This window comes from Pseudomonas sp. KB-10 (assembly GCF_018221585.1).
In the GTDB taxonomy this organism is placed as follows: domain Bacteria; phylum Pseudomonadota; class Gammaproteobacteria; order Pseudomonadales; family Pseudomonadaceae; genus Aquipseudomonas; species Aquipseudomonas yangonensis.
In genome coordinates, this window is record NZ_QYYB01000001.1 from 572,993 (window position 1) to 627,721 (window position 54,729).

Sequence of the window (54,729 nt, forward strand, 5' to 3'; positions counted from 1 at the left end):
GTCGGGAATGAGCTGATATTCATCCTATGCGCAGCTTCGCCAGGCTTCGCGGCGGCAAGTGACAGCACGAGTGGCATTTGGCGACAACCTTAGAATCAGTAACACCCGCGCCCGCATCAAGGTCGCGTCTTTCCTCACCAGGAGTCGAGCATGAGCAAGAAAGTGGCAGTGATTCTGTCCGGCTGTGGCGTCTACGATGGCGCCGAGATCCATGAAAGCGTGATTACCCTGTTGCGCCTCGACCAGCGTGGCGCCGAGGTCCAGTGTTTCGCACCCAACGTGCCGCAGTTGCACGTGGTCGATCACTACAGCGGCGACGAGATGGACGAGACGCGCAATGTGCTGGTGGAGTCGGCGCGTATCGCCCGCGGCCAGATCAAGGACGTCAAACAGCTGCACGCCGCCGAGTTCGACGCGCTGATCATGCCCGGCGGTTTCGGCGTGGCGAAGAACCTTTCCGACTTCGCCACCAATGGCGCCGGCTGCACGGTGCAACCGGACGTGCTGGCCGCGTGCAAGGCCTTCGTCGATGCCGGCAAGCCGGTCGGTCTGATGTGCATCGCGCCGGCACTGGCGGCGAAGATCTTCGGCGCTGGCGTGGTATGCACCATCGGCAGCGATCACGACACCGCCGCGGCCCTGACCCAGATGGGCGCCGAGCACCATGAGTGCGAGGTCAGCGAGATCGTCGAGGATGAGCAACGCAAACTGGTGACCACCCCCGCCTACATGCTCGCCAAATCCATCGCCGAGGCGGCATCGGGCATCAACAAGATGGTCGACCGCGTGCTGGAGCTGACGCACCACTGAGAGGGCGCCTGAGGCAGGAGCGGAGTCATCCGCGAAGCTGGCTGGCGTCATGCCAGGCACATCGCGAATGAATTCGCTCCTACAATAGCCACACGACACGCCGATCCGGACATTGCCAAAGGCAGTCCGGCATTGCCTATGGCCAAACCCTTCAAGCTGCGTCAGCGTGACAGGCACCGATCGACGGAGCCACCACGCATGTCAGCCCCCTTCCCCCTCGACACCGACCTGCAACAGGCGGTGACTGCCTTCTTCCAGCGCATCCCGTTCAACCAGTTTCTCGGCATCGAGATCGCTGAACTGAGCGAGGAGCAGGTGACCATGCACCTGCCGATGAAGCCCGAGCTGATCGGCAACTTCGTCCACGGCATCCTGCACGGCGGGGTGATTTCCTCACTGCTCGACGTCTGTGGCGGCGCCATGGCGCTGATCGGCGCCTTCGCCAACCACCAGCACCTGCCGGCAGCCGAGCGCATGAGCAAGCTGTCCAAACTCGGCACCATCGACCTGCGCATCGACTATCTGCGCCCCGGACGCGGCCAGCGCTTCACCGCCACGGCCATGCCGCTGCGGGCGGGCAACAAGGTGGCGGTGATTCGCATGGAGCTGCACAACGATGAAGGCGTGCTGGTGGCCGTGGGCACCGGCACCTATCTGTGTGGCTGACAGAGCGTTTGTCATCCCCGGATTTCATCCGGGCTACAGCACTGAACGGATGCCTCTGTAGGAGCGAGCTCTGCTCGCGAAGCGCCCAGCCTCAGGAAATTCGCGAGCAGAGCTCGCTCCTACGGTCATTGCCTAGTTAGCCGGGGCCGCTAGCGACTCAAGCGCGTCAGGATACGATCCAGCGCATTGGCAAAGGCCTGTCGATCCTTCTCCGAATAGGGAGCCTGACCGCCGCCGACCTGGCCCTGCTCGCGCAGGTCGGTGAACAGGTTACGTACCGCCAGGCGCTCGCCCATGTTGCGCTCGTCGAACTCACGGCCACGCGGGTCGAGCGCAGCGACGCCCTTCTTCACCAGGCGGTCGGCCAGCGGCACGTCACTGCAGATCACCAGTTCGCCGGGCACGGCGTACTCGACCAGATGATCGTCGGCCGCATCCGGCCCGCTGGGTACCACGATCAGTTTCACGCAGGCGAAATTCGGCCGGGCCACGGCCTGCCCGGCCACCAGCACCACCTCGAAACCCCGCTTGAGGGCGAACTTGACCACCTGATCCCGCGCCGCCCGAGGGCAAGCGTCGGCGTCGATCCATACGCGCATGCAGCAACTTCCGCAGAGAAACCAGCGCCCAGTATGCCAGCAGGCGAGCGTCTCAGAGATTGTAGAAAGGCTCGCAGCGCTCCCGCACGGCTCGCGACAGGTTGTCGTCGGCCAACTCGATCAGATCCAGCTCCACCTCGTCCGGCAGCAGCTCGGCCACCAGCGCAGCCAAACGCCGCTGGCCTTGCAGGTCGGCACCGGAAATCGCCAGCAGCAATCTTGGCTGCGGGCCGATGGCCGGGTCACGCAACGCAGCGAGAAAGGCTTCACGCACGTCGAGTTGTGCACAGGCTGCTGACAGCGCCTGCTCCAGGGTGGGATGACGCAAAGGGGCCAACGCCAGATCGGGACTGTCGGCGTAATGAGTGGAATGGATCGGAGAAGACATGCGTGCACTCGGCAAAGGAATTGGAATCAGCCTAGGTGCACTGAGACTCGTTGTCGTGGCAGCGGTTCACGCTATTGACAGCGGAGCGGTGAAACCGCCCCGCGTCACGCCATCAGGCCTGCTCGGCCAGGCGTCGGCGCTCACCCAGCAGGCTGCGCCCATAGAGCAACGCAATACCGGCCAGGGCCAGGCCCTGCGCTGCAAGACTCCAGGCGTCGGCGTGAATGCCCAGCCAGTCGAACTCGAAGAACGCCACCGGGCGCGTGCCGAGCACGCCGGCTTCCTGCAGCGCCGCTACGCCATGGCCGGCGAAGACCACGGACAGCACGCACAGCAGCACCGCATTGATGCCGAAGAAGGTCGCCAGCGGCAGCTTGCGCGAGCCACGCAGGATCACCCAGGCCAGGCCGATCAGCAGCACCAGCGCGGCCGCAGCACCGGCCAGCACGGCACCGTGCCCGGCAGGGCCAGCCTGCAGCCAGAGGGTTTCGTAGAACAGGATGACTTCGAACAGCTCGCGATAGACCGAGAAGAACGCCAGCACGGCGAAGCCGAAACGTCCGCCGCCGCCCACCAGGCTGCTCTTGATGTAATCCTGCCAGGCCGCGGCATGGCGGCGGTCATGCATCCAAACGCCGACCCACAGCAGCACGACGCTGGCAAACAGCGCGGTGATACCTTCGAGCAGTTCGCGCTGGGCGCCGCTGACGTCGATCACGTAAGCCGCCACCGCCCAGGTGGCGACCCCGGCGAGCAGTGCCAGGCCCCAGCCGAAGTGAACGCTGCGCACCGCCTGCTGCTGCCCGGTGTTACGCAGAAAGGCGAGAATCGCCGCCAGTACGAGAATGGCTTCCAGGCCTTCACGCAGCAGAATCAGCAGGCTGGCGAAGAAGCTCAGGCTACCGTCCATGGCGCCATCGGCGAGCAGCGCGGCGGACTTGTCCAGCTCGATCTTGGCCAGCTCCAGCGCCTGAGCCGCCTGCGCAACGCCGGCGCTGTCCTGCAGCGCCTGCCGGTAGGCCATCAGAGCTCGCTCGGTGGTCTTGCGCTGCACCGCATCGAGGTTGTCGAGGGCGCTTTCGACCAACTCGAAACCTTCCAGATAGGCCCCAACGGAAAGGTCATAGGCCTGCTCGCGGTCACCATCGCGGTAGGCCTGCAGGCTGCGTTCCAGAGTTGTGCGGGTGTAGCCGATCAGTTGCTGCGGGCCGCGCTGCTCCAGCACCGGATGCGCGCGCTGAGCTCGGAACGCGGCGACATCGCCCCCGCCAGCGGCGATCTCGGCAGGCGTGCGGCCGGCCAGCTCGCTCATGGCGAAACGTGCCTTGCCCTGCGCCGGCGCAGCGGTGAAGCCAGCGATATAGACAGCCAGATCCCAGCGCTGACGGTCGTCGAGCTGGTCGGCGAAGGCCGGCATGTCGGTGCCCTCGATGCCCAGGCCGAGGGTGTTATAGAGATCGTAAAGGCTCAGCCGATCCAGGCGCGCGGCGTCGCGCAGATTGGCCGGCGGCGGCTCCAGACCGATGCCGGCCGGGCCGTCGCCCTGGCCGGTATCGCCATGGCACACCGAGCAGTGCTGGGCGTAGAGCGGCGCACCACGCTCCGGGTCCGGTGTCAGTACCGGGGTCAGTGACACAGCATAAAGATCGGCCAGGCGCGCGCCCAGCTGGCGTGCAGCGCTGGAGACTTCCTCACCGGGCCTGCGCTGGGTAACGGCCTGGCGCAGCTCAGCCACGCCCTGCTCCAGCTCGGCCCGCCCAGCCTGGGCCGGCAGGGCGACGATCAGCCCCTGCAGCACATCGAGGAACTCCAGCTGCTCCTGGTATTCGCCAGCGTCGACGACCTGGCCATCGGCGACAGTGGCGGGGTAGTCAGCACCGATATAACCAATCAGATGCAGCGCCTGGGCGGCGCCATCCAGGGGCTCGCCGACGGCGATAAAGCTGAGGCAGGCCAGCAGTGGCAGCACCAGCCAGGAAAGGGGGAAACGAAAGCGGATCATTAATGCATCCCAAACGAGAATGGGTGGCATTAAATTGTTGCCGGCCTAACGGCTCAGCACAAGAACAATCTGAAATATCTCGTAACATTCAGCCGAACGGGTCGTTGCAGCGAATGGCCCCGACCGACATCCGGTCGAGACCAAACGAGACTCAGACGGCGGCGCGCTTGACCGTGGCCAGCAGGCCGGCAGCGGCGGCGAACAACGCAGCGAAACTGCGGTTCATGACCCGCTGCTGGCGCGGCGTGCGCAGCAGACGCAGCACACGCGAGGCGAGGCCGGTATAGCCGGCCATGACGATCAGGTCCACGGCGATCATGGTCACGCCCATCACCAGGTACTGCGCCACCAGCGGCGCATGCGGATTGATGAACTGCGGCAATACCGCGAGCATGAAGACGATCGCCTTGGGATTGCTGAAATTGACCAAGAAACCACGCAAAACCAGAGTCAGCGGCCGGCCAATGGGACGCTCGGCCGCACCGGCATCCAAATCGCTGGGCAGCGCGACCCATTGTTTGTAGGCGAGGAACACCAGATAGGCCACGCCGAACCATTTGATCAGGCTGAAAGCCAGGGCCGAGGTGGCCAGAACGGCGCCCACGCCGGCAGCTACGATAGCGATCTGCAGCGCCAGACCGAGCTGCAGGCCGAGCGCGTTCCAGTAGCCACGCCAGAAGCCGTATTGCATGCCGGCCGACATCGAGGCCACGGCACCGGCGCCCGGCGACAGGCTGATCACCCAGCAGGCGACGAAGAAAGCGAGCCAGGTTTCCAATGCCATGATGCGTACCTCGAGAAGCTGAAATCAGGGGAGAGCGCTACAGCCTACTCCTGCCCCCGTACTCAGCGCCAGCGGCGCACCGACTTCTGGAAGAACAGGCTGTTGGGCACCTGCAACAACGCGCCGGCGGCGTTTTCGTCGAGGTCCTGCAGGGTGGTATAGAACAGGTTGATGGCGATCACCCGCCCCTTAACGCCAGGCTTGTCGGCGCTTTCGATGACTTCGACGGTATCGCCCAGGCGGAACGGGCCCATGGTGAAGATCAGCAGCGCGCAGAACATGTTCGACAGCACGCTCCAGATGGCGAAGAACGCCACCGCAGCGACGGCAGTGAAACCGGTCAGCGCCGTCCACAGCACGTTGGCTGAAACGCCCAGGCGCTCCAGCACCATGAGCAACGCGCTGCCCATGATCAGCCAGCGCACCAGGCCGCGCAGCGGTTGCAGCACCTCGGCCGGCAGCAGGCTGTAACGTTCGCCGAGACGACTGATGGCGCGGGTGAGAATGCGCTGAGCGATCCATGCCAGCAGGATGATCAGCAGTACCTGGCCGGCACGAATCAGTGGCTCGCGCCAGGCCATCAGCAGTTCCAGCTGTTCCATTACTCGGCTTCCTCCAGTTGCTGCTGCAACGCCTCCAGGGTTTCCAGCGCCAGCAGCCAGGCCTCCTCCAACTCGGCTTCACGCGCCTTGAGCTGCGCCTGTTCGGCCAGGCGCTGGCGCAGCTCGTCCTTGCGCGCGGTTTCGTACAGACCGCTGTCGCCCAACTGCGCTTCCACGGCGGCGAGCTTTTCCTGCACCTTGCCCAGCTCCTGCTCCAGCTTCTCGGCCTGCCTCTTGTGCGGCGCCAGTTGCTGACGCAGCGCAGCGGCAGCCTGGCGCTGGGCACGCTTGTCGGTCTTGTCCGCGGCACCTTCGGCCGGCGCGCTGGGCGGTGCCTGGCGCTGACGGTAATCGACCAGCCAACGCGCATAGTCGTCCAGATCACCGTCGAACGGTACCACCCGGCCATCGGCGACCAGCAGGAACTCGTCGGTGGTGCTCTTGAGCAGATGGCGGTCGTGCGAGACCACCACCACGGCGCCAGCGAACTCCTGCAGGGCCATGGTCAGCGCCAGGCGCATTTCCAGGTCCAGGTGGTTGGTCGGCTCGTCGAGCAGCAGCAGGTTGGGTTTGCCCCAGGCGATCAATGCCAGGGCCAGACGTGCCTTCTCGCCACCGGAGAAATTCACCACCGGCTCGTCGCAGCGAGCACCGCGGAAGTCGAAACCACCGAGGAAGTCGCGCAGCGTCTGCTCGCGCTCGCTTGGCGCGATGCGCTGCAGGTGCAGCAGTGGGCTGGCCTTGTCGTCCAGCGCATCGAGCTGGTGCTGAGCGAAGTAGCCGATCACCAGGTTCTCGCCGCGGGTCAGGCTGCCACTCAGCGGCTGCAATTCGGCCGAGAGGTTCTTGATCAGCGTCGATTTGCCTGCGCCGTTGGGGCCGAGCAGGCCAATGCGCGCGCCAGGCACCAGGCTCAGCTTGACCTGCTGCAGCACGGCCTTGTCACCGTAGCCGAGGCGGCCTTCGCTGAGGCTGAGCAGCGGCGTGGAAATCTTCTCGGCCTCGCGGAAGACGAAGTCGAAGGGCGAGTCGACGTGCGCCGCACTCAGCTCCTCCATGCGCTCCAGCGCCTTGATCCGGCTCTGCGCCTGACGGGCCTTGGTGGCCTGGGCCTTGAAGCGGGCAATGTACTTTTCCATGTGCGCACGCTGCGCCTGCTGCTTCTCGTAGGCCTGCTGCTGCTGGGCCAGGCGTTCGGCGCGGGTACGCTCGAAGGCGGTGTAGCCGCCGCGATACAGGTTCAGCTTGCGCTGCTCGACATGGGCAACGTGATCGACCACGGCATCGAGAAAGTCGCGGTCGTGGGAGATCAGCAGCAAGGTGCCCGGGTAGCTCTGCAGCCAGCCTTCGAGCCAGAGAATCGCGTCCAGATCCAGGTGGTTGGTCGGCTCGTCGAGCAGCAGCAGGTCGGACGGACACATCAGCGCCTGGGCCAGGTTCAGGCGCATACGCCAACCGCCGGAGAAATCGCCGACACGGCGATCCATCTGCGCGTTCTCGAACCCCAGCCCCGCCAGCAGCTTGCGCGCGCGGGCGTCGGCTGTGTAGCCGTCGGCACTGTCCAGCTCACTGTGCAGGCGGGCGATGGCAGCGCCGTCGTGGCTCTGCTCGGCCGCGGCCAACTCGGCCTGCACGCGGCGCAGGTTGTGGTCGCCATCGAGCACGTAATCCACGGCCAGCCGCTCGAGGTCATCGACCTCCTGACGCATATGGGCGATACGCCAGTCAGCTGGCAGCAGGCAATCGCCGGCGTCCGGCGTCAGCTCGCCACGCAGCAAGGCGAACAGGCTGGATTTTCCGGCGCCGTTGGCACCGATCAGACCGGCCTTGTGACCGGCATGCAGGGTCAGCTCGGCGCCTTCGAGCAGGCGTTGCGGACCACGCTGTAGAGTGAGGTTCTGGAGTCGGATCATAATGGCCGCGGAGTCTATCAAATCGCCCCGGAGGCCGCGTGCAGGATCTGTGGAATTTCGCTCTCGAACTCTATGCCAGACCCGGCGTGGAAAAGGCCTGCCTGGAACTGCAGGACGCGGGTAATGACGTTTGCCTGCTGCTGACTGGCGCCTGGCTGCAGCAGCGTGGCGTACGCTGCCTGGATGAACGCCTGCTTGCCCTGACGGCAGTGGCCGGCGCCTGGCAGCGAGAGGTGATATCGCCCTTACGTCAGACACGACGCAACTGGCGCGCGGCAGCAGGCGAGGATGCCGAGCTGGCGGCCTTGCGCGAACAGATCAAGAAGCTGGAATTGCAGGCCGAGCGGGTATTGCTCGAACGGCTGCAGACGCTGGCCGAGAGCTGGTCTGGCGGGGCAGGAGAAGAGGACTGGCTGATTCGCCTGGCCGGAAATGACAGCGCCGCGCTGCAGGTGCTGCGCGGCGCCATCCATCTGCCTTAGGAGGCGCTCGGCGTACCGCTGCTGCTCACGGCAGGCGCAGCCGGCGCGGCTGGCGCAACCGGAGCTGCCGGCGCAGCAGCTGGCTTGGCTGCTGCCGGCTTGGCCGGGGCCTTCTTCGCTGCAGCCGGCTTCTTCGCAGCAGCGGGCTTGGCAGGCATGGCTTTAGCGGCGGGCTTCGCAGCAGGTTTTGCGGCAGCGGGTTTGGCGGCAGCTGGCTTGGCTGCTGGCTTACTGGCCGCTGCTGGCTTGGCCGGCGCTTTCGCTGCGGCTGGCTTTGCGGCTGGTTTGGCCGCCGGCTTGGCGGCAGCAGGTTTGGCGGCAGCCTTGGGCGCGGCCGGTTTAGCCGCTGCAGGCTTGCTGGCAACAGGTTTAGCCGCTGGCTTGCTGGCGACCGCGGGTTTGGCAGCCGGCTTGGCGGCCGCTTTGGCGGCAGCGGGTTTGGCCGGGGCCTTCTTCACCGCTGCTTTGGCGGCAGCGGGCTTCTTCGCCGCGGCCGGTTTGCTTGCAGGCTTGGCTGCCGGTGCGGCGGCCTTGGCTTCACGTGCGTCCAGCGCCTTGCCGGCAGCCTCCTTCACCTTGCCAACGCCCTGCGCCAGCTTCAGGCTTTCCTGAGCGTCACGCTTGAGCTGGGCGATGTAGGTACGGGTTTCGCTCTGGCTGGCCTTAAGCGCGTCGAGCAGCTCTTCCAGTTCGGCGACGGCATCCTTGGCCTTGGCCTGCGCCTTGGTCTTGCCGGCAACGGCGGCGTCCTGCAGTTTGCTGCGGGCCTTGTGCAGTTTTTCCTGAGCCTTGCCGCGCTGCTTCTCCAGTTTGGCGAGCAGTTTCTCGGCGTCGATCAGCGCTTGCGAGCAGGCATTTTCCAGATGTTCGAGCAGGCTGGCAGACAGTTGATGCAACAGGTGCAACGGGGTAGTCACGGACTTCTTCTTGGCCGACATGGCGCGCCTCCAGGCGGATGTGGATGCGCCCATACTAGACGCAGGCGAGGCGCCTCGCCATAGGCCTTTTGGTGATCGCAGCGCGGGCATCGCTCGCCTGGCATAATCGCAGGCATATCCACCGGGAGAAACCTCCATGAGCCGCGCCGTACTCGCCACCCTCGCACTCTGCTGCAGCCTGGCCGTGCAGGCCGACCAGCATCAGCAGGATCTGGCTTACAGCCTCGGTGTGCGCCTTGGCGAACGCCTGCATGAAGAGGTCCCCGACCTGCCGCTGAACGAGCTGCTCGAAGGCCTGCGCCAGGCTTACGAGGGCAAACCGCTGCGGCTTGAGGCAGGCCGCATCGAGCAACTGCTCGATGAGCACGAAGCCCGTATCGAAGCCTCGCCCCAGCGCCATGCCAAGGCCATCGAAGCCGAGCAGCGTTTTCTCGCCGAGGAAAGTCGCCGCCCCAACGTGCGGGCGCTGGCCAATGGCGTACTGGTGACCGAGCTCAGCCCTGGCAGCGGAGCCAAGCCCACTGCCCGCAGCCGGGTACAGGTAAGTTATCGCGGCGAACTGGCCGACGGCAGTGTCTTCGACGAGAGCACCACACCGCAGTGGTTTCGCCTGGACAGCCTGATCGCCGGCTGGCGCAGTGCATTGCTGCAGATGCCGAAGGGCGCGCACTGGCGCCTGGTGATTCCATCGGATCAGGCATACGGGGATGACGGTGCGGGCGATCTGATACCGCCCCATGCGCCTCTGGTCTTCGACCTGCGCCTGCTGGACGTAGCCGACTGAGCGCCGCCCTGATCCACAATGAAAAGCCCGGACTCAGATCCGGAATGCTGTTCACTTAAGGTGCTCGCGCTTGGCTCCCCTCTCCCATTTATGGGAGAGGGGCTGGGGGAGAGGGCTGAAAACACTGCAAAACTGCCAGTTTTCCCCTCGCCGAACGCGGCCCGCCCTAACCCTCTCCCCGGAGGGGCGAGGGGACTGATCGCGTTCGACCGTTTCCTATGTGAACAGCATTACGGACTCAGACCGGGCTTTTTTGACATCGAGCGTCAGAGCGCTTCGGCAGCCTGCTCCTGATGGGCGTTGTGCAACACCTCGATCAGGCAATCTTCCAGTTCGAAACGTTCGTGCAACAGCTGTCCCAGACGGTTGAGCTCGGCCACCAGCGAGGCATTGTCGCGGCTGTCGCCGTTGTCGCAACGATCATTGAAGGCCAGCGCGACCTCGGTGATGGCTTCGATACGCGGGTAGATCTGCTTGGCCAGTTCCAGGCCGCGCTGATCATTGAAGGCCTTGGCCTCGCTGGTCAGTTGCTCGTAGACCTCGAAGTGGCCAGCCGAGACGTAGTCCACCAGCAATTCGCAGAAGCCCTGCAGGGATTCACAATTGATGGCAGGGGCCTGAGGGGCCTTGGTGAGGGCGGTATAGGCCAGCACCAGTTCGCGGCGCTCGCCCAACCAGCGATCGATCAACTGGTGAACCCCACCCCAGCGTTCCTGCGCGTTCCGACATTTCTCGAGCATGATGAACCTCGCTTCCCTTATCGATAATGCCTGTTATAGGTCCGCTCCCGAGACGAACTTTATGGCTGCTCCTTGGCGGCCAGCCTTCGGGCCATCGCTGCGCGACGCTTAAAATCATTCCCGACGATTTTCTGTCAACCGGCGCTTGGTCTTGGGAAAGCAACCGCAAAATGGCGTTTTTCCGGCGGTGCGTGCGAGCCAGATTATGCCCGCGGGCACACACCATCAAGGCTAGCCACGAGAAAATTTCATACGAGCGTTTAATCGAGAAGCCACGAGCGGCGTGGCTTCGTGCGATACGCATTCTCAGTCGCGGCGCAGCAGCTGGAACAGGCAGAAGGCGAGCATGCCGATAAAGCCGAGCAGGCTCCACTCGGGGATGCTCATGCCGAACAGCGTCCACTTCACTTCAGCGCAATCGGCACTGCCCTGGAACACCAGGCGCACGATGTCCTGCATGGGCAGGGCTTGCATCATGAACTCGAGGCTCGGCAGACAGGCTTCGAGCTGGTCGGCCGGTACGCTCTGCAGCCAGATCTGCCGACCCGCGGTGGCGGCACCCGCGCCAGCGAACAGCAGGGCCAGTACCGCGTAGATGCGCCGACCGAGACGCCCCGGGCCATGGATCGCCGCGATCAGGCAGACCACACCAAAGAGAATCACGCAGATACGCTGCAACACGCACATCGGGCAGGGTTCCAGACCAACGACATGTTCCAGGTAAAGCGCAGCCGCCATCAGCACTACGCAGCCGATGAATGCCAGGAAAAACAGGGGACGCGGACTGGCCAATTGCATGGTGGCTCCGGAAGGGAAATCGAGGGCCGTACGGTAGAGTAAAGCGAGGGCGCCTTTCAAGGCGCCCTGTGGCTCAGAGCAGGCTGTTCATCAGGCCGGAACGCCCCTCCGTCAGCACCACGGAGCCTCTGCGGCAATCAGCCGCATCCATTCAGGCCGTGACGCCCTGCGGTTGCGGCAGCGGCGGCAAGCCCTGGTGCAGCAGGCCGAGACTCTCCAGCAGCAGTTGGTTGCTGCGTTCGAGTTCGCCCAGTTGCGCCAGCAGGCGCGCCAGTTCGGCACAGGTTTCCGGATGACGCTCGAGCTTAAGGCTGGTTTCGAAGTAGTCGCGCGCCTTGCCCCACAGCTGGTTCTGCAGGCACAGGCGACCCAGGGTCAACAGAAGGGCCGGATCCTCCGGATGCTGCTTGAGCCAGAGTTCGGCCGTTTGCAGCTGGCGCGCCGGGTCGGCGCCACGCAGCACACCATAGAAGCGCGCCAGGCGGCTGTCGTAACCCCGCTTGAGCGCGCCGCGCAGCACTTCCTCAGCTTCTTCCTGAGCGCCCAGGCGGCGCAGCTGCTCGACATAGGTGGCGATCAGCTCAGGCTCGTTGCGCAGGCTGGCTGACAGCTGGTTCCAGGCCTTGCTCAGCGGCTGCAAGGCGGTTTCCCCTTGCGCCAACCCGTACTCACCGACCTCGGCCAGGCGACCACGCCAGGTTTCGCGCTCCAGTTCGTCGAGCTCTGCGGCGGGTAGCGCCTTTTCCTTACGCAACTCCGGGAGCAGGCCGAGCAGTGCCGACCAGTCCTGACGCTGCAGATACAGACGCTGCAATTGTCGCAGTACCAGGTGATGACCTGGGTGGCGTTGACGCATGGCCTGCAGGGTTTCCAGCGCCGCGTCGCTGTCGCCCCGCTTGCGTTGCAGCTCGGCGTGGGTCAGAGCGATCGCCAGTTCGGCCTGTGGCTGCTTGTCCAGCGCGCGCTCGAGCAGTGCATCGCTCTGCTCGTGCTCGCCGAGTTTGCTGGCTGCCCGGGCGGCACCGAGGTAGTACATCAGCGGTTGGCTGTCGGCCTCGGCGGCGCGGGTCAGCTGGCGCTGAGCACGCGCCCAGCGGCCTTCGGCGAGATCCAGCATGCCCTGCTCGGAAGCCTGTCGCACGCGGCGAGTGCGGTGCAGGCGCGACCAGGGGTTGGCCAGACGCGTCGAGCTGAGCAGCAGACGCAGCGTCCACTTGATCAGGTAGTAAAGCACCAGCACGACCGCCAGCAGGCCAAGGAATGCCCAAAGCCCGGACTGGTAACGGAAGCCCTTGTAGGCGAACAGCACGTAACCACGATCAGCCTCGATGGCCAGGCTGAGCAGGTAAAGACCGCCGGCGATGGCCAGCAGTAGCAGAAGCCAGAACAGGCGTTTCATTGCGCCTCCCCGGCCGCGGCGGCCCCCTGCCGGCGTTGCGCCTGTTTACGTTGCAGGTAGGCCTGCAGCGTGTCGAGCGACTCGCTCAGATCCGGCACCTTGACCTCGATGCTGGCATCGGCCAACTCGCTGAAGCGCTGACGCAGGGCACGGCTGTCCGGGTTGTCCAGATTGAAGTGTGCGTCGAGGATTTCCTCGGCCTGCTTCAGCGACTGCTTGTACACACCGGTCTGACCATGCAGCGCAGCCCACTGCGCCTGTTCCAGCGCCAGCGACAGGCTCAGGCGGACCTGCGACAGGCTTTGCCCGGACAGCAGTGGACGGACGTTGCGATCGGCGTCGAATTCGATGCGGAAGTAGTCGGAAAGCTTCTTCGCCCACTCGCTCCACCAGGCGCTGCCATCGCCTTCCGCGGCCAGCTCGGAGAGTACATCGCCCTGCCCTTCGAGGGTCGGCGCCAGGGGATTGAGGGTGGCGGCCTGCTCACGCAGGGCGCCCAGTTGCAGGAACAGACCGACACGATCCGGCCGCGCCGTGGTGCGCAGCGCTTCCAGGCTGCGGCTGAGCTGTTCGCGGGCAGCGAAGGCGGCGGGATCGTCCTGGTCACGGAGGATATCGTCGGCCGCCTCGACCAGCGCCTCGGCCGAGGCCACATCCTGCAGCGCGGACAAGCGCAGCGTGGCCAGACGCAGCAGGTGCTCGGCCTCGTCCAGGCGCCAATCCTGGCGGCTGCCGTCGAGCATGCTTTCCAGGCGCTGGCTCATGCGCTGCTGATCGCTTTGCAGGTTGGCCAGCAGACGGCGGCGCTCGTCCAGCTCGGCGGCGCTGGGCAGGGCGGACAGGCGCGAATCCAGACGCTGGGCCAATTCATCCACTTGCTTCGCACTGTCGTCGCGGGTGCGCTGCAGGTCTTCAGCTTGCTGCTGATCCCTGCTTTGCATTTCGTGCAGCTGCCAGAGGCTCCAGCCGCCCGCGCCGGCACCCGCCAGGCCGATCAGCAAGGCCAAGGCGGCAAGCCCGCTGCCGCCGCCACTGCGAGGTGCCTGGGCGGATGAGGGGGTTGGCGTGGTCTTCACGGCTTCGCTGGCCGGATTTTCTTCTGGCGTCTTCGGGGTGGATGCTTCGCTCACGTATCCGTCCTTTTAGAGGGCGGCAGCCGGAAACTGCTCCAGCGCTGCCTGCAAGGCCGCGGCATTGGCGCCGCGACAGTCCACAACGATTTCCGCGCCCGCATCGCGCGCCTGCTCGGCAACACGCGGGCTGGGTACGAACAAGGGTAGCCGAGCCAAGGCCGGCCAGTCATCGCCAGCCAGCCGCAGCAGATGTTCGAAACCCTGCCCACTGCTGACAACCAGGCCGTTCAGGCGTTCCGCTCGCACGCACCGGCCAAGCTCGCCCGGCGCGTATTGCGGGAGCACGCGGCGATAAAGTGGCAGATAGTCGACCGTCACGCCTTGGCCGCGCAAGCGTTCGGCGAGGAATTCTCGGCCACCTTCCCCACGCAGGATCAGTACGCGTGGCGCAGGTGTCGCGGCAACAGCCTGGTGCAGCGCTGGCAGGGCAAGCAGCGCTTCGCTGTCATCGCCTGAGTCAGGGAAGTACACGCGCAAGCCCTGCTCGGCGAGCACCGCAGCGGTGGCGGCACCGACACTGAACCAGGGCAGATCGGGCGCCGGTGCGGCATGTCGCGCCAATAGCTGCAGGCCGATCCGCGCGGCCGGTTTGCTGACCACGATCACCGCGCAATAACGCTGCAGTTCGGCAAAGGTGCTGCGCTGCCCGGCGGTTTCGGCCAAGGCCTCGATGGCCAGCAGCGGCATGCAGTGGCTGGCCACACCCTGGGCGGCCAGGGTCTGCGCCAGCGCCGCACAGTCCTCGGCAGGCCGCGTCAGCAACAGGCGCCAGGTGCTCAAGGGTGCCCGGCCTCACCGTAAACGGCCTTGAGAATGGCATCGGCGCCCTGCGCCAGCAGCGCCTCGGCCACGCGTACGCCCAGCGCCTCGGCATCGCTGCTGGCAGCGCGTTCTTCGGCACGCAGCAACAGGCCTCCATCAGGTTGGCCGACCAGGCCGCGCAGCCAGAGTTGGTCACCTTCGAGCAGCGCATAGCAGGCGATAGGCACCTGGCAACCGCCATTGAGGTGCTTGTTCAGCGCGCGCTCGGCGGTCACCCGCAGGGCTGTCTCGTGATGGTGCAAGGGCGCCAGCAGCGCATGCACATCGCTGTCGGCACTGCGGCACTCGATGCCCACGGCGCCCTGGCCGCCGGCAGGCAGGCTGTCTTCGGCACTGATAGAGCTACGAATGCGATCCTCGAAGCCCAGGCGAATCAAGCCGGCGGCGGCAAGGATGATGGCGTCGTACTCGCCGGCATCGAGCTTGGCCAGACGGGTATTGACGTTGCCGCGCAGGAACTGGATTTTCAGATCGGGCCGGCGCGCCAGCAGCTGGGCCTGGCGACGCAGGCTGGAGGTACCGACCACGCTGCCGGCTGGCAGCGCATCGAGGCTGTCATAGGTGTTGGAGACGAAGGCGTCACGCGGGTCTTCACGCTCGCAGATGCAGTACAGGCCCAGCCCCTCGGGGAAGTCCATCGGCACGTCCTTCATCGAGTGCACGGCGATGTCGGCCTCGTTTTCCAGCAGGGCGGTTTCCAGTTCCTTGACGAACAGGCCCTTGCCACCGATTTTCGCCAGCGGCGCGTCGAGCAGCTTGTCGCCGCGGCTGACCATGGGCACCAGGCTGACCTTCAGGCCAGGGTGTGCCTGTTCCAGACGGGCTTTGACATACTCGGCCTGCCACAGGGCCAGGGCGCTCTTACGGGTGGCGATGCGAATTTCGCGGGACATGGGGCAATTCCAGAAAACGGATTGCCGCGAATCATAACAGGCTCGCCCATTACGGGCGCTGCCAGGCGGCCATAGGCCGCAGGTGTGTCGCTGATTGCAAAGACCGGGACGCCCTGACGTGCGAGGTAGGGCGTCAGAGTGACTGCATCAGTTTGCGTACACCGGCGACGTGGCGGCGACTCACCACCAGCGAATCTTCCTCCAGCCCCTTCAAAAACAGCTGGAAATGCCCGAGTGGCGTGCGCTGCAGGCGTTCGATGCGCTCGCGCGCGACCAGCGCATTGCGGTGGATGCGTACGAAGCGGTCACCGAATTCGTCCTCAAGCGCCTTGAGCGGCTCATCCAGCAGGACTTCGCCACCCTCATGGCGCAGGGTGACGTATTTGTGATCGGCGATGAAATAGATCACGTGATCCAGCGGAATCAGCTCGATGCCCTTACGGGTGCGGGCGCTGATGTGGGTGCGCGGACCACCGCCTGTCTCTGCGGCAGGGCGGGTCAGGGCAGCCAGCTGCACCCGGTTGGGCCGCTCGGCCTTTTTCAGGGCTTCGTTGAGGCTCTCGGGCCGTACCGGTTTGACCAGATAGCCGACGGCGCTGACCTGGAAGGCCTCCAGGGCGAATTCGTCGTGCGCCGTGCAGAAGATCACCGCAGGCGGAGCTTCGCGCTCGCACAACTTGGCAGCGACCTGCAGGCCATCGAGGCCGGGCATGCGGATATCCAGCAGGACCACATCCGGCTTGAGGCTATCGATCAGGGCCAAGGCTTCCTCGCCGTTGCTGGCGGCGGGCTCCAGGACCCGGTAACCCTCGAGCTCGCCGACCATGCGGCTCAGGCGCTCACGGGCAAGGGGTTCGTCATCGACGATCAGGACATTCATATTGCTCTGGCTTCCTGCGTGAGTCTCGCACAAGGATAGCGTAGACAGCTGTAATGACGGCCGTCACGGCGCTCCACGCTGAGACTCGCGCGGGGGCCAAAAAGTGCCGCCAGACGCGCATCGATATTACTCAGCGCTTGCTGCGTTCCCCGTGACGGGTGCTGCTCGCCCCGCTCTTCATACGGATTGCTGACACACAAGCTGAACACACCATCCTGGTAATCCGCCTCGATCCGCACCAGCCCACCTTCGACACGTGGCGCGATGCCATAGATCAGCGCATTTTCCAAAAGAGGCTGCAGGGTCAGCTGGGGAATCGGTAGATCCTCCGGCACACCTTCGACCTCCCACTGCAACTGTAGTCGCTCACCGAGCCGATAGTGCTCGATAGATAGATATCGTTTCGCCAGTTCCAGTTCCTCCTTCCACGGTACCAACGTGCCGGGTTTGGCCAGGCTGGCGCGAAACAGGTCGGACAGATCCAGCACCGCCTGCTCGGCCTTGTGTGGGTCGAGCGTGACCAGACTGGCGATGCTGTTGAGGCTGTTGAACAGAAAATGCGGGCGAATCCGCGCCTGCAACGATTCGATGCGTGCACGCAGCTCGGCCTGTTCCTGCCGTCGCCATTGGCTCTGCAGATAGAAATAGCGTAGCAGCAGTGCGGACATGATCAGGCTGATCAGAGCATGGCGCAGATAAAGATTCACCTCGCCACTGCGCGGCAACGGCCCGCCCAACTCGTAGTAGTCGGCCACCGCGGTGCAGCTCAAGGTCAGCACCACCACCATGGCGCAACACAAGCAACCCGCCAACGCCGGGCGCAGGCGTGCCAGCACGGGGCGCAGGCGACAGAGCACGGCCGCCGAGAGCAGCACGATCCACTGTACGAACAACGAGGTCAGGGCCAGGCGTACCCAGTCGAAGCCCGGCGTCATCGGTTCGGCGAGCACCAGCACCAGTACTAGCAGCTCGGCCAGCAGCACCATGCTCAGCAGGGCTTCCGGCTGGCACAGTTCCGGGACGAAGAAGTCGTCGATGGCAGTGTTGGATTTATTCTTGGCAAGCGATTGTGTGTGCATCGACGCAGTTTCCGTGTCGCCTTGCGAGCCGGCAAGCCAGACGGTTCCAGCCGGACGAAATAAAGCACCGAAATGCCATCTTCAGCGCAAAACTGTGAAGCAGCCAACAAGCCTGCCGACCGCTCGACGGCAAACGCGGCCCGGCGAAACGCCTGCCGACCCTGTTATTATCGACGCACTTTGTCCGCCATGCTGGCCAGCAATTAAGTCAGCCCGATCCAGAGCCCGAACCATGAGCAGCGAAAAAACCAACCAATCCTGGGGCGGCCGCTTCAGCGAGCCCGTAGACGCCTTCGTCGCCCGCTTCACCGCCTCGGTGGAATTCGACAAGCGCCTGTACCGCCACGACATCATGGGCTCCATCGCCCACGCCACCATGCTGGCCAAGGTCGGCGTGCTCACGGATGCCGAGCGCGATGCGATCATCGACGGCCTCAAGCAAATCCAGGGCGAGATCGAGGCCGGCACCTTCGACTGGCGCGTCGACCTGGAAGACGTGCACATGAACATCGAGGCGCGCCTGACCGACCGCATCGGCGTGACCGGCAAGAAGCTGCACACCGGACGCAGCCGCAACGACCAGGTGGCCACCGACATCCGCCTGTGGCTGCGCGACGAGATCGACCTGATCCTCACCGAGATCACCCGCCTGCAGCAGGGCCTGCTGGAGCAGGCCGAGCGCGAAGCGGAAACCATCATGCCCGGCTTCACCCACCTGCAGACCGCGCAGCCGGTGACCTTCGGCCACCACCTGCTGGCCTGGTTCGAGATGCTCTCGCGCGACTACGAGCGCCTGGTCGACTGCCGCAAGCGCACCAACCGTATGCCCCTGGGCAGCGCCGCGCTGGCCGGCACCACCTACCCGATCCAGCGTGAAATCACCGCCGAGCTGCTGGGCTTCGACGCCGTGGGCGGCAACTCGCTGGACGGCGTATCGGATCGCGACTTCGCCATCGAATTCTGCGCCGCCGCCTCGCTGGCGATGATGCACCTGTCGCGCTTCTCCGAAGAGCTGGTGCTGTGGACCAGCGCCCAGTTCCAGTTCATCGACCTGCCGGATCGTTTCTGTACCGGCTCCTCGATCATGCCGCAGAAGAAGAACCCGGACGTGCCCGAGCTGGTGCGCGGCAAGACCGGCCGCGTGTTCGGCGCCCTGACCGGCCTGCTGACCCTGATGAAGGGCCAGCCGCTGGCCTACAACAAGGACAACCAGGAAGACAAGGAACCGCTGTTCGACGCCGCCGACACCCTGCGCGATTCGCTGCGCGCCTTCGCCGACATGATCCCGGCGATCAAGCCCAAGCACGCCATCATGCGTGAAGCGGCGCTGCGCGGTTTCTCCACCGCCACGGACCTCGCCGACTACCTGGTGCGCAAGGGCCTGCCGTTCCGCGACTGCCACGAGATCGTCGGTCATGCCGTGAAGTACGGCGTCGACAGCGGCAAGGACCTGGCCGAGATGAGCCTGGACGAACTGCGCCAGTTCAGCGACCAGATCGAGCAGGACGTATTCGCCGTGCTGACCCTGGAAGGCTCGGTGAATGCCCGCAACCACATCGGCGGCACCGCACCGGCACAGGTGCGCGCGGCAGTGGCGCGCGGTCGCGAACTTCTCGCCAGCCGCTAAGCGAGGCCTTGGAGAAACCGGGAAAAGGAGTTCCCATGGGTGAATTGTTGCTGCGCGGCTTGGCGTTAGTCGCCGAGATCGTGCTTGAAATTATCTTCGGCTACGTCTTCTACAGCACCGGCTGGCTGGCTCTACGACTATTGAGTCTTGGCCACTACCCGAAGCTGCCGCTGCGCGTGGCCGACCCTACGGGTTCGCGCAGCGCCTGGGTCGCCGCATTCGGTTTTATTTGCTTGCTATTCATACCGGTGGCCTGGCTAACACTCACTTATGGTTGATCCCATGCCCCTGAGCGCCATCCCAACCAAAACGATCACCCCTGGCCGTCGCATATCGGTGGTCGGCTGTTCCGGGGCAGGCAAGAGCACCTTGTCACGCCGCCTGGCCCAGCGCCTCGGTTATCGGCATGTCGAACTCGACGCCTTGTATCACCAGCCTGGCTGGCAGCCGCTGCCGACCGAGCAGTTTCAGCAGCTGACCTGCGAGGCGTTGCAGGGCGACGACTGGGTCGCCGAAGGCAACTATTCGGCTGTACGCCCAATGGTGCGCGAGCGCTCGGACATGGTCATCTGGCTCGACCTGCCACGTCACAAGGTGATGCGCCAGGTGATCTGGCGCACCCTGCGCCGGTTGGCGACACATGAAGAATTGTGGAACGGCAACCGCGAACGTTGGGGCAATCTCTTCCAACTGAGCCCGCGACAATCAATTCTGGCTTGGACGTGGACTCGTCATCCGGTATACCGGCAACGCTATAGCGAGGAAATGCTTCACACGCCGCCCTCCTGCCAGTACCTGCGCTTGGACTCACGTCAGGCCGTAGAGAACTTCCTGAATAGCTTGCCGCCACACTAATACATTCCCTTTCCGGAATTTCTTTCCATGACCCTGAATATCCGCCCCGCCACCCCCGACGACGCCGAGTTGATCCTGCGTTTCATCACCGATCTGGCCATCTATGAGAAGGCTGAGCACGAGGTGAAGACCGATGCCGCCGGCATCCGCGACAGCCTGTTCGCCGACGGCAGCACCGCTCACGGCCTGATCTGCGAACACGACGGCGAGCCCATCGGCTACGCGGTGTATTTCTTCAACTACTCCACCTGGCTGGGCAAGCACGGCCTCTATCTGGAAGACCTTTACGTCAGCCCCGAGGCGCGTGGCCTGGGCGCGGGCAAGGCGCTGCTGCGCCACCTGGCGCAACTGGCCGTGGCACGAGATTGCGGCCGTTTCGAATGGTCGGTGCTGGACTGGAATACGCCCGCCATCGACTTCTACGAATCCTTCGGCGCCCGCCCACAAAGCGAATGGACGACCTATCGCCTGGCAGGTCAGGCACTGCTGGACTTTGCCGCAGGCTAAGACACAGGCGCCTGGCTACGGCAGTAAGGCTAATCTAAGGTAACTACCATCGCCTCCAGCGACACGGACCATCATGCGCATACTACTTGCGTTGCTCAGCCTATTTGCTCCGGCACTGACTGCAGCGACACCTGTCGCCATTCCGGCCAATGCGTCTTGGCACCTGCAGCTCGATGGCAAACTGCAAATACCCAATCGCCTGGTCTACGACATTGATCTTTACGACACCCCCAAAAAAACCATCACCAACCTCAAGGCGGGTGGCCGTATCGTCATCTGCTATTTCAGTGCGGGCACCTGGGAAGACTGGCGAAGCGACGCGCTGGCCTACCCCGCGGCAGCGCGTGGCAAAGCGTTGCCTGACTGGCCTGGGGAACACTGGCTCGATTATCGCCGTAACGATGTACGGCGACAGCTCGCCAAGCGTCTGGACCTGGCTGTCGAGAAGGGCTGCGACGGTGTCGACCCCGACAATGTGGACGGCTACAGCAATGACAATGGACTCGGCCTGACCGAAGCCCAACAGATAGACTTTAATCGGTGGCTAGCCAGCGAAGCGCATAAGCGTGACCTGAATATAGGACTAAAGAATGCGGTGGAACTGCTGCCCGCGCTCGGTGACTACTTCGACTTTGCCGTCAATGAGAGCTGCTATCGCTACAACGAATGTGACGGTTACAGGCACATGCGCAGCCAGGGCAAGCCGATTTTCATTGCCGAGTATCGCGTCTTCAAGAAAGACCTTTGTAAGCGGGCTGCAAACTCCGGCTTTCGCCTGCAGTTTTTCAAACTCAGTCTAAAGGGCGTTGGCGTCCCCTGCGACTGAAACTGCGAGGCGCGCGTATCTGCCGCGAGCTGACGATCGCTGTTGGATAACCTCGGGAGAGCTCTCTTGTAGCATTTTCGAGTTCAGCTGTCAGAGTGGTGGATACCCGAATATCAAGGTTGCGTTGCCCTCCAGGCCGATACGAAGACTGCCGCGTTATAGCCTACGTCAGCCGCACTCATGCCCGGTTTGTACAGCGCAGAGCCCAAGCCAAAACCGCTGGCGCCCGCCTCGACGTAAGCGGCCATCCCCGCTGGGGTAATACCACCGACCGGTAGCAGGGCGATGTCACGAGAGAACACCGCGCGCCAGGCTTTGATGATCGACGGGTTGAATTGCTCGGCGGGAAACAGCTTGAGCACCTGAGCACCGGCCTCCAGCGCGGCGAAACCTTCGCTCGGTGTGGCCACCCCCGGCGAGCTGAACAGCCCGGCGCGGCGTGTCGCGCGAATCACATCAGGGTTGCAGTTTGGCGACACGATCAGGCGCCCACCAACCTGCGCCACCTCCTCGACCTGCGCTGCGCTGAGCACGGTGCCTGCGCCGATCAGTGCGCGATCGCCCAGTTCAGCAGCCAGCAAGCCGATGCTCTGCAGCGGCTGCGGGGAATTCAGCGGGATCTCTATCAAGCGCAAGCCTGCCTCATAAAGCGCCAAGCCTATGGGGACGACCTCCTGGGGGGTGACGCCGCGCAGAATGGCGATCAGCGGCAATTGCTGCAGGTAGGAATCAGCCATGCTGGGTACTCCTCGAAACGGCGGCGGGCGATGCGGTGACAAGAAAAGCGGCACAGGCCAGGTTCCAGAGGCCCACGACCCCGGCGTTTTCCAGGATGCGTACGGAGTCCACGTTGAAGCGAGCCAGAGCCAATCGATAACGCTCACACAGGCGCGCATCGCCAATCAGCACCAGCGGCGGACAGAAGCCATCCGCAAGGCTGGCGAACACACTGCGCAGCTCCTCGCCGATCAGCAACCCGGAGAGATAATCCAGACTTTGGTTCGCGCTCAGCCGGTCGGTGAGAAAAAGACTGCGGGTGCTGAACAGGCGACCGGAAATACCTTCGGCACCGCTCTGCCGAGCAGTATCGAGCCCGAGCAAGAACGCCGCATCACTAGGCTCGCTCCCATGCTCGCGGGCCGGACGACCAAGAATCGAATGGTCACGTAAAACGGCGAACAGCTCGCCTGTCATGTAGGTCGCGAAGTGGCTGATCGCGCCGTCGCGCACCGTGACCCATTTGCTGTGGGTACCCGGCAAAACCAGCAAGGCGTCGTCACCTAGTTCAGGGGCCATTTGCAAAGCACCGAAGACCTGGGTTTCTTCACCCCGAATCACGTCGGGTAACGCGCCTGCATCGAGCACTCCGGGCACCAGATGCAGCGTGCCGCAGGCAGTATGCAAAGCGAGCAACCCATCGACCAGGTCGCTCGCCGTAGCCGGGCATACGGCGTAGGGTACCTCGCGCCAGCCCTGGCGGCTGCCAATCATGCCGCACGCCAGCGCAGGCAGCTCCGGCCATTGGCGATACCAGTCACCAATCAACTCTTCATAGGCGCGAGCGAAATCGCCATCCGGCGTGTGCTGTATGCCCCATGGCCGAGCCTGCGAAGCCAGCACCCGGCCGCCCTCGCCGAGCAGATAAGCGCGTAGCGATGAGGTACCCCAGTCGAGGGCGATCAGCCGCGGCACGTGGCGTTCGGTCATGAGGCACTCCAGCCCAGTTCGCGGGAAATGGCGACGGCGCAAGCCGTTACGTCCGGGCGCAACTCGTGCAGGCGCGCTTGCGGCATATAGGGGACGGCACCGGCAACACTCAGCGCAGCGACGATCTGCCCGCTCGCATCGCGCACTGGCGCGGCAACACAGCGCACGCCCAGCTCGTTTTCTTCCAGATCGAGACTGAAACCGCCCTTGGCATAGTCCTTCATCAGGTCGCGAAACTCGTCCCAGGGCGTAAATACCTCGCGCAAGCCAGACAGCCCGGCACGTTGGCGCAGGCCCTGCTCATAGAGTTCCGACCACTGCGCTTCGTTCAGGTCGAGCATCAGCGATTTGCCAATACCCGTGAGCGCCAGGGGCATGCGCAGGCCGATCCGCGAGCGCATTTCCAGGCCGCGACTGCTCGGCAGCTTCTCGATGTAGAGCACGTCACCGTCCTCACGCACCCCCAGGTGCACGGTGTCCTGCGTTAACCGTGCCAGGGCCTGCAAATGCGGGCGCGCGATATTCGCCAGGGGCATCTGCGCGCGGGCCTTGTAGCCGAGTTCGATGAGCTTTGGGCCAAGCTGATAGCCACCAGCGCTACCGCCAATGGCACGCAAATGCCCGGCCTGCACCAGCGCGCTGATCAGACGATGAGTGGTGCTGCGCGTGCAGCTAATGCGTGCACCGATATCGGCGAGGCTACTGGCCCCCTGCGCAACCGCGTCGATCACAGCCAGACCTCTGAAAAGCGCCTGGGCACCCGTGGGGATCGGGTTGTTGTTTTTATCGGACATAGGGTTCTCCTGAAGATTAACTCTAGTCGGCCTCCCCCTAACTCTCAATATGCGAAATAAGCTCCCACAATATAGGAGTTAATAATGCCTGGAATTCCGCATGGCCAGTACGCACTCACGCTGTCAAACTGAACGCTCTTTCCAGAGACATGGAACCCGTACCTTGAGCACCATCGACGAGCAAGAAGACGAAGATTTCGCCGAAGCAACCCTGATTCAGGCCATCGAAAATCAATTGGAAAGTGGCGAGCCGGCCGCAGCCAAGGCGGTGTACAACAAGCTGACGCTGGTCGGCTACGAACGAGAGGAGATTCTCGAGTTGATGGCACTGGTCCTGGCTCATGAAGTCGACGCCATGCTGCGCGAGGACCGCCCCTTCGATGGCGCCTGGTACGAGCAGGCCCTGCGCGCGCTGCCCGAGTTGCCGGAAGAAAACTGAGCGAGGATTGACCCAGGCCACTGGTCGGGCCAGCCGGCAGATTGCTACTGTCAGCGCCAGTCCCGTCCGAGAAGGTATCGCCTTCAATGGCCTGCCCGCCGTCCCGCATCGCTGTATTGCTCACCCAACTGCTGGCACTGCTCTGGGTCGGCGCCGTGCTGGCCGATACGCCCCGCATCGGCGCCGAGGACGACTGGCATCCCTACACGGCATGGCGCAACGGGCGGATCGAAGGTATGTCGGCGGACATAGTGCGCGCCGCCTTCGCCGCCAGCGAATCGCCCATCGAACTGACGCCCTACCCCTATTCGCGGTGCATGGAACTGGCACGCTCGGGCAGCCTGGCAGGCTGCTTCAACACCACACCGGACTCGACTATCCGCGCCGGGTTTCTGTTACCGCAGGAGATGCTGCTGAGCGACGACATTCTGCTCTGGGGCCATCCCGACGCCGACGCGGTCGATGACCTGAACGCCATCCGCGGCAAACGCGTGGCCGTCACCATCGGCTACACCTATGGCGAGTACTTCGACGGCTATGCGGATATCCAGCGCATCGCCGTGCGCCGCGACATCAACGGTTTTCTCATGCTGCAACATCATCGCGTGGACTACGTGATCGCCTTTCGCGGCACCACCGAAGCGCTGCTGCGCGACAACCCCGAGCTGGCCGGCGAGTTCAAGGCGTTGGCGCGGGTACATCGACCGCGACTCTATCTGAGCTTTTCCCGTCATCACCCGCAGGCAGCGGCCTTGATGCGGGATTTCGACGAAGGTATGCGCCAAATCAGGCAGGACGGCACTTACCAACGGATTCTCGCCAACTGGCAACTTGCCGATGGGCAGAGCGCGCTGCAAGGCCCTACACTGCAAGAGCGCCATCACAACAAGACGGAGTCACCATGAAGTCATTCAACGCTGACCTGATCGACGAGCTGGAAATCCTCGCCCTGTACAACCTGGACAACCATCAGGAAGGGCTGAAGGTGCACAACAACGCTTCATTCAAGGCACAGGGCGCCATTACTCGCCTCTACGAAAAAGGCCTGGTGAGCCAGGCCGATGGCGGCTATCTGACCAGCCTGGGCATTGACGCAGCCGAGCATGCGCAGGCGCTGCTGACCATTCTTTCGGCCCGCCAGACCGCTCCCGCCTGACCCCCAGAGCCCGGCGGCCGATACCCCTTCGATCAGCGTCGACACAGCGGGCGGGTGCGAGCGGCGCCCTGCCGAGAATCGGAACGGCGCGCACGTTAAGCGCCTTGTCCCGCGGCGGGGCTCGTGCGAAATATTGCAGCCTTAACTTATCGACATAACCGGCCGCTCTTCAGAGAGCGGCAAGGTGGGCGATATAGCGTGCAGATACTGCTCTGACGAGCACGCCGCTGATAGGCTTGCAGCACCCGCAGTAGAGTTCGAGCATGACGCGCACGCAGGAAATACGTCCCGATATCGATGACGGCATCGACCGCAAGGTGCTGGCGCAGCTGCGTGCGCGTTTTCTGCAGATCAACCAGGGCCGCCTGCAGCGGGCCATGGAGGCGCTGTCCAGCCGTCAGCAACTGGTCCTCAAGCTGTTGCCGCTGCTGTTGCACGTCAACCATCCGCTGTTGCCCGGCTACGTCTCGGCCAGCACACCAGCCGGCCTCAGCGGGTTCGAGCCGGATGATGCCAGCCTTGCCGAGGTACAGCGCCTGACCCGCTCATTCGTCTACAAGCCGCGTCGAGGCCAGGGCGCCGCGCCGCTGCATGGCCTGTTCCTGATGGGCAGCCTGGGCACCGTGGCCCAGGCCGAGCAGAGCGATATGGACCTGTGGCTGTGCCACTCGCCCAATCTGACAACGCAGGAACTGCAAGACCTGCGTAAAAAATGCGATCAGCTGGAAGGCTGGGCGGCCACCCAGGGCGCCGAAGTGCATGTCTTTCTGGTCGACCCGCAACGCTTTACCCAGGGTGCACGCGAGGCGCAGCTGACATCGGACGACTGCGGCACCACCCAGCATTATCTGCTGCTCGACGAGTTCTACCGCACCGCGATCTGGCTCGGCGGACGCACGCCAATCTGGTGGCTGGTGCCGGTTTACGAGGAGGCGCGCTATCACGACTATTGCCGTACCCTGCTGAGCAAGCGCTTCGTGCGCGCCGAGGACGTACTCGACCTCGGTCATCTGGCGCACATCCCGCCGGAAGAGTTCATCGGCGCGGGCATGTGGCAGCTTTACAAAGGCATCGAGTCGCCTTACAAATCCGCCCTCAAACTGCTGCTCACCGAGGTTTACGCCAGCGAACACCCGAAGGTCGAATGCCTGGCGCTGCGCTTCAAGCAGGCCGTATTCGAGGGCAGGCTGGACCTCGACGAACTCGACCCCTACATCGTCGTTTACCGCCGCCTGGAGGAATACCTCAGCGCACGGGGTGACCTGGAGCGGCTCGAGCTGATCCGCCGCTGCCTGTACCTGAAAGTGAACAAGAAGATCAGCCGGCCGCCGACCCGCGGACGCGCCAAGAGCTGGCAGCGCCTGCTGCTGGAACGCCTGACCGGCGAGTGGGGCTGGCAGACCCGCCAGCTCAGCGTGCTCGACAGTCGCAGCCAGTGGAAGGTGCGCCAGGTCGCCGCCGAACGGCGCGTACTGGTCAATGAGCTGACCTACAGCTACCGCTTCCTATCGCAGTTCGCCCGCAGCGCCCAGGCCGGCAGCTCACTGAACAACCGCGACCTGAATGTGCTGGGCAGGCGCTTGTACGCCGCGTTCGAGCGTAAAGCCGGCAAGGTGGAGTTCATCAACCCCGGCATCGCTCCGGACCTGGCCGAAGACACCCTGACCCTGGTCCGGTACCCCAACCCGGAGGCACCCAACGAAAATCTCTGGGCGCTGTTCAACGGCAGCCTTGGCGCTCAGGAATGGGCGGACTTCGCGCCGCTGAAGCGCTCACGCGAACTGATCGAGCTGCTCGCCTGGTGCCACCGCAATGGCGTGATCGACGCCAGCACGCGCCTGTCTCTGCACCCGGGTACCAGTGACCTGACCGAGAATGAGCTGTCCAACCTGATCGGCAGTCTGCAGCAGAGCTTCCCGTTGCCCCTGCAGCCGGTGGAGGAGGCCGCCCTGCTGCGCGCCAGCATTCCCGGTCAGGTTTTGCTGCTGGTCAATGTCGGCGTCGACCCGCTCAAGCAGCACAGCCAGATGAACGTGCACATGACCACCGGGCGCACCGATGCGCTGGGGTATTCCGGAGTCCGCGAAAACCTGGTGCTGACCCTCGATCAGGTCGTGCTCAACAGCTGGAACGAGTTGCAGGTCAGCCGCTATGACGGTCAGGACGCCCTGCTCGACTGCCTGCGCGATCTGCTCAACAGCCTGCCGGTGGGCGGCCCGCAGCCCAAGGTGGTAGTGCGCTGCTATTGCCGCAACCGTGCTCAACCCATTGCCGAACGGGTCGAGGAATTGCTGCGCGACCTGCTCGAAAGCTATGCGGACGGTGGCCAATCGCGCTTTCTGGTACAGGTGCGCCAGCATTACCACGTCCTGCAGCTGACGCCCGGCCAGGTCAGCCATTGCGCGTTGGACGATCTGCCCGCCCTGCTCGACCACCTGGGCGCCGAACAGGAGTTCTACAGCCCGCTGCGCCTGGACCGTCATGCACTCGATGGCGACGACCTGGCACTGATCCTGCCCATGGGTCGTCCGCACTGCATCCAGGTTTTCTACCGCCTACACGAGAGCAGTGGCGAAGCGGAACTGACTCTGCTCGATGAACGCAACGCCCTGTGGCGCCGGCGCCTGCCGTACAGCAACGAGCAGAGCCTGCTCACACCACTGCAGCGCTTCCTGCAGTCACTGCTGTATCGGCGCAACGCCATCCTGCCGCTCGACGGCAGCGACAACCAGCCCGCGCTGGAAATTCTCTACTATCAGCTGCTACCGGCTGCGCCGCTGCGTGCCCAGCGCCTCGAGCGCAGGCCGGCGCCAGAGGCGCAGGTCAGCCATCCGTTCTACGATGTGCAGGCCATCGTCGAGCCCGGCGACGGCCGCCAGCGCCATGTCACGCTGTACTGCAACCATCGCGAGTTCTCCGAGCTGGAATACAGCCGGGACCTCTACCGCGCTGTGGCCCTGCACATTCTCGCGCAACGGGCTGGCGGCGAACGCTACCCCTGTTACATCACGGACCTGGACCTCTCCGCCGTGCTGGCCGGTCGGCAGGCGCAGACTGTGTATTACCTGCGCTACAAGAGCGAGCTGGAAGATGCCTTGAATAACGCGCTACGGCACGGCATCTGAGGCTGCGGGGCGTGCAGATCAGCGGTCGTACTCGCCCGCTGCTTCCGGTTGGTATTCGACTTCGAGCAGGGTCAGCTTGAGCTGCTTGCCGCCAGGCGCCGGCCAGTCGATGTGCTGGCCGACGGACAGGCCAAGCAGGGCACAGCCGACCGGTGCGAGGATGCTGACTTTGCCATCGCCGCCTGCGTCCTGCGGGTAGACCAGGGTCAGGTGGTAATCCTTGCCGCTGCTCTCTTCGCGGCAGTGCACGCGCGAATTCATGGTCACCACTCCTGCCGGCACCTCGTCGTGCCCCACCACTTCGGCACGATCCAGCTCGGCCTGCAGCGCCTCGGCGCCAGGCCCGAACTCGTCCAGGCTGTCGAGCAGGCGCTCCAGACGCTGCAGATCGAGACGGGTAATGGTGATGGTGGGTGCGCTGTTCATGATGCCGGGCGGTCTCCTCGCGTAAGCCATAAAAAAGCAAAACCCCGCCCGAAGGCAGGGTTCGACTGAATGTCTTACCGACCCTAACACAGCCGGATAAATAAACAAGACTGGTGGGTCAATGGCCTTGCTGGCGCTGTTGCAAACGCTGTTGCGCGGCCAGGCAGATCGAGCGGCGCCGCGCGTTATCGGCTGCGCCCCAGTCGAGAATTTCCTGCAGGGTGCGGCCGCAGCCCAGGCACTGGTCGCGCTCGTCCAGGCAGCACTGGCGCCGGCACGGCGAGGCCAGCGGCGCCTCGCTCGGCTCAGAGCTCATCGAACTCCAGCTCGGCACCGCACTGCTCGAGGGTGATGCGCACCAGCATCTCGCCCAGTTGCTCGTCGCTGGTATCACAGATCCAGCGCCCTTCGTCTTCGTCGTAATCGAAGTGGAAGCCGCCGGAACGTGCCGCCAGCCACAGCTGACGAATCGGCTCCTGACGACTGAAGATCAGTTGGCTGCCATTGTCGAAACGCACCGTCAGCACACCGGCGCTGTTCTCCAGGTCGACGTCCAGACCGCTGTCGTCGAAGATGTCCTCCACCGCCTGCTGGGTGGCATCGACCAGGTCGTGAAAGCGGGCTTCGCTCAGGCTCATCGGGGTGTCCTCACTAGGTGCAGCGACTGCATGGAAATTAGCGGTAGATGCCAGACCAGGTTAGCCGGCCTGGGCACAAAGGTGGCGACGGTACTCGCCCGGACTCGTTCCCGTCCAGCGACGAAATGCACGCGCCAGCGAGCCAGGTTCGCTGAAGCCGACCAGAAAGGCGATTTCCGCCAGCTCCAGCGCCGGGTCGCGTAAGTAGTGCAGCACCAGCTGCTGGCGCGTTTCATCGACCAGCTGACTGAACGACAGCCCACCCTCACGCAGGCGCCGTTGCAAGGTCCGCGGGCTCAGCGCCAGGGCGGCAGCGATGGCTTCCAGGTCCGGCCCCTGCTCGGGTAGCTGGCGCGCCAACTCCAGGCGCGCGCGATCCAGCACGCTGTTACCCCGATTGAGCTCGACCAGCAGGCGATCGGCATAGGCATCGAGCATGCCGCGCACCTGCGCATCGGCCTGGTTCAAGGGCACCGCCAGCAAACGCCTGGGGAAGATCAGGGCATTGTCTGGCTGGTCGAACAGCACCGGGCAGCGAAAGATGCGCGCGTGCTCCGAGGTATCGGCCGGCGCAGGATGCTGGAAGCGCACCTCGGTCGGCGCGATGTCCAGGCCACTGATCCAGCGCCCGAAGCTCACCCAGCCGGCCAGGGTTTCCTCGCTCAGCTGGCGCTGCTGCTGCGCCAGCAAGGGCTGCCAGCTATGGGCAACCAGCGGCTCGCTGCCCGGTCGGGCGGGTTCGTCATCGAGCACTACCAGGCCCAGGTTACCAACCAGCGAAGCGTAGCGCGCCTGGCGGTGCAGCGCGTCAGCCAGGGTGGCGCAACTCATGATCAGGTAGCCGAGCACGCCGTAATAGCCCGGCCGCACCGACTCTCCAAGGTGCAGGCCCAGGTACTGATCGCCGGTCAGGCGCACGCCCTCGCCCAATAATGTCAGATAGGCACTGGCAGCGATGCGCTGATCACGCTGACTCAGTACTTCAGGGTTCAGTTGGGCATGGGCGAGCAGCACCTCGGGGGCTACCCCGTGGCGCTGCAGGTGTTCGACCAGCCCCTGCAAGTAGGCCACCGAGACCGAGCCGGCCAGAATCGCGGGATTGTCCATCGAGGCTCCTCGTCACTCGCCGCATGCTAACCCAAGCCGGCACGAATGCCTTCGGCGTGCACGCCAGACAGGGATGCCAATCGAGCCGGCGCCCCGCCAGGCGGGCGCCGGGCGCATAGGCAAGGTGGCAGGGGGTCGGTATACTCCGGCGCAATTCACGCTTATTTCAAGGACTGCCCCATGAAGCGACTGACCCTCGCGCTCCTCGCCGCCGTTTGCCTGTTGGCCGGCTGCGGTCAGAAAGGCCCGCTGTACCTGCCGGGCGACGACAACGCCGGCAACAGCCGAGACCGTTTCGAACTCTGACAGGAGCTGCCCATGGAAGCCTTCAACTACCGCGACGGCGAGCTGTTCGCGGAAGGCGTTGCCTTGTCCGCGCTGGCCCAGCGCTTTGGCACGCCCACCTATGTCTATTCCCGTGCCCATATCGAAGGGCAGTACCGCGCCTATGCCGATGCCCTGGACGGCATGCCGCACCTGGTCTGCTTCGCGGTCAAGGCCAATTCCAACATCGGCGTGCTGAACGTGCTGGCGCGTCTAGGCGCCGGCTTCGACATCGTTTCCAGCGGTGAGCTGGAGCGCGTGCTGGCCGCCGGTGGCGAGCCGAGCCGTATCGTCTTCTCCGGTGTCGGCAAGAGCCGCGACGACATGCGCCGCGCCCTGGAAGTCGGCGTGCACTGCTTCAACGTCGAGTCCAGCGTCGAGCTGGAGCGCCTGCAGAAGGTCGCCGCCGAACTGGGCGTCAAGGCGCCGGTGTCGCTGCGGGTCAACCCGGACGTAGACGCCGGCACTCACCCGTACATTTCCACCGGCCTCAAGGAAAACAAGTTCGGCATCGACATCGAGCAGGCCGAGGCGGTCTATGCCCGCGCCGCCGAGCTGCCGAACCTGGAAGTGATCGGCGTCGACTGCCATATCGGCTCGCAGCTGACCACCCTCGAACCCTTCCTCGATGCGCTGGATCGTCTGCTGCTGCTGGTCGACAAGCTGGCCGCGCGCGGCATCACCATCAGGCATCTGGACCTGGGCGGCGGCCTCGGTGTGCAGTACCGCGACGAGCAGCCACCACTGGCTGGTGACTACATCGCCGCCGTGCGCAAGCGCCTGGCAGGGCGCGACCTGTCGCTGGTATTCGAGCCGGGCCGCTTCATCGTGGCCAACGCCGGCGTGCTGCTGACCCAGGTGGAATACCTCAAGCACACCGAGCACAAGGATTTCGCCATCGTCGATGCGGCGATGAATGACCTGATCCGCCCGGCCCTGTACCAGGCCTGGATGGACGTGTCGCCGGTGCAGCCGCGTGAAGGCGAGGCGCGCCACTACGACCTGGTCGGGCCAATCTGCGAGACCGGCGACTTCCTGGCCAAGGATCGTCAGCTGGTGCTCGAAGAAGGCGACCTGCTGGCGGTGCGTTCGGCCGGGGCCTATGGCTTCGTCATGAGCTCCAACTACAACACCCGCGGCCGTGCGGCCGAGGTGCTGGTGGACGGCGAACAGGCCTATGAAGTGCGCCGTCGCGAGACCGTCCAAGAGCTCTACGCCGGCGAAAGCCTGCTGCCGGCCTGAGGGCAACGCCATGCTATTGCGCTTTACCAAGATGCACGGCCTGGGCAATGACTTCATGGTCCTCGACCTGATCAGTCAGCATGCCCACGTGCAGCCCAAGCACGCCAAGCAGTGGGGCGACCGCCACACCGGCGTCGGTTTCGATCAGCTGCTGATCGTCGAGCCGCCGAGCCACCCGGATGTCGACTTTCGCTACCGCATCTTCAACGCCGACGGTTCGGAAGTGGAGCAGTGCGGCAACGGTGCACGCTGCTTCGCCCGCTTCGTGCTGGACAAGCGCCTGACCACCAAGAAGGTCATCCGCGTCGAGACCAAGAGCGGCGTGATCGAGCTGCGCGTGCAGAACGACGGCCAGGTCTGCGTCAACATGGGTGCACCGCGTCTGCAGCCGGAACAGGTGCCGTTCCAGGCCGAACAGGCCGCGCTCAGTTATCGCGTCGAGGTCGACGGCCAGAGCGTAGAACTGGCCGCGCTATCGATGGGCAACCCACATGCCGTGCTGCGCGTCGACAGCGTCGACAGCGCGCCGGTGCACGCGCTCGGGCCGAAGCTGGAACATCACCCGCGCTTCCCGCAGCGGGTCAACGTCGGTTTCCTCCAGGTGCTCGACCGCAAACATGCGCGCCTGCGCGTCTGGGAACGTGGCGCCGGGGAAACCCAGGCCTGCGGCACAGGCGCCTGCGCCGCAGCGGTCGCGGCGATTCGCCAGGGCTGGATGGATTCGCCCGTGCAACTGGAACTGCCGGGCGGCAAACTGTCCATCGAATGGGCAGGCGAAGGTGAGCCGGTTATGATGACCGGGCCCGCTGCCCGCGTATACGAAGGACAGGTTCGCCTATGACCGACCAGCAGGATTCGCCCAAACCGCTCGATTCGGAAACGGTCGCAGCCTATCTGCGCCTGCATCCGGAGTTCTTCATCGACCATGAAGAACTGATCCCCGAACTTCGCATTCCGCACCAGCCCGGCAACGCCGTGTCGCTGGTCGAACGCCAGGTCAAGCTGCTGCGCGAGCGCAACATCGAGATGCGCCACCGCCTCGGCCAGTTGATGGACGTGGCCCGCGACAACGACCGCCTGTTCGACAAGACCCGCCGCCTGGTGCTCGATCTGCTCGATGCCGGCAGCCTCGAGGAAGTGGTCGGCGTGGTCGAAGACAGCCTGCGCCACGAGTTCCAGGTGCCCTTCGTGGGCCTGATCCTGTTCAGCGACAACAAGCTGCCGGTCGGCCGCTCGGTCAGCTCGGCCGAGGCGCATCAACAGGTCGGCGGCCTGCTCAGCGGTGGCAAGACCATCTGCGGCGTGCTGCGCCCGCATGAGCTGGAGTTCCTGTTCGGCAAGGACGACGCGGCGCAAGTCGGTTCCGCCGCCGTGGTCAGCCTCAACCATCAGGGGCTGCATGGCATTCTCGCCATCGGTAGCGCCGATCCGCAGCATTACAAGAGCTCGCTCGGTACGCTGTTCCTCGGCTATATCGCCGAAGTCCTGGCGCGCGTGCTGCCCGGCTTCGCCACACCGCTGCGCTCGGTACGCTGACGCAGCGCTTGCCCCACCGAACCCGGGCTCATGGGCCGGCCGACCTTGTAGGAGCGAATTCATTCGCGATAGGGTGGACGCCGAGCCAGCCATGATCGCGAATGAATTCGCTCCTACATGACCTCTGGGAGCATCGATGCACGATCGACTCGACGCCTACCTCGAACACCTGCGCCGCGAGCGCCAGGTGTCGGTGCATACCCTCGACGGCTATCGCCGTGACCTCGGCAAGCTGCAGGCATTCTGCAAAGCCGAAGGCCTGAACGACTGGGCCGAGCTGGACACGCGCAACCTGCGCCGCCTGGTCGCCCGCCTGCATCAGCAGGGCCTGTCCAGCCGTAGCCTGGCGCGGCTGCTCTCGGCCACCCGCGGCCTCTATCAGTATCTGTTGCGTGAAGGTCTGTGCCGCCACGACCCGGCCACCGGCCTCAGTCCACCGAAACGCGAACGCCGCCTGCCGCGCACGCTGGACGCCGACCGCAGCGCACAACTGCTCGACGGCGCGGTGGAGGACGACTTCATCGCCCGCCGCGACCAGGCCATGCTCGAGCTCTTCTATTCCTCGGGGCTGCGTCTGTCGGAGCTGGTCGGCCTCGATCTCGATGGCCTCGACCTGCCCGCCGGCCTGGTGCGCGTACGCGGCAAGGGCAACAAGGTGCGCGAGTTGCCGGTCGGCAGCATGGCACGCCAGGCGCTGGAGCAATGGCTACCCCTGCGCAAGCTGGCAGGCCCCAGCGACGGCGCGGTGTTCATCAGCCAGCAGGGCCGCCGCCTCGGGCCGCGCGCGGTGCAGCTGCGCGTGCGCCAGGCCGGCGTACGCGAGCTGGGCCAGCACCTGCATCCGCACATGCTGCGCCACAGCTTCGCCAGTCATATGCTGGAGTCCTCGCAGGATCTGCGCGCCGTTCAGGAGTTGCTCGGCCACGCCGACATCGCCACCACGCAGATCTATACCCACCTGGATTTCCAGCACCTGGCCAATGTCTATGACCAGGCCCACCCCAGGGCCAAACGCAAAGGCGGTTCCGAATGAGCATTGAACTGATCACCTTCGACCTCGACGACACGCTATGGGACGTCACGCCGGTCATGCAGGACGCCGAGGCGGCCCTGCGCAACTGGCTCGCCCTGCACGCGCCGCGTCTGGGCGCGGTACCGGTCGAGCACCTCTGGGCCGTGCGCAGCCGCCTGCTCGAAGCCGAACCGATGCTCAAGCATCGTCTCAGCGAGCTGCGCCGGCGCATTCTGTTTCACGCTCTGGAAGATGCCGGCTACCCGCACAGCGAAGCGCAGACGCTGGCTGAAGCCGGATTCCAGGTGTTTCTGAGCGCCCGCCACCAAGTCGAACTGTTCACCGAGGTGCACCCGACGCTGGAGGCACTGGCTGAGCGCTTCATGCTCGGCGTGATCACCAACGGCAACGCAGACGTGCGTCGCCTGGGCCTGTCGGACTATTTCCAGTTCGCCCTGTGCGCCGAGGAACTGGGCATCGGCAAGCCCGACCCGAAGCCCTTCCGTGAAGCCTTGAGCCGCGCAGGCGGCATTGCCGCCGAGCGCGCCGTGCATATCGGCGATCATCCCAGCGACGATATCGCCGGCGCTCAGGCCGCCGGCATGCGGGCGATCTGGTTCAACCCGCAAGGGCGCGCCTGGGAGGGCGAAACCACGCCGGATGCGCAGATCGCCAGCCTGGCCGAACTGCCGGCATTGCTGGGTAGCTGGACGCGCTGACTGGCTGAGTGGTCCTTAACGCCTGAGGACAAGCCGCGCCACGGCGTTGATACTCGAGACACAACCGCTGCTCAGTGATCAGGTAGCCGGCATATTTGCGTGGTTTTCGGCCCTCTCCCCCAGCCCCTCTCCCATAAATGGGAGAGGGGTGCCAAGCGCGCACGACCACAAATGAACAGCCTGGCCGCCTCACCGGTGCCGACGAGCCTCGGACGGTGCGTACGCATCGCCGCCGGAGACGGCGGGCAACAAAAAACCCGCCACTGGGGCGGGTTCCTTGCAGCGAGCCGTCCTCAGATGGGGCGGCTGCCGTATTTGCTGTCGGGCTTCTTGGGTGGGTCGGCGACCACGTTGGGCTCCACCTCCTGCACCTTGCCGCCACGGGCGAGAAACTCTTCCATGGCACGAGCCAGGGCGTCGCGTTCCTTTTGCTTGGCTTCGATGCTGGGCATTTCGTCGACTTCAACGGCTTTGGCCTTGCTCTTCTTGCCGCTGGCTACGGCTTCGCCATCACCCTCGTCGTCGCCACTGTCGCCGTCATCGGCGGCAGCCAGCTCCTCGCCATCGTCCTCGTCAGCCCCTTCCAGATCATCTTGTTCCAGGTCTTCGTCGCTCATGTTCAACCTCATGACTTGCGAAAAGCAGGTTAGTTATAGCCCAGCCGCGCAATCTGCACTGCACGGCCGGAAAAAATTCAAATAGCCTCCCCGAACAGGGTCGCCAACACTCGCCGGCTACCGCCATGATCGCGGTGCTCGCCGAGGTAGATACCCTGCCAGGTGCCCAACGCCAAGCGTCCATCCTGTATCGGCAGCTGCAACTGAAAACCCAGCAAACTGCCCTTGAAGTGCGCCGGCAAATCATCCGGCCCTTCGTAATCGTGTTCGTAACCCGCCTCACCCTGTGGCACCAGACGGTTGAAAAAGCGCTCGAAATCGCGGCGCACCGCGGGGTCGGCGTTCTCGTTCACCGTTAGCGATGCCGAGGTGTGCTGCAGCCACAGATGCAACAGACCCACACGGATCTGCGCCAGTTCCGGCAATTTCTCCAGCACCTCTTCGGTCACCAGATGAAAGCCACGTTCACGCGGACGCAGGCTGATGATGCGTTGCTGCCACATGCCGTTTTCTCACTCTCGAAGGCTCCAGCGCGCGCATTCTAGCGTGCTGTCAGAAAAAACAAAGGGCGCCAAAAGGCGCCCTTGTCATTCCGGCGAAGCTTACTTCTTGCCGGTGAACTCCGGGTAGGCTTCCATGCCGCACTCGGCGATATCCACACCCTCGTATTCCTCTTCCTCGCTGACGCGCAGGCCGATCACCGCCTTGATGATTCCCCAAACGATCAGACTGGCGATGAACACCCAGGCGAAGATGCAGGCGATACCCAGCAACTGGGCACCCAGCGAGGCGTCGCCATTGGTCAGGCATACGGCCAGCAGCCCCCAGATGCCGGCCACGCCGTGCACGGAGATGGCACCGACCGGATCGTCGATCTTGATCTTGTCCAGACCAAGGATGGAGAACACCACCAGCACACCGCCTACGCCGCCGATCAGGGTGGCCTGCAGCGCACTCGGAGTCAGCGGTTCGGCGGTGATGGCAACCAGACCGGCCAGCGCGCCGTTGAGCGCCATGGTCAGGTCAGCCTTGCCGAACAGGATACGCGCGGTAATCAGCGCGACGATCAGGCCACCGGCAGCGGCCATGTTGGTGTTGACGAAGACCTGAGCGACAGCATTGGCATCCTCGATGGTACTCATCTTCAATTGCGAGCCACCGTTGAAGCCGAACCAGCCCATCCACAGGATGAAGGTACCGAGCGTTGCCAGCGGCAGGTTGGCACCGGGAATGGCGTTGACCTGGCCGTTGGCGCCGTACTTGCCCTTGCGTGCGCCCAGCAGCAGGACACCGGCCAGAGCTGCGGCGGCACCGGCCATGTGCACCACGCCGGAGCCGGCGAAGTCGAGGAAACCCGCTTCGTTGAGGAAGCCCGAACCCCACTTCCAGAAGCCCTGGATCGGGTAGATGAAACCGGTCATGACTACGGCGAAAGCGAGGAAGGCCCACAGCTTCATGCGCTCGGCCACCGCACCGGAAACGACCGACATGCAGGTCGCAGCGAAGACGATCTGAAAGAAGAAGTCCGAGCGGGCCGAGTAGTAGGGCGCATCGTCGCCACCGGCCAGAACGGCCTCGGCAGTGTTCTCATCACCGATGAGGAAGCCCAGGCTCGGCAGGATGCCGCCCTCAGGGCTGGAGTACATGATGTGGTAACCGATCACCAGGTACATGACGCTGGCGATGGCATACAGGGCGATGTTCTTGGTGAGGATCTCGGTGGTGTTCTTGGCGCGCACCAGGCCGGATTCGAGCATGGCAAAGCCCGCCGCCATCCACATCACCAGGGCACCACAGATCAGAAAGTAGAAGGTATCGAAGCCGTACTGCAATGCAGTCAATGCTGTGTTATCCATTTTTCACCTCTTGCCGGCGCTTTCGTTGTGCGCTGTTCGGTTGAAACGTCCAGGTTGGCGCCGGACGCGTTCCGCATGCTTTACAGGTCGTTGCCACGCTCGTTCTGGATCAGCGGAACCCCTGCGCCGTGAGGCGACCAGGCATTCCCATCACTAGGCCGAGCGCAGGACCTGAAGAGGGTCTGGCACAGCAGAGCGGCGAAGGTCTCGCCAGCTCCGGCATTCGCCCTCGAAAACAGCACCTGGCCAGAATTCGAGGACAAAAGGGCTCCTAGCCCTGCGAAAGTTCGCAGAGTCATGGGTTTACTCCTGGGGCGTGGGGTTCGGAGGCTGGTTAGATCGCGTCGGTATCGGTTTCGCCGGTACGGATACGAATCGCCTGTTCCAGGTTGACTACGAAAATCTTGCCGTCGCCGATCTTGCCGGTGTTGGCAGCCTTGGTGATGGCCTCGATCACGCGGTCCAGCTGATCGTCAGCAATGGCCACGTCGATCTTCACCTTGGGCAGGAAGTCGACCACGTACTCAGCACCGCGATACAGCTCGGTATGGCCTTTCTGGCGGCCGAAGCCCTTGACCTCGGTGACGGTAATGCCCTGCACGCCGATCTCCGACAGCGACTCGCGCACGTCGTCCAGCTTGAACGGCTTGATGATGGCAGTGACTAGCTTCATGAAACTTTCTCCCGTGTAAGGTGGACTTGCCCCAGGAATTACGAACCCGGCTCAAGTCTAAGCGCAGTGTCTGGCTTTTGTAATGCACCGACCGTTCCAGCCTGGCCTGGCCGATACCCACCAACCGCTCCCGGCGAAACACTCCGCTTCGCCTGCCACACCGGTACTGCATCGGTGCATGCGTCGCAGGGGTCTAAGCAGAAAGCTTGCCAGCTCCTTTAAATGCGCCATCTTTCAGGCTTTTACCGGTGCACAGGGTCAGCGCCTGCCATTCAGGGTGAATCCTCCGCACAATATTGGTGCAACGGCGCATTGCCGGGTGCTCATAAATCGTGCAGCCAACCCCCCGAACGTCCCGACTGCAGTCGCGTGCTACACTGCCGACCATCTGTTTAGGGAACCTCACCATGCTGCCGCCGAAAGCCCTGCTCGACACCCTCAGTAGCCACGCCTCGCGCCTGTTCAGCGGCGATAGCCCGTTGCCGCGCGCAGAACTGGAAGCCCAGTTCAAAGCCCTGCTGCAAAGTGGTTTCAGCAAGCTGGAGCTGGTCAGCCGAGAAGAGTTCGACAGCCAGATGGTGGTACTGGCCCGTACCCGCGCCCGCCTCGAAGCGCTGGAAGCCAAGGTCGCCGAGCTGGAAGCCAAGCTCACTGCCGCAGACTAAGGCTATGTTGTAGGAGCGGCTTCAGCCGCGAACAGGCTTCGCGGCTGAAGCCGCTCCTACAGCAGGCCGTTGAAAAACGTAGGCGAGGCCGGCAAGACAATACCGATGGCGGCCCCGCAAAAACGGCCGAAAAAGCGCAGTTTACGTGCTGTAAATGAGCATTTTGAGGCCGTTTTTAACGCAGTATTGCCAACGCAGGTAGTTTTTCAACAGCCTGATAGGCACTGCACCCCACCTGATCAAGGAGCGATCATGTCCCTGGCCATCGTCCACAGCCGCGCCCAGGTCGGCGTCGAAGCACCGGCCGTCACCGTCGAAGCGCACCTGGCCAACGGCCTGCCCTCTCTTGCGCTGGTAGGCCTGCCGGAGACCGCGGTCAAGGAAAGCAAGGACCGCGTGCGCAGCGCCATCCTCAATGCCGCGTTCGAGTTTCCGAGCAAGCGCATCACCCTGAATCTGGCGCCGGCAGACCTGCCGAAGGACGGCGGCCGCTTCGATCTCGCCATCGCTCTGGGCATTCTCGCTGCCAGCGGCCAGGTACCGGCTGAGTCGCTCGACGAATACGAATGCCTGGGCGAGCTGGCGCTATCGGGCGCAGTGCGTCCGGTACAGGGCGTATTGCCGGCCGCCTTGGCAGCGCGCCAAGCCGGGCGCACCCTGTTGGTGCCTCAGGCCAATGCCGAGGAAGCCAGCCTCGCTTCCGGACTGAAGGTCATCGCCGTGGAGCATCTACTGCAGATCGCCGCACACCTCAACGGCAGCGCACCACTCGAGCCCTATGCCGCACAGGGATTGCTCAGACAGAGCCTGCCCTATCCGGATCTGGCCGAAGTCCAGGGCCAGCTGGCGGCCAAACGTGCGCTGCTGGTGGCTGCCGCCGGCTCGCACAATTTGCTGCTCAGTGGTCCGCCCGGTACCGGCAAGACGCTGCTGGCCAGCCGCCTGCCCGGCCTGCTGCCACCGCTGGACGAGAGCGAGGCGCTGCAGGTGGCCGCGATCCATTCGGTGGCCAGCCATACGCCGCTGCAGCACTGGCCGCAGAGGCCCTTTCGGACTCCGCACCATAGCGCCTCCGGGCCGGCGCTGGTTGGCGGCGGCAGCCGCCCGCAGCCTGGCGAAATCACGCTGGCGCATCAGGGCGTGCTGTTCCTGGACGAACTGCCGGAGTTCGACAGAAAGGTGCTGGAGGTGCTGCGCGAACCGCTGGAGAGTGGCCATATCGTCATTGCCCGGGCGCGCGACAAGGTGCGCTTTCCGGCACGCTTCCAGCTGGTCGCGGCGATGAATCCCTGCCCATGCGGTTATCTCGGCGACCCGAGCAACCGCTGCCGCTGCACCCCGGAGCAAATCCAGCGCTACCGCGCCAAGCTGTCCGGACCGCTGCTCGATCGCATCGACCTGCACCTGACGGTCGCCCGCGAAAGCACCGCTCTGGACGTGCCGCTACAAGAAGGTGAAAGCACCGCTCAGGCGGCGGCCAAGGTAGCGGCTGCCCGCCAGCGGCAACTGCACCGCCAGGGCGTGGCCAACGCCTTTCTCGACCTGCCTGGCTTGCGCCGGCATTGCGCCTTGAGCAGCGCTGATCGCCAATGGCTGGAAAACGCCTGCGAACGCCTCGGCCTGTCTCTGCGCGCCGCCCATCGTGTGCTCAAGGTGGCACGGACCTTAGCCGACCTGCAAGACGAGCAGCAGATCGCCAGAGCGCATCTGGCCGAGGCATTGCAGTATCGGCCAGCGATGGGGTGAAAGTTCTTCCGCGCGCATCGCGCTCCTTAGGTTTGCAACCTAGCCCGATACCAAGGGATGCCGCGGCGCCACTTAGGCGGTGCCCGCCAGGAACGCATCGTTCTAGACCGCAGCCTACAACCTTTCCACCTGCGGTAGCTGCATCGCCGCCACTTCTGCCAACAGATATTGGCGCAGCCGCTGCAGACGCGCCTGGGCGCGATGGCCACGCGGCCATACCAGATAATAGCTTTCGCCACTGAAGACCGCCGTAGGCCAGGGTAGACCGAGCCGGCCTGCGTTGACGTCCTCGGTGACCATCAGCAGGTCACCGATGGACACGCCATAACCCCGCGCTGCCGCGACGATGCCCAGTTCGAGCATGTCGAACAGCTGGCCGGTCTTCAGTGGCACCTGCTCCCCCAGACCCGTGGCCTGCAACCAGCGCCGCCAGTCGCGCCGATCCGGCGTCGGGTGCAGCTGTTCGGCGGCCTGCAGACGCGCCAACGACCAAGGCCCGGCTTCGCTATCGGCGGCCGCGCATACTGGCGTCAGCCACTCCTCGAACAGCAGCACGCTTTCCCACTCATCCGGAAACTGGCCGTCGGACAGCAGCACCGCGCAGTCGAAGGGCTCGTGGCGGAAGTCGACCTTGTCCACATCCATCCACGCGCTGGTGAGTTGCACTTCGCTGTCCGGGTTGGCCAGGCGAAAGTGCGACAGACGGGCCAGCAGCCAGCGCATGGTCAAGGTCGAAGGTGCCTTCAGGCGCAGCACCTGATCGTCGGCGCGCAGCGCCGCACTGGCCCGCTCCAGCGCATCGAAGCCATCGCTCAGCCCCGGCAGCAAGGCTCGGCCCGGATCGGTCAGTTGCAGGCTGCGGCCACGGCGCTCGAACAGGCGGCAGGCGAAGTAATCCTCCAGCGTGCGGATATGCCGGCTCACCGCACTTTGGGTAATAGCCAGCTCCTCGGCAGCACGGGTGAACGAAGCATGGCGGGCAGCAGCCTCGAAGGCACGCAATGCGTAGAGCGGTGGAAGTCGGCGGGTCATCGTATTGACTCATGAGTTTCAGTCATGCCTGGCATGGCTATTTTCCTTTTGTGGGCGGCCGCTATAAACCAGAGAATATCCGCCACTGCTCATCCCCCGACAGTCTGGGGAGGCTTACCCTACCGAAGTTTTACTCATCATGAAGAATTCCCTTGGTCACGAGTTGGGTGCGCTGCTGCGCCTGGCCGGCCCGCTGATCTCTGCGCAGTTGGCCCACGCGCTGATGATTTTCACCGACACGCTGATGATGGCCATGCTCGGCCCGCAGCAATTGGCCGGCGGCGCGCTGGGCGCCACCTGCTACTTCATCTTCTCGATCTTCTGCACCGGAGTGATCGCTGCGGTAGGCAGCCTGGTCGCCATTCGCCATGGTGCTGGTGACCCGAGCGGCGTCACCCGCCTGCTGCGCAATGGCCTGTGGCTGGCGATGCTGCTGGGCGTTGTCAGCGCGCTGTGCCTCAACGGCCTGGGCCCGCTACTGCCGCACCTGGGCCAGGACCCGGCAGCGGCCAGCCAGGCCATGGCATTTCTGCGCCCGCTGTCGCTGGCCCTGCCCGGCTACCTGTGTTTCATGGCCTTGCGCGGCTTCACCAGCGCCATCGGCCATCCCGGCCCGGTGATGACCATCAGCATCATCGGCACGGTCGCCAACTTCGTCATCAACTATGCACTGATCAAGGGCTGGTTCGGCCTGCCCAGCCTCGGCCTGAGCGGTATCGGCATGACCACCGCACTGGTCAGCAGCGCCATGGCACTGGCTCTGGCGTTGTATATCCTGATCTCGCCGACCTACCAGCGTTACCGGCTGCGGGGCGGCCTGGGTCGCCCGCAGCGGGCCGAAATGCGCGACCTGCTGCGCCTGGGCCTGCCGATTGGCGGCACCTATGCAGCCGAGCAGGGGCTGTTCACCTTCGCCACCCTGTGCATGGGCGCGCTGGGCAGTGTGCAGCTGGCAGCCCATCAGATCGCCATGCAGACGGTAGCTCTCGCGTTCATCGTGCCGCAGGGCCTGTCCTATGCGGTGACCTTCCGAGTCGGTCTGCACTATGGCGCCGAGCGCCTGCACCTGTCGCGCCTGGCCGGGCACCTGGGCATGGGCCTGGGGGCTATGCTGATGCTGATGTTCGCCCTGCTGTTCTGGTTGCTGCCGGAATGGATCATCGGTCTGTTTCTCGACCGTCACGATCCGGCCTTTGCCGAGATCGTCACCCTGGCGGTGAGCCTGCTGGCGATCGCCGCCTGGTTCGAGCTGTTCGACGGTCTGCAGAGCATCGCCATGGGTGCGATTCGCGGGCTCAATGACGGTCGCACCACTCTGGTGATCGGCCTGACCGGCTACTGGTTCATCGGCGCGCCGCTGGCCTGGCTGCTGGCCTTCCCGCTGGGCTGGGGCGCCCATGGCGTCTGGTGGGGATTGGCCGCGGGCCTGGCGGCGACGGCTACCGGCCTGGTACTGGGTTTCCAGTGGAAGACTGCGCGCCTGCAGCGGTCGAACAGGATAGAGGGCGAGGTCTGTCTGTCGTAGCCCGGATGCAATCCGGGCTACGGGTTACGATCCGCCGAGCAGCGGCTGGCGCATGCCGAACACCAGGAAACGTGCCAGCTCGGCCAGCGGCAGGGCCTTGCTGATCAGGTAGCCCTGCACCTGATCGCAGCCGTACTGGCGCAGCATGTCGAGCTGTTCGATGTTCTCCACCCCTTCGGCCACCACTTCGAGATTGAGGTTGTGCGCCAGGTTGATCATCGCCCGCACCAGTTGACGGTTCTCGGCGCGCTCGCCCATGCCGCCGACGAAACTCTTGTCGATTTTCAGCAGGGTGATCGGCAGGCTGTTGAGATGGACGAAGGAGGAGAAACCGGTACCGAAGTCGTCCAGTGAAAAGCGCACGCCTAGCCGTCCCAGCGCGAGCATGGTCTGCTGCACCTGATCGCTGCGGCGCATCACCGCGGTTTCGGTCAGCTCGAACTCCAGCCACTGGGCATCGACACCGCGCTCTTCGATCAGGCGGCTGAGCGTCGGCAGCAACTGGCTGTCCTGAAACTGACGGAACGACAGGTTGATCGCCATGTGCAGCGCCGGCAGGCCACGCCCGCGCAACCACTGCATGTCACGCAGGGCCCGGGAAATGACCCAGTAACCGAGCGGCACGATCAGCCCGGTTTCCTCGGCCAGCGGCACGAACTCGTTGGGCGAGAGCAGCCCTCGCTCAGCGTGCTGCCAACGCACCAGTGCCTCCAGGCCGACGATGCGCCCGCTTTTCAGGCACAGGCGCGGCTGGTAGTGCAGCTCCAGCTCGTCCCGACGCAACGCGCGGCGCAGCTCGCTCTCCAGATCGGCCTGGCTGCGTGCACTGCGGTTGAGGCGCTCGTCGTAGACGTGGAACACGCAGCCCTGCTGACTCTTGGCTTGCTGCATGGCGATATGGGCGTGCCATAGCAACGGGTCGGCGCCCTCCCCGGCTCGGGCGTGAGCCAGCCCCAGGCTGCAGCCGATCAGCAGACTTTCGCCGTCGACCCAGTAGGGCTCACCCAGCACTTCGGTGACACATTCGGCCAGGCGCTCGACGCGCTGCGGGTCGCGGCGTACGTCCAGCAACAGCGCGAACTCGTCGCTGCCCAGCCGAGCGAGCTGGTCGCAGGGCTGCAGCACTCCCTTGAGGCGCGCCACCACCTGCAGGATCAGGCGATCACCGCCCTGGTAGCCCAGGGCATCGTTGGCGTGACGGAAGTTGTCCAGGTCGAGGTGGCCGAGCACCAGGCCGCGGCCGCCGCATTCGGCCAGGCGCGCAGCAAGCAGGGTCTGGAAACCCTGGCGGTTGGCGATACCGGTCAGCGGGTCCTGCTCGGCGAGGCGTTGCAGCGTGTGCTTGAGGTTGCCCTGCTCACGCGCGTAGCGCAGGCAGCGGCGCAATACATCGAGGTTGAGGCTGCTACGCACCAGCCAGTCGCTGACACCGACTGGCTCCTCGCTGGGCTCGTCTTCGAGCAGCAGCACCATCGGCAGCGGGCATTGACCGGCATCGGGCATTCGCTGCGGTGTGGCCAGCAGCAGGCCACTGGCGTGATCATCGAACAGGTTGCTGGCAGCATCCCAGGACGGTGCGGTGATCAGCGGAAAGGGGCTGCCAAGAGCGCCCAGATGCTCGCGCAACAATTCGGCCCAGCCAGGCGAATCCGCCAGCAGAACCAGGCGCATGGGTTCGACGAGCGTGGACAAGCGACCTCCCCCCAATGATCAAGAATGATGGCGAATCGTGTCGCCTGCCGCGTCTTAACCGACGTCTAATCAATCACATCCGGGTGAAAGTGAACGCACATCCTGAGGTATAGCCAAAAAACCGGCAAGTGGAACCAGAGTACTGCATCCGTTCGGATAACCCAGCGCGCTACGCTTCAATTCCGTGCGCCAGGCCACAGTTCCGGACGGTCGCGGCAGAAGCCGCCAGGCCTGTTAAAATGCGCGGCCCTTTTTCTGTGATCGATCCCATGTCCCGACTGAACCCCCGGCAACAAGAGGCCGTGAACTATGTCGGCGGCCCACTTCTGGTGCTCGCCGGCGCAGGCTCCGGCAAGACCAGCGTGATCACCCGCAAGATCGCCCACCTGGTGCAGAACTGCGGCATCCGCGCCCAGCACATCGTCGCCATGACCTTCACCAACAAGGCCGCGCGCGAGATGAAGGAGCGCGTCGGCACCCTGCTAAAGGGCAGCGAAGCACGCGGCCTGACCGTGTCCACCTTCCACAACCTGGGCATGAACATCATCCGCAAGGAATACGCGCGCCTGGGCTACAAGCCCGGCTTCTCGATCTTCGATGACGGCGACATCAAGGCGCTGCTCACCGACATCATGCAGAAGGAGTATTCCGGCGATGACGGTGCCGACGAGATCAAGAACTACATCGACAGCTGGAAGAACGACCTGATCCTGCCGGACGAAGCCCTGGCAGGTGCACGCAATCCCAAGGAGCAGACCGCCGCCATCGTCTACCTGCACTACCAGCGCACGCTCAAGGCGTACAACGCGGTGGACTTCAACGACCTGATCCTGCTGCCGGTAAAACTCTTCCAGGAGCACGCCGACATCCTCGAAAAGTGGCAGAACCGCATCCGCTACCTGCTGGTGGACGAGTACCAGGACACCAACGCCAGCCAGTACCTGCTGGTGAAGATGCTGGTGGGCATGCGCAACCAGTTCACCGTGGTCGGCGACGATGACCAGTCGATCTACGCCTGGCGCGGCGCGCGCCCGGAAAACCTGATGCTGCTGAAAGAGGACTACCCCTCGCTCAAGGTGGTGATGCTGGAGCAGAACTACCGCTCCACCAGCCGCATCCTCAAGTGCGCCAACGTGCTGATCGCCAACAACCCGCACGTGTTCGAGAAGCAGCTGTGGTCGGAGATGGGCCATGGCGATGAGATCCGCGTGATTCGTACGCGCAACGAGGAGGCCGAGTGCGAGCGGGTGGCGCTGGAGATCCTCACCGAGCATCTGCGCACCCAGCGCCCCTACAGCGACTTCGCCATCCTCTACCGGGGCAACTACCAGGCCAAGTTGATGGAGCTGAAATTGCAGCACCACCAGATTCCCTATCGCCTGTCCGGCGGCACCAGCTTCTTCGCCCGCCAGGAGGTGAAGGACCTGATGAGCTACTTCCGCCTGCTGGTCAACCCGGACGACGACAACGCTTTTCTGCGGGTGATCAACGTGCCGCGCCGCGAGATCGGCTCGACCACCCTGGAAAAGCTCGGCAACTACGCCAGCGAGCGCAAGATCAGCATGTACGCGGCGGCCGGCGAGATCGGCCTCGGCGAACACCTCGACGCGCGCTTCACCGAGCGCCTGCAACGCTTCACCCGCTGGATGGACCGCGTGCGCCAGGAGTGCGCGCAGAACGACCCGATCGCCGCCATCCGCAGCATGGTCATGGATATCGACTACGAGAACTGGCTGCGGCAGAACGCCTCCAGCGATAAGGTCGCCGAGGCACGCATGGGCAACGTCTGGTTCCTGGTCGATGCGCTGAAGAACACCCTGGAGCGCGACGAAGACGGCGACATGACCATCGAGGACGCCATCGGCAAGCTGGTGCTGCGCGATATGCTCGAACGCCAGCAGGAAGAGGAAGAAGGCGCCGAAGGCGTGCAGATGATGACCATGCACGCATCCAAGGGTCTGGAATTCCCCTCGGTGTACATCATCGGCTTCGAGGAGGAGATTCTCCCGCACCGCTCCAGCATCGAGGCCGACACCATCGAGGAAGAGCGGCGCCTGGCCTACGTCGGCATCACCCGCGCCAAGCGCAACCTGGCGCTGACCTTCGCCGCCAAGCGCAAGCAGTACGGTGAGATCATCGACTGCTCGCCGAGCCGCTTCCTTGATGAGCTGCCGCAGGAAGATCTGGTCTGGGAAGGCCTGGAAGAGGCGCCGACGGAGGTCAAGACCGCGCGCGGCAACGACGCCCTGGCCAATATGCGCGCCATGCTCAAGCGCTGAAGTACAGGGCTTGTTGTCTGGTGGACTGAAGCGAATCGCCGCGCAGTCCACCCCGCGTCTGGAGTAGGGTGGGCTTCAGCCCACCACTTCGATGCCACCGGCACCCTCGCCAAATTTTCCAGTCAGAAAGAAAACATCGCTCAGAAACAGGGGCTGAACCATGCGCACCTTCACCCTCGACCTCGATGCCCTGATACAGCTGATCAATGGCCGCGAACAGCAGGAACACTGGCTGGACCTGGAAAGCGGCAGCGTCCTGACCCTGTCACCGGAGGATCAGTACAGCGAACAGCGCCAGCAGATCGAACTCGATCCCGACCGCTACAGCCAGGTGCCGAACCTCGACATACCGCAGCGCATTGCCATGCGCGAGTCCTTTCTGTTTACCCTCGAAGATCTGCACGCCCACCCACTGCTCAGTGCGGCGCTGACCAGTCGCAAACCGCTGCGCGCCTTCGATTACGAGATCGAAGCCTTTGCGCCGATTCGCCAACAGTGGCAAACCTACGAGCTCAAGCAACTGCGCGAATACGCCCTCAATTGGCTCTACGAACTGGGCATTGAGCCGGCGCCGGACAAACTGCCGCTCGATACCCGCGGCATCCCCAGGGACATTCTGCGGCGGCTGACCAAAAGCGCCTGAGCGAGCGCCCAGGGTCATCGTGACCGCTCCCGGATTGCATCCGGGCTACTCCTGCCCGGCGCCAGCAACCTGTCTAAGCGGTCAACCGCCTACGACTGTCGGCCAGGCTTCGGTTTCACTACACAATCCGGGGTGTTTTGAGCGAAAATCCGCAGCTTTTCTGCTCAACCAGAGGATCGACCGTGGAGTCGTTGAAACAGAAGATTCGCAGCGAAGGCATCGTGCTGTCCGAGCACGTACTGAAGGTGGACGCCTTTCTCAACCACCAGATCGATCCGCGCCTGATGCAGGAGATCGGCCACGAGTTCGCCCAGCGTTTCGCCGGCCAGGGCATCACCAAGATCGTCACCATCGAGGCCTCGGGCATCGCCCCGGCAGTGATGGCCGGCCTGGAGCTGGGCATCCCGGTGATCTTCGCGCGCAAGTTCCAGTCGCTGACGCTCAAGGACGATCTGCTGATTTCCAAGGTGTTCTCCTTCACCAAGCAGACCGAAAGCACCATCGCCATTTCCGCCCGTCACCTGACTGCTGCCGACAAGGTACTGGTGATCGACGACTTCCTCGCCAACGGCCACGCCGCCAAGGCGCTGATCGACCTGATCCAGCAGGCCGGCGCTCAGGTTGCCGGTATCGGCATCGTCATCGAGAAGTCCTTCCAGGACGGCCGCAACCTGCTGCAGAGCGAAGGCTACCGCGTCGAATCGCTGGCCCGTGTCGCCGCCCTGGAGAACGGCCAGGTGCGCTTCCTCGACTAAGGACCGTGCACGGCCTCGCGCGCCTTAGGGCGCGGCAGTGGCCTGCAAGCCTGCCAGCAGCAGGCGCTGGTAGAGCGCCTCGCGCATACCATCCGGCGCCTCCAAGCTCATGCGCCGCAGGTGTTCGGGATAGGCGCCCGGCTCCGGCGCATCGAGCGTGGCCTTGCCCAGCTCCAGCACCTCGGTCAGGCGCAGCTTGCTCTTGAGCCAGCTCAGCGCCCGCACCAGGTCCTGCTCCACCGCGCTGAAGTCGCTGCCCAGCGGGTACTCGGCGAACAGCCCGGCATGCTGCTCGCGCACCAGTTGCAGACGCTCGGGCAGATTGTTGGCGAAGCGCTGATCGAGGCGAAAATCCGCCGGCAGCTTGCCCGCCTGCTGCGCCTGCTCGATCAGCTGGTTCTGAAAGCGCGAGTCGCTGATGTTGAGCAGCGCCTCGATCACCTGAGCATCGGTCTTGCCGCGCAGATCGGCGATACCGTACTCGGTCACCACGATATCGCGCAGATGCCGGGGAATGGTGGCGTGGCCATATTCCCAGACGATGTTGGAGCTGACCTCACCACCCGACTCGCGCCAGCTGCGCAGCAGCAGAATCGAGCGCGCGTCCTCCAGCGCATGGGCCTGGGCAACGAAGTTGTACTGCCCGCCGACGCCGCTGAGCACGCGTCCGTCTTCCAGCTGATCGGCCACGCCCGCCCCCAGCAGGGTCATGGTGAACACCGTGTTGATGAAGCGCGCATCGCGGCGCTGCAGACGCTTGAGCCCCTCCTCGCCGTACAGTTCGTTGATGTAACGGATACCGGTCATGGCAAAGCGCTGCCGCTGGGCCTCATCCAGCTCACGCAGGCGGCGGTAGAAACCCTCCGGCCCGAGGAAGAAGCCGCCATGCAATACGACGCCACCTTGCGCACGGCCGAGCCAGGGCTGCAGGCGAGCCTGGGTATCCGGGTCACTCAGATCCGCTGCCGCACGGCTGCCATCCGGCAGATGCAAGCAACCTTCTTCCAGCTGCACATCGCCATGCAGCAGACCGCTGTCGCGCAGCCAGTTCAGGTCCGAAGGCTGCAGCGCTGACGCCAGCCCGGCATCGAGCAGCGCCTGCACGCTGTGCGGGCGGCCCTGATCGTCCAGCGCACCGCCGTGCGCCAGGTGCTGCAGACGCAGCTCCGGATAGACCGCACGACGCAGCAGGCCAGCCTCGGCCAGCGCCAGCAGGCCATTGACGAACATTTCGCTGCAGCCATACAGGCCCTGCTCGAGCGCTGCCAGACCACCGTTGGCGCCGATTTCTTCGGCCCAGGTGTCGCCATCGCACAGCGCCTGCAGCACGGCACGATAACGGTCGTTGTCCTGCTGCCTGGCCATCAGGGCTGCGGCCAGGGCATCACCCATCGCGCCGATGCCGATCTGCAGGGTGCCGCCATCGCGCACCAGCGTGCTGGCCAGCAGACCGATGCAGTGATCCTGCAACGTCACCGGCATGTTCGGCGTGGAGAACAGCGTGGTCCGCTCCTCCTCGACGATGTGGATATCGAAGGTATCGCGCGGCACCTGGGCATCGCCGGCCATGTAGGGCAGGTCACGGTGAATCTGCGCGACACTGAGCACGGTTTCGCCTGCCGCGCGACGGCGTTGTAGCAAGGGCAGCAGGTCGAGGGTGACATCCGGGTTGCAGCTCAGGCTGAAGTGCTCGGGCTGCGCGGGATCGGCGGCGACCAGCTGCGCCACCAGGTTCAGGCCCTTGGCATTGAGGTCGCGGGCGACATGGCTGTAATTGCTGCTGATGTAATCCTGCTGCGCCGGCTCGCATTCGAGCAGGCTGCCCGGCTGGAAGAAGAACTGTTCGACGCGCACGTTGGCCGGCAGATTGCCGGTGTGCAGATCGGCCAGAAACTGCAGCTCGGGATAATCGCCGTAGACCCGGTCGACGAAGGGCTCGAGAAAACGCCGCTGCAGGTCCTGGTCGGCACGTGGCCGCGCGAGGCACAACGCGGTGTAGATGGTCAGCTGCCGTTCGGGCAGATCCCGCACGCGCTCATACAGCGCATTGACCCAGCGGTTGGGTTTACCCAGACCGAGCGGCAGGCCTAGATGAATTGGCCCGTCGATCTTGCTCAACACGTGGTCGACGGCTTGCTCGAGGGTACAGCTGTGCGGCATCTGGTGCTCCTCGCGACATCCATGAATGCTGCTTGGACTGCCTGGATACCGGCATGGTTGCATGCCATCGCCAGAAACGAAAAAACCGCCCGGAGGGCGGTTTTTTCAGGGAAGCGGCGGGTCTTACAGACCGGACATCTTCTTGATCGCCTCACGCAGCTCGTCGTCCGAGCAGTCGGCGCAGGTACCTTTCGGCGGCATGGCGTTGATGCCGGAGATGGCTGCAGCGAGGATGCCGTCGAGGCCGCCCTGGTGATCGGCGCGCTCTTTCCAGGCAGCGGTGTCACCGATCTTCGGAGCGCCCAGTACGCCAGCGCCATGGCAGGCGTTGCAATGCTTGGCGATGATGTCGTCAGCGGTACGCGCACCGCCACCAGCGGATGCAGCGACGGTTTCGACGCCCTTGCACTCTTCGCCCATGATGCACACCTCGCCTACAGGCTTGAGGCGCTCGGCGATGGCTTCATCGGTCGTGGCCTGAGCAGTCACTGCCCACAGGGCCAATACGGCAGCCGGTACTGCCAGCATTTTCTTCATCAGATTCACGGTACACCCTCTTCGTGGCTAGTCACGCCCGCGGCCACGGTTTCGCGAGCGGGCGACAGTATAACGGCAAGCGGGCCTGGCCGAAACAACCCATATTGTCGCAGGGTTATTGATCAAAAGTTCGCTGGCGTGGTGGCGCTGATCAGTCGCGCCGGTACATCGAACGGATTGCGGAAGCGGTGCGGCTTGCTGCTCTCGAAGTAGTAGCTGTCGCCCGGTTCGAGGATGAACACCTCGTTGCCCACGGTCAGCTCCAGCTTGCCTTCGACCAGCATGCCGGCTTCTTCGCCCTCGTGGGCGTACATCTCGTCACCGGTGTCGGTGCCGGCCGGGTAGGTTTCGTCGAGGAAGGAAATGGCGCGGCTCGGATGAGCCTTGCCGATCAGCTTCATGGTGATCGCGCCACTGCAGATATCGGTCAGCTCGGAGGCCCGGTAGACCACCTGAACCTGGTTCTCCTGCTCCATGTCGAGGGAGAAGAATTCCACCAGCGACATGGGAATACCGCTCAGCACCTTTTTCAGCGAGCTGATCGAGGGGCTTACGCTGTTTTTCTCGATCATGGAAATGGTGCTGTTGGTGACGCCCGCGCGCTTGGCGAGCTCACGCTGGGAAAGACCTTTGAGCTTACGAATCGATTGCAGTCGAACGCCGACGTCCAATGCTGGGGTCCCCCTCTGGGAGTGATACGAAAAGTGTTCGTATCATGGCATAGCGTTCGGAATTTACAACACTTGCGTTCATGCTCTTCTACAGCCGGCCGAATCAGCCCCCGAGATAGAGCAGCGGCACCCGCCGCAGGTTGCAGAAAATCTGATAGGGGATGCTGCCCGCGGCCATGGCCACGTCGCTGGCCAGTACCTGCTTGCCCCACAGTTCGACGCGGCTGCCCAGGCCTGCCTGTGGCAAGTCGGTGAGGTCGACGGTAAGCATGTCCATCGACACACGGCCGATCAGGCGGGCCGGCTGGCCGTCCACCATCACCGGAGTGCCGGTCGGTGCATGACGCGGATAGCCGTCGGCATAGCCCATGGCGACCACACCGACGCGGGTCGGCCGCTCGGAGACGAAGCGCGCACCGTAACCCACGGGCTCGCCGGGCGGCAGTTCGCGCACGCTGATAACCTTCGATTCCAGGGTCATCACCGGGCGCAAACGCGCGGCCTGCTCCTGCGCCTGCTCGAACGGCGTGGCGCCGTACAGCATGATGCCGGGGCGCACCCAGTCGCTGGGCACCTGGGGCCAGCCCAGCACGGCCGGCGAATTGCGCAGGCTGACCTCGGCGCTCAGGCCTTCGCGAGCCTGCTGGAACACCGCCAGCTGCTCGGCGGTACGCTCGCACTCGGGCTCGTCGGCACGGGCGAAGTGGCTCATCAGCACGATCTTGCTGACCTTGCCGCTGGCCAGCAGGCGACGGTAGGCATCCTGGTACTCGGCCGGATGCAGGCCGACGCGATGCATACCGCTGTCGAGCTTGAGCCACAGGGTCAGCGGCTTGCTCAACCGGGCCCGCTCGACGGCCTCGATCTGCCACTGCGCGTGAATCACGCACCACAGCTCATGCTGATCGATCAGTGCCAGTTCATCGGCCTCGAAAAAGCCTTCGAGCAGCAGGATCGGCGCCCTGATGCCGGCCTCGCGCAGCGCCAACGCCTCTTCGATGCAGGCCACGGCAAAGCCGTCGGCCTCGCTCTCCAGCGCCTGTGCGCAACGCACCGCGCCATGCCCGTAGGCATCGGCCTTGACCACGGCCAGGGCGCGGGCGCCGCTGAGTTCGCGGGCCAGTTGATAGTTGTGACGCAAGGCGTCGAGATCGATCAGGGCACGGGCAGGGCGCATGGTTCGTTATTTCTCACTGCTTCGCTGATTTCGTAGCCCGGATGCAATCCGGGGATGGTCGTTGCCAAGCCCCTGATTGCATCCCGGCTACAGGCTATAAAAAAAGCCCGGCGGGGAGCCGGGCGAGAAGCCAACACAAAAAATTGTCTGGAACAATTTTTGACGTCGCTCTGCGACGGCCCGCAAGGGCGGCCGCCAGGGATGGCGGGCCGCAAAAACTGTTCACTGCGGCGACTGCCTCAAACGGCAGCCACCACGCACATTTCCACCAGCACTTCGGGTTTGTACATCTTCGCCTCGACACAGGCGCGGGCCGGTGCATGGCCATCGGCGACCCAGGCATCGTACTCGGCGTTGAGGCCGTCATAGTCGGCCATGTCCTTGAGGAAGATGGTCAGCGAGAGGATCTTGCTCTTGTCGCTGCCACCCTCGGCCAGCATCTTGTCGATGTTGGCCAGGGTCTGGCGGGTCTGCTCGCGGATGTCACCGTCGAAGTCGTCGGCCAACTGGCCGGCTAGGTAAATCGTGCCGTTGTGGATCACCACTTCGCTGTAGCGTTTGGCCACATGCAGGCGCTGGATCGACATGCTGCGAATCTCCTTTGATTTTCCGGGCCGCGCAGCCTATCAGGTGCGCAGCGGCTGCGGTGCGCTGTGCACTTCGCGAGCCTTGCGCGAATAACGCGAAATATCCAGGCCATCAGCGCTGATCTGCGGACGCTTGTTGGCCATCAGGTCGGCGAGCAGACGACCGGAACCGCACGCCATGGTCCAGCCCAGGGTGCCGTGACCGGTATTGAGGAACAGGTTACGGAAGGCCGTGCCACCTACAATCGGCGTGCCATCAGGCGTGGCCGGGCGCAGGCCGGTCCAGAACTCGGCGCGCTGCAGATCGCCGCCTTGCGGGTAGAGGTCGGCAGTGATCATCTCCAGGGTTTCACGACGGCGCG

59 protein-coding genes (1 of these 59 running past the window's edge) are annotated in these 54,729 nt (G+C 64.3%); 25 read left to right on the forward strand and 34 right to left on the reverse strand.

Features of this window, described 5'->3' with window-relative positions; translation table 11 throughout:
* Nucleotides 1–150 precede the first annotated feature (150 nt).
* Both elbB and DXK50_RS02550 read left to right on the forward strand, forming a co-directional pair.
* A complete protein-coding gene (elbB, locus tag DXK50_RS02545; protein ID WP_161865684.1) occupies nt 151–810 on the forward strand; it encodes an isoprenoid biosynthesis glyoxalase ElbB in 660 nt (219 codons plus the stop codon).
* A 198-nt stretch (nt 811–1,008) separates the two neighbouring features.
* Nucleotides 1,009–1,476 carry a thioesterase family protein gene (locus DXK50_RS02550; protein WP_212629238.1) on the forward strand — a complete coding sequence of 156 codons (468 nt, stop codon included), beginning with the start codon at nt 1,009–1,011 and terminating at the stop codon, nt 1,474–1,476.
* Between the two features lie 149 nt (nt 1,477–1,625).
* On the opposite strand, the gene DXK50_RS02555 is transcribed toward DXK50_RS02550, so the two are convergent.
* The 6 genes from DXK50_RS02555 to abc-f all read right to left on the reverse strand — a co-directional run bounded on the left by DXK50_RS02555 (nt 1,626) and on the right by abc-f (nt 7,764).
* Nucleotides 1,626–2,075, reverse strand: a complete 450-nt coding sequence (locus tag DXK50_RS02555) for a YaiI/YqxD family protein (RefSeq protein ID WP_212629239.1) — start codon at nt 2,073–2,075, stop codon at nt 1,626–1,628.
* Nucleotides 2,076–2,127: 52 nt separating this feature from the next.
* Nucleotides 2,128–2,463, reverse strand: coding sequence for an enhanced serine sensitivity protein SseB C-terminal domain-containing protein (locus tag DXK50_RS02560; RefSeq protein WP_024306426.1), 336 nt, complete (start codon nt 2,461–2,463; stop codon nt 2,128–2,130).
* A 112-nt stretch (nt 2,464–2,575) separates the two neighbouring features.
* Nucleotides 2,576–4,465, reverse strand: coding sequence for a cytochrome c/FTR1 family iron permease (locus DXK50_RS02565; protein ID WP_212629240.1), 1,890 nt, complete (start codon nt 4,463–4,465; stop codon nt 2,576–2,578).
* A gap of 151 nt (nt 4,466–4,616) precedes the next feature.
* Entirely contained in the window at nt 4,617–5,249 is a 633-nt protein-coding gene (locus DXK50_RS02570) for a LysE family transporter (RefSeq protein WP_161865681.1), read from the reverse strand.
* Between the two features lie 62 nt (nt 5,250–5,311).
* On the reverse strand, nt 5,312–5,851 hold the full coding sequence (locus DXK50_RS02575) for a mechanosensitive ion channel family protein (RefSeq protein WP_161865680.1): 540 nt from the start codon (nt 5,849–5,851) through the stop codon (nt 5,312–5,314).
* On the reverse strand, nt 5,851–7,764 hold the full coding sequence (gene abc-f / locus DXK50_RS02580; protein WP_212629241.1) for a ribosomal protection-like ABC-F family protein: 1,914 nt from the start codon (nt 7,762–7,764) through the stop codon (nt 5,851–5,853). The genes DXK50_RS02575 and abc-f overlap by 1 nt, the downstream gene beginning before the upstream one ends.
* A gap of 38 nt (nt 7,765–7,802) precedes the next feature.
* Between abc-f and DXK50_RS02585 the strand changes: the two genes are divergently transcribed.
* Entirely contained in the window at nt 7,803–8,246 is a 444-nt protein-coding gene (locus DXK50_RS02585) for a TIGR02444 family protein (protein ID WP_212629242.1), read from the forward strand.
* Here DXK50_RS02585 and DXK50_RS02590 read toward each other — a convergent pair.
* Nucleotides 8,243–9,184, reverse strand: a complete 942-nt coding sequence (locus tag DXK50_RS02590; RefSeq protein WP_212629243.1) for an AlgP family protein — start codon at nt 9,182–9,184, stop codon at nt 8,243–8,245. The two genes, DXK50_RS02585 and DXK50_RS02590, sit on opposite strands and share 4 nt — an antisense overlap.
* Before the next feature lie 136 nt (nt 9,185–9,320).
* On the opposite strand from DXK50_RS02590, the gene DXK50_RS02595 reads away from it, so the two are divergent.
* On the forward strand, nt 9,321–9,968 hold the full coding sequence (locus DXK50_RS02595; protein ID WP_161865676.1) for an FKBP-type peptidyl-prolyl cis-trans isomerase: 648 nt from the start codon (nt 9,321–9,323) through the stop codon (nt 9,966–9,968).
* A 266-nt stretch (nt 9,969–10,234) separates the two neighbouring features.
* Here the strand turns inward: DXK50_RS02595 and DXK50_RS02600 are convergent, their stop codons facing one another.
* The 8 genes from DXK50_RS02600 to DXK50_RS02635 form a co-directional block, all read right to left on the reverse strand.
* Nucleotides 10,235–10,708: an Rsd/AlgQ family anti-sigma factor gene (locus DXK50_RS02600; RefSeq protein ID WP_041769321.1), complete on the reverse strand. Its 474-nt coding sequence runs from the start codon at nt 10,706–10,708 to the stop codon at nt 10,235–10,237.
* A gap of 306 nt (nt 10,709–11,014) precedes the next feature.
* Nucleotides 11,015–11,506 carry a disulfide bond formation protein B gene (locus DXK50_RS02605; RefSeq protein WP_161865675.1) on the reverse strand — a complete coding sequence of 164 codons (492 nt, stop codon included), beginning with the start codon at nt 11,504–11,506 and terminating at the stop codon, nt 11,015–11,017.
* A 151-nt stretch (nt 11,507–11,657) separates the two neighbouring features.
* Nucleotides 11,658–12,905, reverse strand: a complete 1,248-nt coding sequence (locus tag DXK50_RS02610; protein WP_212629244.1) for a heme biosynthesis HemY N-terminal domain-containing protein — start codon at nt 12,903–12,905, stop codon at nt 11,658–11,660.
* Nucleotides 12,902–14,035, reverse strand: a complete 1,134-nt coding sequence (locus DXK50_RS02615) for a uroporphyrinogen-III C-methyltransferase (RefSeq protein WP_212629245.1) — start codon at nt 14,033–14,035, stop codon at nt 12,902–12,904. The genes DXK50_RS02610 and DXK50_RS02615 overlap by 4 nt, the downstream gene beginning before the upstream one ends.
* Before the next feature lie 12 nt (nt 14,036–14,047).
* Nucleotides 14,048–14,818 (reverse strand): uroporphyrinogen-III synthase, encoded by a 771-nt coding sequence (locus DXK50_RS02620; RefSeq protein ID WP_161865672.1) that lies wholly within the window; start codon nt 14,816–14,818, stop codon nt 14,048–14,050.
* Nucleotides 14,815–15,753, reverse strand: coding sequence for a hydroxymethylbilane synthase (gene hemC / locus DXK50_RS02625; protein WP_090434563.1), 939 nt, complete (start codon nt 15,751–15,753; stop codon nt 14,815–14,817). The genes DXK50_RS02620 and hemC overlap by 4 nt, the downstream gene beginning before the upstream one ends.
* Nucleotides 15,754–15,886: 133 nt before the next feature.
* Nucleotides 15,887–16,633 carry a LytR/AlgR family response regulator transcription factor gene (locus DXK50_RS02630; protein WP_161865671.1) on the reverse strand — a complete coding sequence of 249 codons (747 nt, stop codon included), beginning with the start codon at nt 16,631–16,633 and terminating at the stop codon, nt 15,887–15,889.
* Complete coding sequence (locus tag DXK50_RS02635) at nt 16,630–17,712, reverse strand: sensor histidine kinase (protein WP_161865670.1); 1,083 nt, start codon at nt 17,710–17,712, stop codon at nt 16,630–16,632. The genes DXK50_RS02630 and DXK50_RS02635 overlap by 4 nt, the downstream gene beginning before the upstream one ends.
* Before the next feature lie 232 nt (nt 17,713–17,944).
* Here DXK50_RS02635 and argH point away from each other — a divergent pair, with 232 nt between their 5' ends.
* The 5 genes from argH (at nt 17,945) to DXK50_RS02660 (ending at nt 21,527) form a co-directional block, all read left to right on the forward strand.
* Nucleotides 17,945–19,339, forward strand: coding sequence for an argininosuccinate lyase (gene argH / locus DXK50_RS02640; RefSeq protein ID WP_212629246.1), 1,395 nt, complete (start codon nt 17,945–17,947; stop codon nt 19,337–19,339).
* A 35-nt stretch (nt 19,340–19,374) separates the two neighbouring features.
* Nucleotides 19,375–19,617: a hypothetical protein gene (locus DXK50_RS02645; protein ID WP_212629247.1), complete on the forward strand. Its 243-nt coding sequence runs from the start codon at nt 19,375–19,377 to the stop codon at nt 19,615–19,617.
* 4 nt (nt 19,618–19,621) lie between these two features.
* Nucleotides 19,622–20,194 carry an AAA family ATPase gene (locus DXK50_RS02650; RefSeq protein ID WP_212629248.1) on the forward strand — a complete coding sequence of 191 codons (573 nt, stop codon included), beginning with the start codon at nt 19,622–19,624 and terminating at the stop codon, nt 20,192–20,194.
* A 27-nt stretch (nt 20,195–20,221) separates the two neighbouring features.
* Complete coding sequence (locus DXK50_RS02655) at nt 20,222–20,701, forward strand: GNAT family N-acetyltransferase (RefSeq protein WP_161865666.1); 480 nt, start codon at nt 20,222–20,224, stop codon at nt 20,699–20,701.
* Between the two features lie 73 nt (nt 20,702–20,774).
* Nucleotides 20,775–21,527 (forward strand): endo alpha-1,4 polygalactosaminidase, encoded by a 753-nt coding sequence (locus DXK50_RS02660; protein WP_249186599.1) that lies wholly within the window; start codon nt 20,775–20,777, stop codon nt 21,525–21,527.
* A gap of 113 nt (nt 21,528–21,640) precedes the next feature.
* Here DXK50_RS02660 and DXK50_RS02665 read toward each other — a convergent pair whose 3' ends face one another.
* The 3 genes from DXK50_RS02665 to DXK50_RS02675 are packed head-to-tail and all read right to left on the reverse strand — an operon-like array spanning nt 21,641 to nt 24,028.
* The gene (locus DXK50_RS02665) at nt 21,641–22,264 is read right to left on the reverse strand and encodes a 2-dehydro-3-deoxy-6-phosphogalactonate aldolase (RefSeq protein WP_212629249.1); all 624 of its coding nucleotides are present in this window, start codon (nt 22,262–22,264) and stop codon (nt 21,641–21,643) included.
* The gene (locus DXK50_RS02670) at nt 22,257–23,234 is read right to left on the reverse strand and encodes a 2-dehydro-3-deoxygalactonokinase (RefSeq protein ID WP_212629250.1); all 978 of its coding nucleotides are present in this window, start codon (nt 23,232–23,234) and stop codon (nt 22,257–22,259) included. Before DXK50_RS02670 ends, DXK50_RS02665 begins: the two co-directional genes overlap by 8 nt.
* Entirely contained in the window at nt 23,231–24,028 is a 798-nt protein-coding gene (locus tag DXK50_RS02675) for an IclR family transcriptional regulator (RefSeq protein WP_212629251.1), read from the reverse strand. Before DXK50_RS02675 ends, DXK50_RS02670 begins: the two co-directional genes overlap by 4 nt.
* A gap of 163 nt (nt 24,029–24,191) precedes the next feature.
* Between DXK50_RS02675 and DXK50_RS02680 the strand changes: the two genes are divergently transcribed.
* From DXK50_RS02680 to DXK50_RS02695, 4 genes are all read left to right on the forward strand, one after another.
* On the forward strand, nt 24,192–24,467 hold the full coding sequence (locus tag DXK50_RS02680) for a hypothetical protein (protein WP_212629252.1): 276 nt from the start codon (nt 24,192–24,194) through the stop codon (nt 24,465–24,467).
* A gap of 86 nt (nt 24,468–24,553) precedes the next feature.
* On the forward strand, nt 24,554–25,372 hold the full coding sequence (locus DXK50_RS02685) for a substrate-binding periplasmic protein (RefSeq protein ID WP_212629253.1): 819 nt from the start codon (nt 24,554–24,556) through the stop codon (nt 25,370–25,372).
* Nucleotides 25,369–25,623 (forward strand): TIGR02647 family protein, encoded by a 255-nt coding sequence (locus DXK50_RS02690; RefSeq protein ID WP_161865661.1) that lies wholly within the window; start codon nt 25,369–25,371, stop codon nt 25,621–25,623. The genes DXK50_RS02685 and DXK50_RS02690 overlap by 4 nt, the downstream gene beginning before the upstream one ends.
* Nucleotides 25,624–25,886: 263 nt before the next feature.
* Nucleotides 25,887–28,748, forward strand: a complete 2,862-nt coding sequence (locus DXK50_RS02695) for a class I adenylate cyclase (RefSeq protein ID WP_212629254.1) — start codon at nt 25,887–25,889, stop codon at nt 28,746–28,748.
* Nucleotides 28,749–28,766: 18 nt separating this feature from the next.
* On the opposite strand, the gene rnk is transcribed toward DXK50_RS02695, so the two are convergent.
* The 4 genes from rnk to DXK50_RS02715 all read right to left on the reverse strand — a co-directional run bounded on the left by rnk (nt 28,767) and on the right by DXK50_RS02715 (nt 30,919).
* Entirely contained in the window at nt 28,767–29,174 is a 408-nt protein-coding gene (gene rnk, locus DXK50_RS02700) for a nucleoside diphosphate kinase regulator (protein ID WP_161865654.1), read from the reverse strand.
* Between the two features lie 118 nt (nt 29,175–29,292).
* Nucleotides 29,293–29,490: a DUF1289 domain-containing protein gene (locus DXK50_RS02705; RefSeq protein WP_161865653.1), complete on the reverse strand. Its 198-nt coding sequence runs from the start codon at nt 29,488–29,490 to the stop codon at nt 29,293–29,295.
* Nucleotides 29,480–29,812 carry an iron donor protein CyaY gene (gene cyaY / locus DXK50_RS02710; RefSeq protein ID WP_161865652.1) on the reverse strand — a complete coding sequence of 111 codons (333 nt, stop codon included), beginning with the start codon at nt 29,810–29,812 and terminating at the stop codon, nt 29,480–29,482. Before cyaY ends, DXK50_RS02705 begins: the two co-directional genes overlap by 11 nt.
* 60 nt (nt 29,813–29,872) lie before the next feature.
* Nucleotides 29,873–30,919, reverse strand: a complete 1,047-nt coding sequence (locus DXK50_RS02715; protein ID WP_212629255.1) for an AraC family transcriptional regulator — start codon at nt 30,917–30,919, stop codon at nt 29,873–29,875.
* 180 nt (nt 30,920–31,099) lie between these two features.
* On the opposite strand from DXK50_RS02715, the gene lptM reads away from it, so the two are divergent.
* From lptM to DXK50_RS02745, 6 genes are all read left to right on the forward strand, one after another.
* Nucleotides 31,100–31,225: an LPS translocon maturation chaperone LptM gene (gene lptM, locus DXK50_RS02720; RefSeq protein WP_017361215.1), complete on the forward strand. Its 126-nt coding sequence runs from the start codon at nt 31,100–31,102 to the stop codon at nt 31,223–31,225.
* A gap of 12 nt (nt 31,226–31,237) precedes the next feature.
* Nucleotides 31,238–32,485 (forward strand): diaminopimelate decarboxylase, encoded by a 1,248-nt coding sequence (lysA, locus tag DXK50_RS02725; RefSeq protein ID WP_161865650.1) that lies wholly within the window; start codon nt 31,238–31,240, stop codon nt 32,483–32,485.
* Nucleotides 32,486–32,495: 10 nt separating this feature from the next.
* Nucleotides 32,496–33,326, forward strand: coding sequence for a diaminopimelate epimerase (gene dapF, locus DXK50_RS02730; RefSeq protein WP_161865649.1), 831 nt, complete (start codon nt 32,496–32,498; stop codon nt 33,324–33,326).
* Nucleotides 33,323–34,021, forward strand: a complete 699-nt coding sequence (locus DXK50_RS02735) for a DUF484 family protein (RefSeq protein ID WP_161865648.1) — start codon at nt 33,323–33,325, stop codon at nt 34,019–34,021. The genes dapF and DXK50_RS02735 overlap by 4 nt, the downstream gene beginning before the upstream one ends.
* A 136-nt stretch (nt 34,022–34,157) precedes the next feature.
* On the forward strand, nt 34,158–35,054 hold the full coding sequence (xerC, locus tag DXK50_RS02740) for a tyrosine recombinase XerC (RefSeq protein ID WP_212629256.1): 897 nt from the start codon (nt 34,158–34,160) through the stop codon (nt 35,052–35,054).
* A complete protein-coding gene (locus tag DXK50_RS02745) occupies nt 35,051–35,752 on the forward strand; it encodes an HAD family hydrolase (RefSeq protein WP_212629257.1) in 702 nt (233 codons plus the stop codon). Before xerC ends, DXK50_RS02745 begins: the two co-directional genes overlap by 4 nt.
* A gap of 293 nt (nt 35,753–36,045) precedes the next feature.
* On the opposite strand, the gene sutA is transcribed toward DXK50_RS02745, so the two are convergent.
* From sutA to glnK, 4 genes are all read right to left on the reverse strand, one after another.
* Nucleotides 36,046–36,369 (reverse strand): transcriptional regulator SutA, encoded by a 324-nt coding sequence (gene sutA / locus DXK50_RS02750; protein ID WP_161866239.1) that lies wholly within the window; start codon nt 36,367–36,369, stop codon nt 36,046–36,048.
* A gap of 77 nt (nt 36,370–36,446) precedes the next feature.
* On the reverse strand, nt 36,447–36,872 hold the full coding sequence (locus DXK50_RS02755; RefSeq protein WP_212629258.1) for a secondary thiamine-phosphate synthase enzyme YjbQ: 426 nt from the start codon (nt 36,870–36,872) through the stop codon (nt 36,447–36,449).
* 99 nt (nt 36,873–36,971) lie between these two features.
* Entirely contained in the window at nt 36,972–38,225 is a 1,254-nt protein-coding gene (locus DXK50_RS02760; RefSeq protein ID WP_161866237.1) for an ammonium transporter, read from the reverse strand.
* A gap of 334 nt (nt 38,226–38,559) precedes the next feature.
* The gene (gene glnK, locus DXK50_RS02765) at nt 38,560–38,898 is read right to left on the reverse strand and encodes a P-II family nitrogen regulator (protein ID WP_003096476.1); all 339 of its coding nucleotides are present in this window, start codon (nt 38,896–38,898) and stop codon (nt 38,560–38,562) included.
* Between the two features lie 407 nt (nt 38,899–39,305).
* Here glnK and DXK50_RS02770 point away from each other — a divergent pair, with 407 nt between their 5' ends.
* Complete coding sequence (locus DXK50_RS02770) at nt 39,306–39,563, forward strand: accessory factor UbiK family protein (RefSeq protein ID WP_017361208.1); 258 nt, start codon at nt 39,306–39,308, stop codon at nt 39,561–39,563.
* Nucleotides 39,564–39,815: 252 nt separating this feature from the next.
* Nucleotides 39,816–41,309, forward strand: a complete 1,494-nt coding sequence (locus DXK50_RS02775; protein ID WP_161866236.1) for a YifB family Mg chelatase-like AAA ATPase — start codon at nt 39,816–39,818, stop codon at nt 41,307–41,309.
* 114 nt (nt 41,310–41,423) lie between these two features.
* Here the strand turns inward: DXK50_RS02775 and DXK50_RS02780 are convergent, their stop codons facing one another.
* Nucleotides 41,424–42,341 (reverse strand): LysR substrate-binding domain-containing protein, encoded by a 918-nt coding sequence (locus tag DXK50_RS02780; protein WP_212629259.1) that lies wholly within the window; start codon nt 42,339–42,341, stop codon nt 41,424–41,426.
* Between the two features lie 139 nt (nt 42,342–42,480).
* On the opposite strand from DXK50_RS02780, the gene DXK50_RS02785 reads away from it, so the two are divergent.
* On the forward strand, nt 42,481–43,866 hold the full coding sequence (locus DXK50_RS02785; RefSeq protein WP_212629260.1) for a NorM family multidrug efflux MATE transporter: 1,386 nt from the start codon (nt 42,481–42,483) through the stop codon (nt 43,864–43,866).
* 24 nt (nt 43,867–43,890) lie between these two features.
* Here DXK50_RS02785 and DXK50_RS02790 read toward each other — a convergent pair whose 3' ends face one another.
* The gene (locus DXK50_RS02790) at nt 43,891–45,558 is read right to left on the reverse strand and encodes a putative bifunctional diguanylate cyclase/phosphodiesterase (protein ID WP_161866233.1); all 1,668 of its coding nucleotides are present in this window, start codon (nt 45,556–45,558) and stop codon (nt 43,891–43,893) included.
* Between the two features lie 269 nt (nt 45,559–45,827).
* Here DXK50_RS02790 and rep point away from each other — a divergent pair, with 269 nt between their 5' ends.
* The 3 genes from rep (at nt 45,828) to DXK50_RS02805 (ending at nt 49,235) form a co-directional block, all read left to right on the forward strand.
* Nucleotides 45,828–47,837, forward strand: a complete 2,010-nt coding sequence (gene rep, locus DXK50_RS02795) for a DNA helicase Rep (protein WP_212629261.1) — start codon at nt 45,828–45,830, stop codon at nt 47,835–47,837.
* A gap of 160 nt (nt 47,838–47,997) precedes the next feature.
* Nucleotides 47,998–48,480, forward strand: coding sequence for a UPF0158 family protein (locus tag DXK50_RS02800; RefSeq protein ID WP_212629262.1), 483 nt, complete (start codon nt 47,998–48,000; stop codon nt 48,478–48,480).
* A 182-nt stretch (nt 48,481–48,662) separates the two neighbouring features.
* Complete coding sequence (locus DXK50_RS02805) at nt 48,663–49,235, forward strand: xanthine phosphoribosyltransferase (RefSeq protein WP_161866230.1); 573 nt, start codon at nt 48,663–48,665, stop codon at nt 49,233–49,235.
* Nucleotides 49,236–49,259: 24 nt separating this feature from the next.
* Here the strand turns inward: DXK50_RS02805 and DXK50_RS02810 are convergent, their stop codons facing one another.
* The 6 genes from DXK50_RS02810 to dadA all read right to left on the reverse strand — a co-directional run.
* Nucleotides 49,260–51,395, reverse strand: a complete 2,136-nt coding sequence (locus tag DXK50_RS02810) for an acetyl-CoA hydrolase/transferase family protein (RefSeq protein WP_212629263.1) — start codon at nt 51,393–51,395, stop codon at nt 49,260–49,262.
* Nucleotides 51,396–51,518: 123 nt separating this feature from the next.
* On the reverse strand, nt 51,519–51,941 hold the full coding sequence (locus DXK50_RS02815) for a c-type cytochrome (protein ID WP_161866228.1): 423 nt from the start codon (nt 51,939–51,941) through the stop codon (nt 51,519–51,521).
* Between the two features lie 113 nt (nt 51,942–52,054).
* A complete protein-coding gene (locus DXK50_RS02820; RefSeq protein WP_161866227.1) occupies nt 52,055–52,603 on the reverse strand; it encodes a cupin domain-containing protein in 549 nt (182 codons plus the stop codon).
* Between the two features lie 103 nt (nt 52,604–52,706).
* On the reverse strand, nt 52,707–53,780 hold the full coding sequence (gene alr / locus DXK50_RS02825; RefSeq protein WP_212629264.1) for an alanine racemase: 1,074 nt from the start codon (nt 53,778–53,780) through the stop codon (nt 52,707–52,709).
* Nucleotides 53,781–54,019: 239 nt separating this feature from the next.
* On the reverse strand, nt 54,020–54,367 hold the full coding sequence (locus tag DXK50_RS02830; protein ID WP_013713456.1) for a RidA family protein: 348 nt from the start codon (nt 54,365–54,367) through the stop codon (nt 54,020–54,022).
* Nucleotides 54,368–54,406: 39 nt separating this feature from the next.
* On the reverse strand, nt 54,407–54,729 hold the final stretch of the coding sequence (gene dadA / locus DXK50_RS02835; protein ID WP_161866225.1) for a D-amino acid dehydrogenase. It continues 976 nt past the right edge of the window; the window shows 323 of its 1,299 coding nt (coding positions 977–1,299); its start codon lies off the right edge, out of view — the gene reads right to left on this strand; the stop codon is at nt 54,407–54,409.

Bases quoted from the DNA above. Each gene is read 5' to 3' on its own strand.
- DXK50_RS02705 (WP_161865653.1), bottom strand. From the start codon at position 29,490: ATGAGCTCTGAGCCGAGCGAGGCGCCGCTGGCCTCGCCGTGCCGGCGC.
- DXK50_RS02595 (WP_161865676.1), top strand. From the start codon at position 9,321: ATGAGCCGCGCCGTACTCGCCACCCTCGCACTCTGCTGCAGCCTGGCC.
- DXK50_RS02650 (WP_212629248.1), top strand. From the start codon at position 19,622: ATGCCCCTGAGCGCCATCCCAACCAAAACGATCACCCCTGGCCGTCGC.
- DXK50_RS02670 (WP_212629250.1), bottom strand. From the start codon at position 23,234: ATGACCGAACGCCACGTGCCGCGGCTGATCGCCCTCGACTGGGGTACC.
- DXK50_RS02660 (WP_249186599.1), top strand. From the start codon at position 20,775: ATGCGCATACTACTTGCGTTGCTCAGCCTATTTGCTCCGGCACTGACT.
- DXK50_RS02570 (WP_161865681.1), bottom strand. From the start codon at position 5,249: ATGGCATTGGAAACCTGGCTCGCTTTCTTCGTCGCCTGCTGGGTGATC.
- DXK50_RS02600 (WP_041769321.1), bottom strand. From the start codon at position 10,708: ATGCTCGAGAAATGTCGGAACGCGCAGGAACGCTGGGGTGGGGTTCAC.
- DXK50_RS02755 (WP_212629258.1), bottom strand. From the start codon at position 36,872: ATGTGGCAGCAACGCATCATCAGCCTGCGTCCGCGTGAACGTGGCTTT.
- DXK50_RS02610 (WP_212629244.1), bottom strand. From the start codon at position 12,905: ATGAAACGCCTGTTCTGGCTTCTGCTACTGCTGGCCATCGCCGGCGGT.
- DXK50_RS02565 (WP_212629240.1), bottom strand. From the start codon at position 4,465: ATGATCCGCTTTCGTTTCCCCCTTTCCTGGCTGGTGCTGCCACTGCTG.
- DXK50_RS02800 (WP_212629262.1), top strand. From the start codon at position 47,998: ATGCGCACCTTCACCCTCGACCTCGATGCCCTGATACAGCTGATCAAT.
- DXK50_RS02655 (WP_161865666.1), top strand. From the start codon at position 20,222: ATGACCCTGAATATCCGCCCCGCCACCCCCGACGACGCCGAGTTGATC.
- DXK50_RS02715 (WP_212629255.1), bottom strand. From the start codon at position 30,919: ATGGACAATCCCGCGATTCTGGCCGGCTCGGTCTCGGTGGCCTACTTG.
- DXK50_RS02695 (WP_212629254.1), top strand. From the start codon at position 25,887: ATGACGCGCACGCAGGAAATACGTCCCGATATCGATGACGGCATCGAC.
- DXK50_RS02690 (WP_161865661.1), top strand. From the start codon at position 25,369: ATGAAGTCATTCAACGCTGACCTGATCGACGAGCTGGAAATCCTCGCC.
- lptM (WP_017361215.1), top strand. From the start codon at position 31,100: ATGAAGCGACTGACCCTCGCGCTCCTCGCCGCCGTTTGCCTGTTGGCC.
- DXK50_RS02780 (WP_212629259.1), bottom strand. From the start codon at position 42,341: ATGACCCGCCGACTTCCACCGCTCTACGCATTGCGTGCCTTCGAGGCT.
- xerC (WP_212629256.1), top strand. From the start codon at position 34,158: ATGCACGATCGACTCGACGCCTACCTCGAACACCTGCGCCGCGAGCGC.
- DXK50_RS02605 (WP_161865675.1), bottom strand. From the start codon at position 11,506: ATGCAATTGGCCAGTCCGCGTCCCCTGTTTTTCCTGGCATTCATCGGC.
- hemC (WP_090434563.1), bottom strand. From the start codon at position 15,753: ATGTCCCGCGAAATTCGCATCGCCACCCGTAAGAGCGCCCTGGCCCTG.
- argH (WP_212629246.1), top strand. From the start codon at position 17,945: ATGAGCAGCGAAAAAACCAACCAATCCTGGGGCGGCCGCTTCAGCGAG.
- DXK50_RS02590 (WP_212629243.1), bottom strand. From the start codon at position 9,184: ATGTCGGCCAAGAAGAAGTCCGTGACTACCCCGTTGCACCTGTTGCAT.
- DXK50_RS02775 (WP_161866236.1), top strand. From the start codon at position 39,816: ATGTCCCTGGCCATCGTCCACAGCCGCGCCCAGGTCGGCGTCGAAGCA.
- rnk (WP_161865654.1), bottom strand. From the start codon at position 29,174: ATGAACAGCGCACCCACCATCACCATTACCCGTCTCGATCTGCAGCGT.
- sutA (WP_161866239.1), bottom strand. From the start codon at position 36,369: ATGAGCGACGAAGACCTGGAACAAGATGATCTGGAAGGGGCTGACGAG.
- cyaY (WP_161865652.1), bottom strand. From the start codon at position 29,812: ATGAGCCTGAGCGAAGCCCGCTTTCACGACCTGGTCGATGCCACCCAG.
- DXK50_RS02560 (WP_024306426.1), bottom strand. From the start codon at position 2,463: ATGTCTTCTCCGATCCATTCCACTCATTACGCCGACAGTCCCGATCTG.
- lysA (WP_161865650.1), top strand. From the start codon at position 31,238: ATGGAAGCCTTCAACTACCGCGACGGCGAGCTGTTCGCGGAAGGCGTT.
- DXK50_RS02760 (WP_161866237.1), bottom strand. From the start codon at position 38,225: ATGGATAACACAGCATTGACTGCATTGCAGTACGGCTTCGATACCTTC.
- elbB (WP_161865684.1), top strand. From the start codon at position 151: ATGAGCAAGAAAGTGGCAGTGATTCTGTCCGGCTGTGGCGTCTACGAT.
- DXK50_RS02550 (WP_212629238.1), top strand. From the start codon at position 1,009: ATGTCAGCCCCCTTCCCCCTCGACACCGACCTGCAACAGGCGGTGACT.
- DXK50_RS02830 (WP_013713456.1), bottom strand. From the start codon at position 54,367: ATGTCGATCCAGCGCCTGCATGTGGCCAAACGCTACAGCGAAGTGGTG.
- DXK50_RS02575 (WP_161865680.1), bottom strand. From the start codon at position 5,851: ATGGAACAGCTGGAACTGCTGATGGCCTGGCGCGAGCCACTGATTCGT.
- dapF (WP_161865649.1), top strand. From the start codon at position 32,496: ATGCTATTGCGCTTTACCAAGATGCACGGCCTGGGCAATGACTTCATG.
- DXK50_RS02770 (WP_017361208.1), top strand. From the start codon at position 39,306: ATGCTGCCGCCGAAAGCCCTGCTCGACACCCTCAGTAGCCACGCCTCG.
- DXK50_RS02745 (WP_212629257.1), top strand. From the start codon at position 35,051: ATGAGCATTGAACTGATCACCTTCGACCTCGACGACACGCTATGGGAC.
- alr (WP_212629264.1), bottom strand. From the start codon at position 53,780: ATGCGCCCTGCCCGTGCCCTGATCGATCTCGACGCCTTGCGTCACAAC.
- DXK50_RS02645 (WP_212629247.1), top strand. From the start codon at position 19,375: ATGGGTGAATTGTTGCTGCGCGGCTTGGCGTTAGTCGCCGAGATCGTG.
- DXK50_RS02675 (WP_212629251.1), bottom strand. From the start codon at position 24,028: ATGTCCGATAAAAACAACAACCCGATCCCCACGGGTGCCCAGGCGCTT.
- rep (WP_212629261.1), top strand. From the start codon at position 45,828: ATGTCCCGACTGAACCCCCGGCAACAAGAGGCCGTGAACTATGTCGGC.
- DXK50_RS02665 (WP_212629249.1), bottom strand. From the start codon at position 22,264: ATGGCTGATTCCTACCTGCAGCAATTGCCGCTGATCGCCATTCTGCGC.
- DXK50_RS02635 (WP_161865670.1), bottom strand. From the start codon at position 17,712: ATGCACACACAATCGCTTGCCAAGAATAAATCCAACACTGCCATCGAC.
- DXK50_RS02630 (WP_161865671.1), bottom strand. From the start codon at position 16,633: ATGAATGTCCTGATCGTCGATGACGAACCCCTTGCCCGTGAGCGCCTG.
- glnK (WP_003096476.1), bottom strand. From the start codon at position 38,898: ATGAAGCTAGTCACTGCCATCATCAAGCCGTTCAAGCTGGACGACGTG.
- abc-f (WP_212629241.1), bottom strand. From the start codon at position 7,764: ATGATCCGACTCCAGAACCTCACTCTACAGCGTGGTCCGCAACGCCTG.
- DXK50_RS02555 (WP_212629239.1), bottom strand. From the start codon at position 2,075: ATGCGCGTATGGATCGACGCCGACGCTTGCCCTCGGGCGGCGCGGGAT.
- DXK50_RS02735 (WP_161865648.1), top strand. From the start codon at position 33,323: ATGACCGACCAGCAGGATTCGCCCAAACCGCTCGATTCGGAAACGGTC.
- DXK50_RS02685 (WP_212629253.1), top strand. From the start codon at position 24,554: ATGGCCTGCCCGCCGTCCCGCATCGCTGTATTGCTCACCCAACTGCTG.
- DXK50_RS02785 (WP_212629260.1), top strand. From the start codon at position 42,481: ATGAAGAATTCCCTTGGTCACGAGTTGGGTGCGCTGCTGCGCCTGGCC.
- DXK50_RS02810 (WP_212629263.1), bottom strand. From the start codon at position 51,395: ATGCCGCACAGCTGTACCCTCGAGCAAGCCGTCGACCACGTGTTGAGC.